The sequence below is a fragment of the Streptomyces sp. NPDC055099 genome (assembly GCF_053607685.1).
The window spans coordinates 55,923-101,958 of record NZ_JBSGUA010000023.1; the positions used below are offsets into that span (position 1 = coordinate 55,923).

At 68.4% G+C, this 46,036-nt stretch carries 50 protein-coding genes and 1 pseudogene (1 of these 51 running past the window's edge); 34 read left to right on the forward strand and 17 right to left on the reverse strand.

The window, feature by feature from the left end:
* Positions 1–120: the 3' portion of a hypothetical protein gene (locus tag ACWFRU_RS37205; RefSeq protein ID WP_453692533.1), read on the forward strand. Its footprint begins 276 nt before the window's first position; the window shows 120 of its 396 coding nt (coding positions 277–396); its start codon lies off the left edge, out of view; the stop codon is at positions 118–120.
* Positions 120–1,064 carry a hypothetical protein gene (locus ACWFRU_RS37210; protein ID WP_453692534.1) on the forward strand — a complete coding sequence of 315 codons (945 nt, stop codon included), beginning with the start codon at positions 120–122 and terminating at the stop codon, positions 1,062–1,064. Before ACWFRU_RS37205 ends, ACWFRU_RS37210 begins: the two co-directional genes overlap by 1 nt.
* 154 nt (positions 1,065–1,218) lie before the next feature.
* Here the strand turns inward: ACWFRU_RS37210 and ACWFRU_RS37215 are convergent, their stop codons facing one another.
* Positions 1,219–1,590, reverse strand: coding sequence for a winged helix-turn-helix transcriptional regulator (locus tag ACWFRU_RS37215; protein ID WP_453692535.1), 372 nt, complete (start codon positions 1,588–1,590; stop codon positions 1,219–1,221).
* A 119-nt stretch (positions 1,591–1,709) separates the two neighbouring features.
* On the opposite strand from ACWFRU_RS37215, the gene ACWFRU_RS37220 reads away from it, so the two are divergent.
* Positions 1,710–2,549, forward strand: coding sequence for an SDR family oxidoreductase (locus ACWFRU_RS37220; RefSeq protein ID WP_453692536.1), 840 nt, complete (start codon positions 1,710–1,712; stop codon positions 2,547–2,549).
* A 23-nt stretch (positions 2,550–2,572) separates the two neighbouring features.
* Here the strand turns inward: ACWFRU_RS37220 and ACWFRU_RS37225 are convergent, their stop codons facing one another.
* Entirely contained in the window at positions 2,573–3,580 is a 1,008-nt protein-coding gene (locus ACWFRU_RS37225; RefSeq protein WP_453692537.1) for a helix-turn-helix transcriptional regulator, read from the reverse strand.
* A gap of 91 nt (positions 3,581–3,671) precedes the next feature.
* Between ACWFRU_RS37225 and ACWFRU_RS37230 the strand changes: the two genes are divergently transcribed.
* Positions 3,672–4,070, forward strand: a complete 399-nt coding sequence (locus ACWFRU_RS37230; RefSeq protein WP_453692538.1) for a VOC family protein — start codon at positions 3,672–3,674, stop codon at positions 4,068–4,070.
* An 83-nt stretch (positions 4,071–4,153) separates the two neighbouring features.
* Here ACWFRU_RS37230 and ACWFRU_RS37235 read toward each other — a convergent pair whose 3' ends face one another.
* Positions 4,154–4,369, reverse strand: a complete 216-nt coding sequence (locus tag ACWFRU_RS37235; protein WP_453692539.1) for a hypothetical protein — start codon at positions 4,367–4,369, stop codon at positions 4,154–4,156.
* A gap of 282 nt (positions 4,370–4,651) precedes the next feature.
* Here ACWFRU_RS37235 and ACWFRU_RS37240 point away from each other — a divergent pair, with 282 nt between their 5' ends.
* On the forward strand, positions 4,652–5,257 hold the full coding sequence (locus ACWFRU_RS37240; RefSeq protein WP_453692540.1) for a hypothetical protein: 606 nt from the start codon (positions 4,652–4,654) through the stop codon (positions 5,255–5,257).
* A gap of 301 nt (positions 5,258–5,558) precedes the next feature.
* Here the strand turns inward: ACWFRU_RS37240 and ACWFRU_RS37245 are convergent, their stop codons facing one another.
* Positions 5,559–5,840, reverse strand: coding sequence for a hypothetical protein (locus ACWFRU_RS37245; RefSeq protein WP_453692541.1), 282 nt, complete (start codon positions 5,838–5,840; stop codon positions 5,559–5,561).
* A gap of 270 nt (positions 5,841–6,110) precedes the next feature.
* Positions 6,111–7,049 carry a TIGR03620 family F420-dependent LLM class oxidoreductase gene (locus tag ACWFRU_RS37250; protein WP_453692542.1) on the reverse strand — a complete coding sequence of 313 codons (939 nt, stop codon included), beginning with the start codon at positions 7,047–7,049 and terminating at the stop codon, positions 6,111–6,113.
* Positions 7,050–7,165: 116 nt separating this feature from the next.
* On the opposite strand from ACWFRU_RS37250, the gene ACWFRU_RS37255 reads away from it, so the two are divergent.
* The 4 genes from ACWFRU_RS37255 to ACWFRU_RS37270 all read left to right on the forward strand — a co-directional run bounded on the left by ACWFRU_RS37255 (position 7,166) and on the right by ACWFRU_RS37270 (position 9,460).
* A complete protein-coding gene (locus tag ACWFRU_RS37255; protein ID WP_453692543.1) occupies positions 7,166–7,756 on the forward strand; it encodes a TetR/AcrR family transcriptional regulator in 591 nt (196 codons plus the stop codon).
* A gap of 66 nt (positions 7,757–7,822) precedes the next feature.
* Positions 7,823–8,374: a GNAT family N-acetyltransferase gene (locus ACWFRU_RS37260; protein WP_453692544.1), complete on the forward strand. Its 552-nt coding sequence runs from the start codon at positions 7,823–7,825 to the stop codon at positions 8,372–8,374.
* 202 nt (positions 8,375–8,576) lie between these two features.
* Positions 8,577–8,972: a metalloregulator ArsR/SmtB family transcription factor gene (locus ACWFRU_RS37265; protein ID WP_453692545.1), complete on the forward strand. Its 396-nt coding sequence runs from the start codon at positions 8,577–8,579 to the stop codon at positions 8,970–8,972.
* A complete protein-coding gene (locus tag ACWFRU_RS37270; RefSeq protein WP_453692546.1) occupies positions 8,969–9,460 on the forward strand; it encodes an SRPBCC family protein in 492 nt (163 codons plus the stop codon). Before ACWFRU_RS37265 ends, ACWFRU_RS37270 begins: the two co-directional genes overlap by 4 nt.
* 168 nt (positions 9,461–9,628) lie before the next feature.
* On the opposite strand, the gene ACWFRU_RS37275 is transcribed toward ACWFRU_RS37270, so the two are convergent.
* Positions 9,629–10,354: a nitroreductase gene (locus ACWFRU_RS37275; RefSeq protein WP_453692547.1), complete on the reverse strand. Its 726-nt coding sequence runs from the start codon at positions 10,352–10,354 to the stop codon at positions 9,629–9,631.
* A gap of 101 nt (positions 10,355–10,455) precedes the next feature.
* Between ACWFRU_RS37275 and ACWFRU_RS37280 the strand changes: the two genes are divergently transcribed.
* From ACWFRU_RS37280 to ACWFRU_RS37295, 4 genes and pseudogenes are all read left to right on the forward strand, one after another.
* Positions 10,456–11,049 (forward strand): TetR/AcrR family transcriptional regulator, encoded by a 594-nt coding sequence (locus ACWFRU_RS37280; RefSeq protein ID WP_453692548.1) that lies wholly within the window; start codon positions 10,456–10,458, stop codon positions 11,047–11,049.
* A 346-nt stretch (positions 11,050–11,395) separates the two neighbouring features.
* Positions 11,396–12,010, forward strand: a complete 615-nt coding sequence (locus ACWFRU_RS37285) for an SH3 domain-containing protein (RefSeq protein WP_453692549.1) — start codon at positions 11,396–11,398, stop codon at positions 12,008–12,010.
* 241 nt (positions 12,011–12,251) lie between these two features.
* Positions 12,252–12,575 (forward strand): annotated as a pseudogene (locus tag ACWFRU_RS37290) (IS5 family transposase); the annotation flags it as partial.
* Positions 12,576–12,837: 262 nt separating this feature from the next.
* Positions 12,838–13,941, forward strand: a complete 1,104-nt coding sequence (locus ACWFRU_RS37295) for an amidinotransferase (protein ID WP_453692550.1) — start codon at positions 12,838–12,840, stop codon at positions 13,939–13,941.
* Positions 13,942–14,279: 338 nt separating this feature from the next.
* Here ACWFRU_RS37295 and ACWFRU_RS37300 read toward each other — a convergent pair whose 3' ends face one another.
* Complete coding sequence (locus ACWFRU_RS37300; RefSeq protein WP_453692551.1) at positions 14,280–14,660, reverse strand: hypothetical protein; 381 nt, start codon at positions 14,658–14,660, stop codon at positions 14,280–14,282.
* A 1,227-nt stretch (positions 14,661–15,887) separates the two neighbouring features.
* Here ACWFRU_RS37300 and ACWFRU_RS37305 point away from each other — a divergent pair.
* Positions 15,888–16,364 carry an ATP-binding protein gene (locus tag ACWFRU_RS37305; protein ID WP_453692580.1) on the forward strand — a complete coding sequence of 159 codons (477 nt, stop codon included), beginning with the start codon at positions 15,888–15,890 and terminating at the stop codon, positions 16,362–16,364.
* A 435-nt stretch (positions 16,365–16,799) separates the two neighbouring features.
* On the opposite strand, the gene ACWFRU_RS37310 is transcribed toward ACWFRU_RS37305, so the two are convergent.
* Positions 16,800–17,996 carry an MFS transporter gene (locus ACWFRU_RS37310; RefSeq protein WP_453692552.1) on the reverse strand — a complete coding sequence of 399 codons (1,197 nt, stop codon included), beginning with the start codon at positions 17,994–17,996 and terminating at the stop codon, positions 16,800–16,802.
* The gene (locus ACWFRU_RS37315) at positions 17,993–19,930 is read right to left on the reverse strand and encodes an FAD/NAD(P)-binding protein (RefSeq protein WP_453692553.1); all 1,938 of its coding nucleotides are present in this window, start codon (positions 19,928–19,930) and stop codon (positions 17,993–17,995) included. Before ACWFRU_RS37315 ends, ACWFRU_RS37310 begins: the two co-directional genes overlap by 4 nt.
* 412 nt (positions 19,931–20,342) lie before the next feature.
* Here ACWFRU_RS37315 and ACWFRU_RS37320 point away from each other — a divergent pair, with 412 nt between their 5' ends.
* The 13 genes from ACWFRU_RS37320 to ACWFRU_RS37380 all read left to right on the forward strand — a co-directional run bounded on the left by ACWFRU_RS37320 (position 20,343) and on the right by ACWFRU_RS37380 (position 32,552).
* Positions 20,343–21,701, forward strand: a complete 1,359-nt coding sequence (locus ACWFRU_RS37320) for a KamA family radical SAM protein (RefSeq protein WP_453692554.1) — start codon at positions 20,343–20,345, stop codon at positions 21,699–21,701.
* Positions 21,698–22,555: an N-acyl homoserine lactonase family protein gene (locus ACWFRU_RS37325; protein WP_453692555.1), complete on the forward strand. Its 858-nt coding sequence runs from the start codon at positions 21,698–21,700 to the stop codon at positions 22,553–22,555. The genes ACWFRU_RS37320 and ACWFRU_RS37325 overlap by 4 nt, the downstream gene beginning before the upstream one ends.
* Positions 22,552–24,429 (forward strand): FAD/NAD(P)-binding protein, encoded by a 1,878-nt coding sequence (locus tag ACWFRU_RS37330; RefSeq protein WP_453692556.1) that lies wholly within the window; start codon positions 22,552–22,554, stop codon positions 24,427–24,429. The genes ACWFRU_RS37325 and ACWFRU_RS37330 overlap by 4 nt, the downstream gene beginning before the upstream one ends.
* Positions 24,392–24,883, forward strand: coding sequence for a cupin domain-containing protein (locus ACWFRU_RS37335; protein WP_453692557.1), 492 nt, complete (start codon positions 24,392–24,394; stop codon positions 24,881–24,883). The genes ACWFRU_RS37330 and ACWFRU_RS37335 overlap by 38 nt, the downstream gene beginning before the upstream one ends.
* Before the next feature lie 22 nt (positions 24,884–24,905).
* Positions 24,906–25,307: a VOC family protein gene (locus tag ACWFRU_RS37340; protein WP_453692558.1), complete on the forward strand. Its 402-nt coding sequence runs from the start codon at positions 24,906–24,908 to the stop codon at positions 25,305–25,307.
* A 94-nt stretch (positions 25,308–25,401) separates the two neighbouring features.
* Positions 25,402–26,832: an MFS transporter gene (locus ACWFRU_RS37345; RefSeq protein ID WP_453692559.1), complete on the forward strand. Its 1,431-nt coding sequence runs from the start codon at positions 25,402–25,404 to the stop codon at positions 26,830–26,832.
* A gap of 141 nt (positions 26,833–26,973) precedes the next feature.
* The gene (locus ACWFRU_RS37350; protein WP_363311934.1) at positions 26,974–27,348 is read left to right on the forward strand and encodes a cupin domain-containing protein; all 375 of its coding nucleotides are present in this window, start codon (positions 26,974–26,976) and stop codon (positions 27,346–27,348) included.
* A 213-nt stretch (positions 27,349–27,561) separates the two neighbouring features.
* Entirely contained in the window at positions 27,562–28,422 is an 861-nt protein-coding gene (locus tag ACWFRU_RS37355) for a LysR family transcriptional regulator (RefSeq protein ID WP_453692560.1), read from the forward strand.
* Positions 28,423–28,553: 131 nt separating this feature from the next.
* Positions 28,554–28,886 carry a TetR/AcrR family transcriptional regulator C-terminal domain-containing protein gene (locus ACWFRU_RS37360; protein ID WP_453692561.1) on the forward strand — a complete coding sequence of 111 codons (333 nt, stop codon included), beginning with the start codon at positions 28,554–28,556 and terminating at the stop codon, positions 28,884–28,886.
* 143 nt (positions 28,887–29,029) lie between these two features.
* Positions 29,030–29,961 (forward strand): IS5 family transposase gene (locus ACWFRU_RS37365; protein WP_453692562.1). Its coding sequence is split into 2 segments (ribosomal slippage): positions 29,030–29,377 and positions 29,380–29,961, totalling 930 coding nucleotides; the frame shifts between segments, so codons are not numbered across the junction.
* A gap of 71 nt (positions 29,962–30,032) precedes the next feature.
* Positions 30,033–30,578, forward strand: coding sequence for a pyridoxamine 5'-phosphate oxidase family protein (locus tag ACWFRU_RS37370; protein WP_453692563.1), 546 nt, complete (start codon positions 30,033–30,035; stop codon positions 30,576–30,578).
* A 224-nt stretch (positions 30,579–30,802) separates the two neighbouring features.
* Positions 30,803–31,351, forward strand: coding sequence for a YciI family protein (locus ACWFRU_RS37375; protein ID WP_453692564.1), 549 nt, complete (start codon positions 30,803–30,805; stop codon positions 31,349–31,351).
* A gap of 61 nt (positions 31,352–31,412) precedes the next feature.
* Positions 31,413–32,552: a GDSL-type esterase/lipase family protein gene (locus ACWFRU_RS37380; protein WP_453692581.1), complete on the forward strand. Its 1,140-nt coding sequence runs from the start codon at positions 31,413–31,415 to the stop codon at positions 32,550–32,552.
* A 168-nt stretch (positions 32,553–32,720) separates the two neighbouring features.
* On the opposite strand, the gene ACWFRU_RS37385 is transcribed toward ACWFRU_RS37380, so the two are convergent.
* Positions 32,721–33,140: a VOC family protein gene (locus ACWFRU_RS37385; RefSeq protein ID WP_453692565.1), complete on the reverse strand. Its 420-nt coding sequence runs from the start codon at positions 33,138–33,140 to the stop codon at positions 32,721–32,723.
* Positions 33,141–33,439: 299 nt separating this feature from the next.
* Between ACWFRU_RS37385 and ACWFRU_RS37390 the strand changes: the two genes are divergently transcribed.
* Entirely contained in the window at positions 33,440–34,495 is a 1,056-nt protein-coding gene (locus ACWFRU_RS37390; RefSeq protein ID WP_453692566.1) for an LLM class flavin-dependent oxidoreductase, read from the forward strand.
* A 269-nt stretch (positions 34,496–34,764) separates the two neighbouring features.
* Here ACWFRU_RS37390 and ACWFRU_RS37395 read toward each other — a convergent pair whose 3' ends face one another.
* Both ACWFRU_RS37395 and ACWFRU_RS37400 read right to left on the reverse strand, forming a co-directional pair.
* Positions 34,765–35,256 (reverse strand): allene oxide cyclase barrel-like domain-containing protein, encoded by a 492-nt coding sequence (locus tag ACWFRU_RS37395; protein WP_453692567.1) that lies wholly within the window; start codon positions 35,254–35,256, stop codon positions 34,765–34,767.
* Positions 35,257–36,117: 861 nt separating this feature from the next.
* Positions 36,118–36,321: a cold-shock protein gene (locus ACWFRU_RS37400; protein ID WP_453692568.1), complete on the reverse strand. Its 204-nt coding sequence runs from the start codon at positions 36,319–36,321 to the stop codon at positions 36,118–36,120.
* Positions 36,322–36,855: 534 nt separating this feature from the next.
* Here ACWFRU_RS37400 and ACWFRU_RS37405 point away from each other — a divergent pair.
* Both ACWFRU_RS37405 and ACWFRU_RS37410 read left to right on the forward strand, forming a co-directional pair.
* Positions 36,856–37,470, forward strand: coding sequence for a DUF2975 domain-containing protein (locus ACWFRU_RS37405; protein ID WP_453692569.1), 615 nt, complete (start codon positions 36,856–36,858; stop codon positions 37,468–37,470).
* Position 37,471: 1 nt separating this feature from the next.
* The gene (locus tag ACWFRU_RS37410) at positions 37,472–37,693 is read left to right on the forward strand and encodes a helix-turn-helix domain-containing protein (RefSeq protein ID WP_453692570.1); all 222 of its coding nucleotides are present in this window, start codon (positions 37,472–37,474) and stop codon (positions 37,691–37,693) included.
* A gap of 379 nt (positions 37,694–38,072) precedes the next feature.
* On the opposite strand, the gene ACWFRU_RS37415 is transcribed toward ACWFRU_RS37410, so the two are convergent.
* The 3 genes from ACWFRU_RS37415 to ACWFRU_RS37425 all read right to left on the reverse strand — a co-directional run bounded on the left by ACWFRU_RS37415 (position 38,073) and on the right by ACWFRU_RS37425 (position 40,156).
* A complete protein-coding gene (locus ACWFRU_RS37415; protein ID WP_453692571.1) occupies positions 38,073–38,549 on the reverse strand; it encodes a peptidoglycan-binding domain-containing protein in 477 nt (158 codons plus the stop codon).
* 27 nt (positions 38,550–38,576) lie between these two features.
* A complete protein-coding gene (locus tag ACWFRU_RS37420; RefSeq protein WP_453692572.1) occupies positions 38,577–39,020 on the reverse strand; it encodes a peptidoglycan-binding domain-containing protein in 444 nt (147 codons plus the stop codon).
* A 158-nt stretch (positions 39,021–39,178) separates the two neighbouring features.
* Positions 39,179–40,156 (reverse strand): ArsR/SmtB family transcription factor, encoded by a 978-nt coding sequence (locus ACWFRU_RS37425; protein WP_453692573.1) that lies wholly within the window; start codon positions 40,154–40,156, stop codon positions 39,179–39,181.
* An 871-nt stretch (positions 40,157–41,027) separates the two neighbouring features.
* Here ACWFRU_RS37425 and ACWFRU_RS37430 point away from each other — a divergent pair.
* The gene (locus tag ACWFRU_RS37430; RefSeq protein WP_453692574.1) at positions 41,028–41,921 is read left to right on the forward strand and encodes an esterase/lipase family protein; all 894 of its coding nucleotides are present in this window, start codon (positions 41,028–41,030) and stop codon (positions 41,919–41,921) included.
* A 58-nt stretch (positions 41,922–41,979) separates the two neighbouring features.
* On the opposite strand, the gene ACWFRU_RS37435 is transcribed toward ACWFRU_RS37430, so the two are convergent.
* Together ACWFRU_RS37435 and ACWFRU_RS37440 are read right to left on the reverse strand one after the other, a co-directional pair.
* Positions 41,980–42,963 carry a hypothetical protein gene (locus ACWFRU_RS37435; RefSeq protein ID WP_453692575.1) on the reverse strand — a complete coding sequence of 328 codons (984 nt, stop codon included), beginning with the start codon at positions 42,961–42,963 and terminating at the stop codon, positions 41,980–41,982.
* A gap of 190 nt (positions 42,964–43,153) precedes the next feature.
* The gene (locus ACWFRU_RS37440) at positions 43,154–43,762 is read right to left on the reverse strand and encodes a hypothetical protein (protein WP_453692576.1); all 609 of its coding nucleotides are present in this window, start codon (positions 43,760–43,762) and stop codon (positions 43,154–43,156) included.
* Positions 43,763–44,070: 308 nt separating this feature from the next.
* Between ACWFRU_RS37440 and ACWFRU_RS37445 the strand changes: the two genes are divergently transcribed.
* The 3 genes from ACWFRU_RS37445 to ACWFRU_RS37455 all read left to right on the forward strand — a co-directional run.
* On the forward strand, positions 44,071–44,463 hold the full coding sequence (locus ACWFRU_RS37445; protein WP_453692577.1) for an ANTAR domain-containing protein: 393 nt from the start codon (positions 44,071–44,073) through the stop codon (positions 44,461–44,463).
* 598 nt (positions 44,464–45,061) lie between these two features.
* The gene (locus tag ACWFRU_RS37450; protein ID WP_453692578.1) at positions 45,062–45,445 is read left to right on the forward strand and encodes a VOC family protein; all 384 of its coding nucleotides are present in this window, start codon (positions 45,062–45,064) and stop codon (positions 45,443–45,445) included.
* A 423-nt stretch (positions 45,446–45,868) separates the two neighbouring features.
* Positions 45,869–46,036 (forward strand): DUF2637 domain-containing protein (locus ACWFRU_RS37455; RefSeq protein ID WP_453692582.1); only part of this gene is annotated, 168 nt, incomplete at its 3' end.

Sequence of the window (46,036 nt, forward strand, 5' to 3'; positions counted from 1 at the left end):
CTGTGCCCGGGACCGGCCCTGTGCAGCCGCGTCGCACGGGCCCGCGACCTGCTCCCCGCCCCGCACTGCGCCGTCAACGACACCCGCATGCGCAAGGGCCGACTGGGCCCCGCACGGTGATGAACCCTCTCCTCGCCACCCTGGGCGGCAAACTCACCGAACGCTGGCTGAACCTGCTGGTGCTGCCCGGTGCCCTCTTCCTCGCCGCCGCGGCCATCGGTACCACCCTGGGCCACCGCCGCTGGAACGACCTCGAGGGGCTGCGCACCACCCTGGACGACCTCGCCGCCCGCCCCGCCCTCGAGCGCACCGGGACTGCCGCGCTCGTGATCGTGCTCGTCCTGCTCGCCGCGACCGCGGCCTCGCTGGTCGCGCAGTTCCTCGGTGGCGTGATCGAGCGGTACTGGCTGCGCTTCGCCCGGGACCCCGTCTCGCACGCCCTCGTCGACCGACGCAGGCGCACGTGGGTGCGTCGCGAGCGGGAGCTCGACGCGGCCTACCCCCTCACGCGCACCGATGCTTTCTCCGATGCCGAAGATGGCGATGGCGGTGGCGCGGTGCCGACTCCGGCCGGGGCCCTTGGGCGGATCCAGGCCCTCACGGATGCCCGCAACCGCGTGGCACTGCGCGAACCCACCCGCCCCACCTGGTACGGCGACCGCATGCAGGCGACGGCAGACCGCGTGGAGGCTGCCTATGGCGTGGACCTCGCCGCTCTCTGGCCTCGGCTGTGGCTGATCCTGCCCGAACCCGCCGTGCGCCACATTCAGTCGGCGCACGACTCCTTCAGCGCCGCCGCCCGCCTCGCCGCCTGGGCCGTGGGCTACGCCGTGCTCGCCTGCTGGTGGTGGCCGGCCGGGCTGGTCGCCCTCTGCTGCGCAGCGGTGGCCCGCTCCCGTGCCCGCACGGCCCTGGAGGCGCTCGCCGGGCTCATCGAGGCCGCCGTGGATGTCCACGGCCGGGAACTGGCCGGGCGGGTCGGACTGATCGGGGTGGACTCGACGGAGCTGCTCGGCCATGAGACGGGGGAGCGGATGTCGGAACTGTTCAGGAAGGCGGATTGACGTTCCCCCGCCGGCTGATACGGGGGACTTCTGGCTCGCCGCGGTCGTGACGCAGCTCTTGCTCGACTCAGACCACCAGACGCCGGCCCACCCACGTGCAGATTCGGACCCGGATGGGAGGGGCCCGCCGAGGGGGCAGTGACGGGCGCCTGCGCTACGCCGGTCTGGGCGGCGGCAGCCGCTCGGTGATCCGGTTGAACAAGTCCGTCAGCGGTTCACTGACGTGTCGGCCGAACTCGCTCAACCCGTAGGTGACTTGGGGCGGCGTCGTCGGCTCTACCGCCCGCCAGACCAGGCCGTCCTTGACCAGAGCGCGCAGGGTCTGGGCCAGCATCTTCTCGCTGACGCCCTGGATGCTGTCCCGCAGTTCGTAGAACCGAAGGTCGCCGTTTCGCAAGGAGATCAGCACCCAGATGCCCCACCTGCTGGTCACGTGGTCGACCATGTCCCGCGCGGGGCAGTCGGTGTGAAACACCTCATACCGGGGGCTCGCTTCGGCCCCTGTCACCTGCGTGCCTTCCTCCATGTCCGGAGCTTACCTCTGGGTATGTCCTTACGGAAAGTAAGCCCGGCTCCTAGCGTCAACTCCCGCCGTGCACAACCACCGTGCACAGCCGCAGCGCACAACCGACATAGGAGCTGAACATGATCGTGGTGACCGGGGCTACCGGAAACGTGGGACGGCCTTTGACGCAGGCTCTGGCCGATGCGGGCGAGCAGGTGACGGCGGTGTCGCGGCGTGCGGCGGATATGCCGGACGGGGTGCGGCACGCGATCGCCGATCTGGCCGAACCGGCAAGCCTCCAGCCGGTGTTGGAGGGGGCGAAGGCACTGTTCCTCCTGCTGTCGGGTAACCTGCACGCCCCCGAAGCCAGGCCCGCCGACCTCATCGACCTGGCCGCGTCCTGCGGCGCCCGCCGGGTCGTCCTGCTGTCTTCGCAGGGCGTGGCGACCAGACCGCTCGGCCCGACACGGGTCGCGATGCGCGCGCTGGAGGACGCCTTGCGGGAGGCGGGCCTGGAGTGGGCCGTCCTGCGGCCGGGCGGCTTCGCCTCCAACGCCCTGGCCTGGGCGGAGTCCGTCCGAACGCAGCGAACGGTCGCCGCACCGTTCGGCGACGTGGGGGTGCCGGTCATCGACCCGGCGGACATCGCCGAGGTCGCGGCGGCCTGCCTGCTGGACGAGCGGCACACCGGTGGCGTGTACGAACTGACCGGGCCGGAAGTGATCACACCGCGTCAGCAGGCGGAGGCGATCGCCGCCGTGCTCGGCTCGCCCGTACGGTTCGAGGAACTTACCCGCGACGAGGCCAAGGCCGCGATGACCCGGTTCGTGCCCGCCGAACTCGCCGACGACACCCTGGACATCATCTCCGCCCCGAACCCGGCCGAACTGCGGATCAGCCCGGACGTGCAACGCGTACTGGGCCGCGCCCCGCGCCGCTTCGACGCCTGGGTCACCCGCAACATCGCCGCTTTCCGCTGAGACACGCCCGACGAATCGGGTCGCTAGGAATGCTCGGCCCGGGCGCAGCGCACGAGCCGTGCGGCGAAGGCCTCGACGAGGTCGCGGAGCTCGTCCGGGCGCTCGATGACGAAGGGCCGGTCCAGCGAGGCCAGTACGGCAGGCAGCCAGTCGAGCCGGTCCACGCGCATCTCTACGCACGACCACGGCTCATCCGGCGCGTCCGTGCTGTCCGGGGCCTCCAGGGCGGGCAGTTCCTCCACGAGCGCGACGCTCGGCGGAAGCCGGGTGTGAATGTGCTCGGCCGTGCCGTGGACGCGCAGGGTCACCGCATGCCGGTACGGAGCCGTGGCGAGCCCTGTCAGGACGCGCTCGGCCGGGTCGAGTCCTGCGGGCGGTTCGAACGAGCCCGGCAGGGTCCGCACGTCGCTGACGCGGTCCAGCCGAAAGATGCGGTTCTGGCCGCCGGCCGAGAGGTCCGCCCCGGTCACGTACCACTTGCCGGAGTGGGCGACGAGCCCATAGGGGTGCAGGGTGCGTTGGCTGGGGCGACCCTTCGTGTTGGTGTAGCGGATCAAGATCGGCCGGTGGTGGTTCACCGCGTCGGCGACCGCCAGCAGGACCCCCGAGTCCGGGGCGGCTGTTTCGCCGGGCTCAGCGGTGAAGGCAAGGGAGGCGAGCACGGCGTCGAGTCTGAGCCGCAGCCGCTCGGGCAGCACTCGGCGGATCTTGGCGGTCGCCGTCTCACTGGCCGTACCGGTGGCGGCCGTCAGGCCGGCGCGTCGGCCCGCGACCAGGCCGAGCAACACGGCCAGGGCCTCGTCGTCGCCGAGCATCAGCGGGGGCATGCGGTGTCCGGGGGAGAGCCGGTAGCCGCCGTAGCGGCCACGGACCGCTTCGACGGGCACGTCGAGGTCGACGAGGTGGCTGATGTAGTGCCGCACGGTGCGTTCGTCGACGTCGAGGCGGCCGGCGAGTTCGGACGCGGTCCTGATGCCGCCCGACTGCAGAAGCTCAAGGAGGGTGAGGACGCGGGCGATGGGACGAGGCATGGGCGCAAGTCTCGCCGATATACCGGGCGGGTTTCGCCCGGTATTGGTCATAGCCTCAGTTCAGAAGCCCGCAACGACCTGGAGAAGAGCCATGGATTTCGTGTCTGTCCGCATCATCACGAGCGACGTCGCCCGCCTCGTCGACTTCTACGAGCGCGCCGCCGGCGTGGCCGCCGACTGGTCCACCGAGGAGTTCGCCGAACTCAGGATCGCCTCGGCCACCCTCGCCATCGGCAGCACCCGTACGGTCCCGCTGTTCGCGCCCGGATCAGCCCGCCCGGCCGACAACCACAGCGTCATCCTCGAATTTCTCGTCGACGACGTGGATGGGGTGCACCAGAACCTGACCGGCTTCGTGGAGGACTTCGTGAACGAGCCCACCACACTGCCCTGGGGCAACCGCTCGCTCCTGTTCCGCGACCCCGACGGCAACCTGGTCAACTTCTTCACCCCCGTCACACCGGCGGCCATCGAAAAGTTCGGCCGCTGAGAGCCGGTGTTGTGCGGAGAGCGACGCTCAGGAGTAGTCGCCCTCTTTGCTGTTGACCTCGCCTTGTGACTCCGATCTTCGCCTTACTCCAGATAGAGAGCTGCCAAGCGGGGCAGTCGCTGAGCCATTTCGCTGTGGTCGTCGAAATCGAAGTTCCAGGCGGGGTCCAGCTCCGGGTAGCGGATGGTGAACGCATCGTCGGGGAGCTGCCTGCCGGTCGCCATGATGTGGGCATTCCAGGCGATGCTGAGGACCTCCTCGCACTCAAGGTCGATTCCGTCGGTTGCTGACGCGCGCACGACGGGCAGTTCTGCCAGGGCATCGGGGACGGCGACGATCTCTCGGCCGGATGGCCGGCCAGCTGCGAGGCTGCTCGGCGGGCGACATCTTCGCCGTCGTTCGGGTCGGGCACCTGATTGCGGGCCGCTTCGATGAGCTGCCAAAACTCTTGCTTGTTCATGACGGCAGAGCGTGCCACCTGGTTCTGACGTCGGGCCGGTCACGGGACCTTGGCTCACTTGAACAGGCACGTCGCTGGAGCCCGCATAGGGCTGGTCTACGCTCGCCGGATGGGTTTGTGCATGGAACTTCTCATCGTCGACTGCGCGTACATAGAAGCGGCGCCGGTCGAGGCGCGAGCCGGCCTGGTGGAGACGGCCGCGTTCGGCAGTGACGACGACGTCCGGGAGGCGGACCAGCCGGAGGGCTGGACCTGGCCTGAGGCCGAGAGCGGCTCCTGGTACGCACGCTACGAGTTCCGCAACACCCTTACCTCCTACAAGCCGCACTTCTGGGCCGGTGAACGCTGGGACAAAATGCGACCGTTCGTCAGGCCCGAACTGCGCGCGGCGCTCGATGAGTTCAGTGCTCCGTTGTTCTGGGGCGAATACAACTGGGAGTTCGCCGACCCTCCCTTCGCCCCCGCCGTTGTGGGGCGGGAGAACCACTGGTGCCCAGAGGTCATGCGGTGGCTCCTACCCGAGGACGTGACGGCCCTCCACCACTTCTGGACCCGGGGCGAACCCAGTCTGCCGTCCCTGCGTGACCCCTTCGAGCAGCACCTCGGCGAACTCACTGGCGGGTGGATCAGCGACTTCTCGTCGTTTGCTGCCCTCGTCACCGAATGGGGGGAAGTAGTGACCGAGGCCGCGGGGCGCGGGTGGGGCATCATCGGCCTCAAGTGCTGAGGAGGTCGGCATCGTCCCCAGACCATGGCCTTTCCACTCCGTGGGCGGAGGGACCCGGCCCATGATCAGGCCGTACGCATTCACCCCCGGTCGGGATGGACACGGCAGAGGACCCACCCGGGGAGGACTGCCCGTCCCCTCGATCGAGCCCTGTGCCCACTCCGGCGGCCCGCCCGTCCGCTGGGAGGGTGGCCGGTAGGGGCGGCCATGAACCGGCGGGTGCGACGCCGTCCGCTGTACCGCCGGCCTACGGATGACCTCAGCCCCGAGTTTCACACGGCGTCATATCGCCGCGCCCCGGTCAGTTCAATCCGGGGAGCCCGGGGAGCCCGGGGAGCCCGGGGAGCCCGGGGAGCTGGGGGAGCTGGGGGAGCTGGGGGAGCTGGGGCAGTTCGACTCCGGGGATCTCAGGCAGCTTGATCTCGGGGAGCTTGATCTCGGGAATCTTGATCGGGGGCAGAGGGTCGCCGGGAGCAGCTGCGGATGCGGCAGGTGCTGCGGTGGCCTGGGCTGCGTGGGCGGGAACGGTGAGGGTGCCGACGATTACGGCGGCTCCCAAGAGGGCGGTGCTGAGACGGCGCATGACGTCTCCCTTCCTTGACGGGGGCCCGGCGGGATCCGCCGGGATGCTGCCAATCGTTCCGGCCGTGCAGGCGGGGCCGCCCGAACTGGTGGGCCATACCGGTGACGGAAAGGGCGATGGTGGACGCGAGCCTGATCTGGTCTCCCGGCCGTCAGAGAACAGTTCGTAAGGTGATGCCCGCATTTGTGATGGAGCGGCTCAGTCGGCAGGCCGAGCTCTTGATTTGGCAGGCAGAGGTGACGGCTCGATCCGGCGCCCGCGGCCGGCTGCTTACTGGGGGATGGCCGAGCCAGAAGGGCGGGGTGCGAGAGCGGGGGCGAGCTCGCGCCATTCTCGCTGCGGCAGCCTGGCCGGGTCGGCGGTCAGTACCTGCAGGCAGACGTGGTCGGCTCCAGCTTGGAAGTGCTGCTGAACGCGTCGGCGGATCGCTTCCGTGTCTCCGTGGGCGACGATCGCGTCCACCAGCCTGCGGCTTGGACCGCCGACGATGTCGTCGTCCCCGAAGCCGAGCCGGCGCACGCTGGCCTCCTGGTGCGGTGCCATGAGGTACGGGGCGACATGCGCTGTAGCCACCTCCCGGGCCCGGCCGAGGTCATGGTCGAGTACGACGGCCTGCTCGACGCCGAGAAACGCATCTGGTCCCATGATCTGACGTGCCCGTGCGGTGTGCTCGACGGGCACGAAGTACGTGTGCGCACCCCAAGCGTGATCGGCGGCCAGCTTGAGCATCTTCGGGCCCATGGCGGCCAGAACGCGGTGCGGGGCCGGGTCTGGTTTCGGACCATGGGCGGGTGACGCGTCCATGGCCTCCAGATAGGAGCGCATCGTCGCCACCGCTCTGCCACGGGCCGGTACGGGGTAGCCGTCCACTTCGTGAACGGTGTCGTCGACACGGTGCCCGCCCAGGCCGAGTACGTAGCGTCCGGGGAATGCCTCACCGAGGGTGCGCGCCGCGGCGGCAGTGGCGATCGGGTCCCTGAAGGCGATATTGGCGATGCCGGATGCGACAGCGATGCGACGGGTCGCCGACAGGAGCAGCCACGCCTGGCCCACCGTGTCGCGGCCGAACGCCTCGCCGTACCAAAGGGCGCCGTATCCCAACTCCTCGATTTCTGCGGCTGATTCCCGCACCCGTCCGGCGGGCTGCCCTTCGAAGGCGAGAGTCCAGATCCCGACCCGGCCGAGCTCCGTCGATGCGCCGTCCGTCATGGATACTCCTCAGTCAGAGCTTTCCGGAGAGGTTCTCCGTTTGCGAGCCGCTACGATACGGAGAACTTCTCCACTTTGCTAGATCCGGGGGCAGCCGAAGGGCAGGATGGTGACGCATGACGTTCGGACACGGTGACGCCGGTCAATCGCTCAAGCGCACGGACGCGCGCCTGAACAGGGAACGCTTGGTGACCACCGCGCAGGAAGTGTTCGCCGAAACCGGCCCCGGCGCGTCCCTCAATGAGATTGCCCGCCGGGCCGGGGTGGGGCCGGGGACCCTGTACCGTCACTTCCCGAACCGCCAGGCGCTGCTGACCGCCGTACTCAAGAACCGGATTCAGGTGCTGTGCGGGCAAGCGGAAAGGCTGTGCACCTCGGACTCCGCCGACGACGCCCTGGCGCAATGGCTGGGCGCCTTCCTGGTCCATGCCCGTGCCGACCACGGCATGGGCAGCGCTCTGATGGTCAACGAGCCCGGTGCGCCGCACCTCGACTGCCATCAACCGATCCTGAACGCGGCAACCAGTCTCCTGGCCCGGGCGCAACAGCGCGGAACCGCACGCGCCGACCTGGCCGCCGGAGATCTGGTCCAACTCGTCACCGGGATCGCGTTGTCCACGGTCCGTGACGAGGACACCGACCAGGCCAACCGGCTTCTGGCCCTCGTCCTTGATGCCGTGTGCGGAGTACCACGCCGAGGCAACTGATCGGTTCGTGCACGCGGACTTGTACCTGCCCCAATCACCCCGAACAGGTGCGGTAGGTTCGCCCGCATGACTGTGCTCGGACCCGTCGCCTGGCCACCTGCTCCGATCAGGACCCAGCGGCTCGTGCTCCGGGAGTCCGAGGCCCGCGACCGTGCGGCGTTCATCGAGCTGTTCGCCTCGCCCGAGGTACGCGCCCATCTCGGTGGCCCTCGTCCGCGTGCTGAGCTCGAACGCTCCGTGCCCGAGGTGCCCGGGCGTCGCCCCGGTCTCTTCGTCATCGCTCTCGAGGGGGCGATGATCGGCACGATCACGCTTCTCGACCGGCGCGACGCGGAACGTCCGGGACACATCTGTCCGCAGGCCGAGGAGGCCGAGCTCGGCTACATGTTCCTGCCGCAAGCGTGGGGGTGCGGGTACGCCGCCGAGGCGTGCACAGCGGCACTCGCCTGGTTCGCCGGCGCGTTCCCCGGCGAGCCGGTGGTGCTCTGCACCCAGATCGCCAACAACCGCTCGATGCGCCTCGCGGCGAAGCTGGGGTTCAGCGAGGTGGAGCGGTTCGAGGAGTGGGGCGCGGAGCAGTGGTTCGGCGCATGGACCTCGGCCTCCGCGCACGGTTGAGCCAGCCCAGCGCCCGAGCGGCCCGATCGGTTGCTTGCGATGAGGAGGCACGTTCGTGGTCGCCCTCAGGGGTGTAGTTCGGTCGGCGCCAAGGCTGGTGGCGAGTAGGGGCGATCACCCCTGCGGTAGGCACCACTTGGTGCACACAGCCGATCTGGGATTGGCTCTTCTGGACGCGTAACCAATCGGTTACGCTTTGGGTGTGGACGACGAGCTGAGCAAGGTGGCCGACGCCATCGCCGATCCGGTGCGCCGGGAGATCCTGATGATGTTGCGCCCCACCTCGCTGACGGTTGGCGACATCGCTGCCCGGTTCGTCATCAGCCGCCCCGCTGTCAGCCGTCACCTGCGCGTGCTGCGGGAGAGCGGCCTGGTCCAGGACCAGCAGACCGGCCGCCATCGGCGCTACTCCCTGATCCGTTCACGCTTGGGCGACCTCGCCGCCTGGCTCGCCCAGTTCGAGACCCAGCGTGTCGACTGGGCACAGCGCCTGGCGGCGTTGGAGACCGAAGTCCACCGCACCCGACGGGACCGCAACCGGGCTGAGCCCGCCACCGATCAGCCCACCGCGCGCCACTCCAAGGAGGACACGGCATGACCCTCGAGCCCACCGGACGACTGATCCCTACACCAACGGGGCACGATCTGATCCTTACCCGCAGCTACCGCGCCTCCGCCGACGACGTCTGGGCGAGTGTCACCGAGGCGGAGCGCACCGCCCGCTGGTTCGGCCCTTGGCGCGGCCGGGGAGCGGTCGGCGGCACCGTCGAGGTGCAGATGGTGTTCGAGGAGTCGGCGCCCTGGTGTCCCCTGCGCATCGAAGCCTGTGAACCGCCGCGCCGACTCGCCGTCTCGATGGAGGACGAGGCCGGATCCTGGTCGATGGAGCTGCTGCTGGCCGAAAGCGGCGGTACCACCGAACTGCGGTTGATCCAGCATCTGGCCTCCACAGAGCACCTTGGTCAGGCCGGTCCGGGCTGGGAGTACTACCTGGACATGCTCACCGCCGCCCGCACGGGCGGGCCACGGCCTGACTTCGAGGACTACTACCCCGCGCAGAAGGCCTACTTCGAGTCCTTGGCCTGAGCGTGTCGGCCCACTTCCCGACGTCGGACAGAACGTCGTGGAGCAGCGCGCTGTCCCGCGTCAGGAAGGGCTGCGCTCGCCTCCCTGAGCAGCACCGGGGGCCTACTGGGAGGGGAAGCAGGCGGTAGACAAGCATCACCGCGGTGTCTGGGCAGTGCCTTCGGGCGGCTAGATGTGGAACGTGGTGGTTGCCTCCAGTGCCGCCCGGCCGGTCATGACCCGGTTCACCGACGCGTCTTCATCGGTGTAACCGAAAGAGACCCCCACGAGCAGCTTCCCCTCGTCCACTCCAAGCTGGTCGCGGACGGTGTCGGCGTAGAAGCTGAGCAGACCCTGCGGGCAACTGGCCACGCCATAGGCGGTCATGGACAGCAATAGCGTCTGCAGGTAGGCGCCGACGTCGGCGGCCAGTCGCGGCCCGCCGTCGCCGGTGACGAACAGGAACGCGGCATGGGGCGCCCCGTAGAAGCCCAGGCTCCGCGCGTCGTAGGCCGCGCGAGCCGTGTGGTCCTCGGGGCCGATGCCCAGCGCTCCGTACAGATCGGCGCCGAAGGCGGCCCGCCGCTCCTGGTGAACGGGTGCGTACATGTCCTCGGAGTAGGGGTAGTCGGCCGTGACGCGCCGTTCCGCATGAGCCGTTCGCAGGGCGTCGGCCAGACGGTTTCGCCGCGCGCCGCCGACCACTTCCACCCGCCACGGCTGCGCGTTGGAGTTGGACGGCGCGGCGCCGGCCAGGGAGAAGATCCCGCGCAAAGTGTCCTCGGGCACCGGGTCGGGACGGAAGGCGCGCGTCGCGCGGCGCCCGCGGATCAACTGCTCGGCGTACTCCCACGCTCGTGTTCCGCCGGTGGGTGTCTCGCTCGTGCGCGTCCGGGTGGTGATCGGTCCGCTCATGGAACTCTCCTTCGGTCCATCGAAGTAAACGGAATCGTTTACATGGATCACACTGTAGTCAGCCCTCCCCTCTGAAGTAAACGAGAACGTATACTTACGTCATGACCACGGTGAGGACGGCGTCTCGACGGCAGGGACGCGGAGGGCGGGAGCGCATCCTGGCCGCCGCAGCCCAACTGTTCGCAGCCCAGGGGATCAACGCGACCGGCATGGAACAGATCGCCGAGCGGGCACCGGTGTCCAAGCGCACCCTCTACGCGCACTTCAGGACCAAGGACGAGCTGGTCCTCGCCCACCTCAAGGACCTCGTCTCGACGGGACGCACGCTGGAGGGCGCGTTGGCACAAAAGGGCATCCCTCCCAGGGAGCGAATCCTCGCGCTATTCGACCCGCCCCCGGCCGGCACGAATCCGGTGCGCGGATGCCCGTTCATCGATGCCGCCGTGGAGTTTCCTGACCCGCAGAACGCGGTCCACTCCTATGCCCGCGAGCGGAAATTGCTGATGGTGGGCCTGGTCGCCGACCTGGTGACGGAACTGGGCTGCCGCGAGCCCTCCACCCTCGCCGAGCAACTCGTCACCCTCGCAGACGGCGCCGCCAGCCGCGCCATGGTGCTGGACGACCCCAACTACGGCCGGCATGCGCGGACAGCGGCGGAGATCCTCCTGGACAACGCGCTGCCCGCCGCGATCTGACCGGCCCCGCCGAGTTGCCCGGTATGCCCAGCGCCTGATGCGAAGATCCCGTCGCCCGGCCGAGACGCATGCGGGGCTTTCACGGCGCGCCTGCATCGTGGGCGGCCCGTTCGCGGCGGCGGGGCGGCCACCGTGGCCATGGCTGCCGGCGCGATCGGCGGTGCCGGGCCAGCCTGGTTGGCGGACGGGTCCAGCTGCCGCTGACCCGTTCCTGCATTCTGGTGATGAGGCGCGTGTTCGGGCGAGGGATCGCTTCGTATTCCTGGTGTCAGTTTTATGTTTCCCGCACAGCGGAAGTTTGGGCTCCGGTAAGGGGTCTGGCACGTCACCAAGGAGAAGCGAAGTCATGGTTCGTAGTGCAATGGGCAGGTGTGCGGTGGTTGCTCTCGCCTCTGTGGCGTTCACTGGTGTCGCGCCGGCATCGGCGCTGGATGGGCCGAGAGCGGAGCCGAAGGTCACGGTCACCCCGGCCTCGGTCGGGCAGAGGGCCGCGGTCACGGTGAAGGTCGTCGGCGTTCCCAAGACGTGTCGCTCGGTGCAGGCGAAGTCCGCCGCCTTCGCCAAACCGGTGGTGCTGGTGAAGAAGACCAAGCCGCTGATGTACACGGGCCGGGCCGCGGTGAAGGCGAATGCTGCGCCTGGCGGTCACCAGGTCGTGGTGGGGGGAGTCGGCTGCGGCAAGTGGGTGGCGAAGGGCACGTTCACCGTTCCCGCGGCGCCCAACGCGAAGGTGGTCAAGGCAGTTGTCACCTCGAAGGCCGGGCTGTTCGTGCGTCGGCAGCCCACGTCCAACTCGGCTGTAGTGGGGGCTTACCGCTACCGCCAGACCATCAACGTGGTCTGCAAGAAGGCCGGTCAGCCGGTCTTTGGTAACCGAACCTGGTACCGCGTCAACGTGCCCAAGGGGTGGGTCACCGCTCGCTACGCCAAGGCGCAGGGCGTCGTACCCAACTGCAGGTAATCGCAGCGCTCTTGGGTCGCGTGAGGGGCTTGCGGTGTCCGGCCGCCGCACAGGTGCGGCGGCCGGAACGCAGTTCCCTGAGCGTCACCACGGTCCACCACACGTGGAGCAGGGAGCCGACGGCGGCGATCCACTTGTCATCGGGGGAGACGGCGACGCCGCTGGCTGGGTGTCGGGGGCGGCGACGGTGGTCAAAAGGGCGCCGCTGAGCGGGTATCCCTGGCTCACGTCTCCGCTCAGAGCAGGGAGCAAAGGTCACATCGGCGTCGACGCGCTTGGTCTTCTCCTGGCCGTGCTGGTCACCGCGAAGATCTCTGACAACGTCGGCGGCATCGATGGGCTTTCGCGCATCGCCGTCGACCACCCCCGCATCGGCAGAGCTTGGTCCGACGTCGGCTACCGCACCAGCGTCATCGACCACGGCGCGCGCCCAGGCATCGACGTCGAAGTCACTCCACGGGCCCTGCCCATCAGGGTTTCAAGGTCATTCCGCGGCGCTGATTGTTGCACCTGTGGCCGGCTTATGAACCACCGCCGCCTGGCCCGCGACTTCGAGATTCACCCGGGGTGTCTTTCCCCGCACTTCAGCGGGTGAGCGCTGCTGTTTACGTGAGGCGTAGGGGGTACATGGTCGCTGAAGGGTCGTGCACAAAACTGCTGGGCCGGATTACCGTGCGTGGTATCGACGGACTGGGCCCACTTCTCTGCTGGTTTCCGTGGGTGAGGGCGACAGGTATGCATATGGTGCAGAGGACCAGAATCCTGGGCGAGTCTGATCTCGAAGTGAGCGGTTCGCGGGCGAGCCGCCGACGTGGGTGCAGGCAGTCGTGACGGATAGTGCCGCGAACGCTCGCGTCTCGCCGGTCAATTCGCACAACGAGTGGGACCCGCTCGAAGAGATCATCGTCGGGCGGATCGACGGGGCGGCGATCCCTTCTGACCACCCGGTTGTGTCCTGCAACATCCCGCCGTGGGCGGCGCGTCTGCAGGGCCTGGCTTCCGGCTTCGCCTATCCGAGCATGCTGACCGATCCGGCACAGGAAGAACTTGATCAGTTCATTGTTCTCCTGGAGTCGCTCGGCATCACAGTGAGGCGCCCGGACATCGCCGACCACAAGGCAGACTTCGGCACCCCCGACTGGTCGTCGCACGGCTTTTGCAACGCCTGCCCGCGCGACAGCCTCCTCGTCGTCGGCGACGAGATCATTGAAACGCCGATGGCGTGGCCGTGCCGATACTTCGAAAGTCACTCCTACCGCACGATCCTCAAGGACTATTTCCGGCGCGGAGCGCGCTGGACGGCGGCGCCCAGGCCGCAACTCACCGAGGCGCTGTTCGAAGAGGACTTTTCCCCTCCGGGGGACGGCGAGCCCATGCGCTACATCCTCACCGAATTCGAGCCCGTGTTTGATGCGGCAGATTTCGTGCGGGCAGGACGCGACCTGTTCGTCACGCGCAGCAACGTCACGAACCGGATGGGAATCGAGTGGTTGCGGCGGCACCTGGGGTCCGGCTACCGCATTCACGAGATCGAAAGCCGCTGTCGTACGCCCATGCACATCGACACGACGTTTCTCCCGCTCGCACCCGGCAAGGTGATGATCAACCCCGAATATGTCGATCCGGACCGACTGCCCGACGTGCTGAGCTCGTGGGACATCTTGGTCGCCCCCGAACCGGACCCGATCGACAAGAGGTTGGTCAAGCTCACCTCGATGTGCGGTAAATGGCTCAGCATGAACGTGCTGATGATCGACGAAAAGCGAGTGATCGTGGAGCGCCACCACACGGGCATGCTGCGTGCCCTTGAGAAGTGGGGGTTCGAGCCCGTGCCGTGCGACCTGCTGCACTACGCACCCTTTGGGGGCTCATTCCACTGCGCGACGCTCGACGTTCGCCGTCGCGGCACGCTCGAATCGTATGTCGACTGATCGCTCAGCGCTGCTCGAGCACATCGACGGCACTCGACGCTAAGGGATGTGCCCGCCGGGGGTTCTTCACCGCTCCTCGGGCCGCTCATCCAGCTAGCGCAACGTGCCGGACTGACGGCACGTTGCGCCCTCCGAGGGGTGCGTGCGCTGGTACACCGCGATGGCAGTGCCCAGCGCGACTGCCCTGGCGGACCGGGTGCTGCTGGCGGCGCCGCACTGGCGCACGACTCACCGTGCGGCGTGTGGCGCCGCTGTGCGGGATCTCACTGCCTGCTGCCCGCCGCATCGTCGATCACCTCGCACCGCTGCCGGCCAACTCACCGGTCCGCCGGGCGCCCTCAGCAGGTCAAGCGGCGTTCGGCGCTCTCGTAGGTGGCGAGGTTGGAGTCGACGCCCACGACCGTCTTGTAGGTGTAGGTGCCAGAGCCCGTGCAGTTCCAATAGGCGAGCTTGGTGCCGCTCTCCAGCGGGGTCCAGTCCATCTCTTCCCAGCCGTACCAGCGGTGACGCTGCAGGGATATCGTGGCGTCCGTGCAGCCGCTGCGGGTCTTGCCAGCCTTGCCGATGATCTCACTGATGCCCTTGTAGGGGGCCGAGATGCTGTAGCAGTTCCGGTCCCAGTCGGAGGCGGCGGCCGGAGTGGCCGGCATCAGCAACGTGGCCGCGCAGGCCAGTGCGACGGCGACGGATGACTTTCCGGCGAATCCGAGAGTGCTCATGACAAACGTTCCTGTCTGCGAAAACGTGTGAGATGCAACCTGCGAGAGCACTCTTTCATCGGGGCCGCGACAAGATCAAGCTGCCCCCTCCGCACCGTCAAATTCCGTTGGTCTGCGTCGGCTTGGCGTTGATTGTCCCCGCCTGTCAGGCGCTTGCGGCCTGCGGTTGAAAGGGTGAGGCGCAGGGTGAGCACGCCGTGGACGCGGCCGGTGCTGCGGCTGGCGGGGCAAGGAAGTTGGCGCAGATCCTGCCGGCTTTCGTGCTGGCATGCGCGGTCGGATGAGAACGGATCTTGGCGTGGGATCGGGTTCTCGGATTGCCGTAAGCGCCCCGCGGCCTACGGGACACACGCAGGGCTCACGGCGACGGAAGCTTGGCACTCACGCGCGGCTGACTCGTGTGACCCCACGATGTGCGCCCCAGGGCCGCTCGCACGGTGTCGCGCGGCCTGTGCGGGCCGTCGAGCAATCCGCCCACTGGCTGCAGCAGTTGGTGCAGCGCCGGGCAGCTGCGTACGTCAGGCGGCGGAAGCTGTCTTTCCGCTGCATCGCAAACGCGATGGCACCGGGTTTGCGGACATGACGTGCTCCGGTAGGGGAACGCGGGTAAGAGTCCGGCCGCCGCCGCGTGGTTCGGCGGCGGCCGGGGCGCGAGGGATCGAGGCTCCCCCTCGATGTGTCCTCGCGCGAGGATGCCCTCTCTCGCCGCTGCCAGGCCGCGCCTGGCTGGCGTCTGGAGAGCGATGGCTGAAGCTGTGTGCCGGTAGTGCGGCTCGAGCCAGTCTCGGTGGGCGGTCACGATGTGCAGGCGGAGGCCCAGTCCCACCTGTAGGGAGAGTAGGGCCAAGCTCATCTGATCGGTAGCGAGGCTTCGCGTCCCGCTGCTCAACTGGCCCCGGCGCGGGCCTTGGTGGGGGCGAAGCGGCAGGAATGCGTACAGATCCAAACGATGGCGTCGTCCCAGCCCGACGCAAAGTCCGCCATGTCACGTGGTGCACTCGCAGCACCGCGGCTCACGCTCCGGTGTTGCGTGAGCCGCCACCGCCTCCTCGAACGCCTTCGTGCTGCTCACGGCTGCATCCTGGGCGCGCGGCCGGCACCGGCGGGCGTTGTACCATCCTCGGCTTCTCGTTGTCCGTTCATCGCTCAAATCTGCCAGGCATACCACGGCCCAGCGAGGGCATACGAGTGGGCAAGCAGCGGCGCCTGGGCAGTGAGGCGGACAGCATGGACCTGGCTGGGCGGGACGAGGGCCAGCATCTGTTCGCGCAGGGCCCGCTATCGGTTTCTGCGGCCTTCGAGGGCAGTGAGGAGATCGGGTCTGCACGCGACATGGCCCGGGACTTCCTCGTGGGGTTGCAGCATGTGCACGGACTTCCGGTGTCGAGGCGGGTGCTGGACATGGGGCAGTTGGTGGTGAGCGAGCTGGTGACCAACGCCCGCAAGTACGCGCCGGGGCCGTGTCTGCTGACGTTGGGTGTCAGCGACGGAGTCTTCGAGATGACCGTTTGGGACAGCAGCACGACGTTGCCGCTGCTTTTGGCCCCGGACCCCGGCCGGGTTGGTCAGCACGGGCTGGAGATCGTGATGGCGGTGTGCCAGAGCTTCGAGGTGCACCGCGAGCCGGTCGGCAAGCGCATCAGGACGTCGATCAGCCTGGCCGACGATCCTGGCGGCGATCCCGCTGGCCGCCAGATGATGTGATCAGACGACGACGCTCGGGCTGTCGGCCCAGGCGGAGCAGGCACCAAAGTCATCGCGCCCAGGAGATGAGGGACTCCGGGTTCATCGTCGTGGCGGTCAGATGTGTGGTGTTGCCCCGGGGAGTAGGCCAAGGCTGTCGGGGATCGGTCCGCGGTTTGGTCGCCGGCCTGCGTCCTGGGGCAAGGCCGCTCTGGCGAGGGTGAGTGTGGTGACCAGTTGGCGAAGCTCTTGGATCTCGGCTTACTGCGGTGCGCCGCTGGGGCGGTCCAGGATGTTCACCTCGTCCAGGATCCGCTGCCTCGGCGTGCTCAGGATGGCCTCGAGCCCGGCATCAAGGCCGTTGGGCCCTCGGAGGGTTGAGGGAGTCGGGGAAGTAGGCGGCGCGCGGGACCGGTGGTGGCAAGAGCGACGTGTGAACGGTCATGGTAGGGGCGGCTATCGCCCGCCCCGCCGCGCCAGCAGACCGCATCCGGCCGCGGCGACACCTGCCAGGGTCAATGCTCCCCACGCGGCTTGCGGGGCGATGGTGAAGAGCACTCCGCACACCAGCGGCCCGGTCGCTGCGCCCAGCGAGACGCCCATCTGGCTGTAGGCAGTCGCCTGCTGTTCTTGCCCGGGGTAGGGCAGCCCGATCGCGTAGTGCAACAGTCCCGCCCAGCCCCAGCCGCCGCCGTAGGCGAGCAAAGCGCCCACGGCGCTCAGCGCGAGGCTGGTGGTGGTGAGCAGAGCCGTCCCGCATGCCCCCGTCAGAAAAAGAGCCGTCAAAGTGGCGCCCGTCGCCTGGGGGCGGCGCCCTATCAGCCAGCCCGCGCCCAGACGCACCGCGATGTTGAGGGCGGCGCCGCAGGTGGCTATGGCCCCCGCCGCGGCCAGCGAGGTGCCGTGCAAGGTGAGGGAGAGCAGCAGGAATCCGCCCAGGCCGTTGCCCACCATCGCGCCGAAAAACCCGGCGCAGCTCAGGGCCAGGAGGTAACGGTCAGGGTGCAGTACGGGGTGGTGCTGTCGGGCTGCCTGGCCGGCCTGATCACTGGAGGGCTTGCGCCGCCGCAGCAGCGGCACGGTCGCCGTCGCGCACAAGGTGGCCGTGGCGGCGAATACCGGCCGCCAGCCGGCGGGTTGGGCCAGCAGCGGCATGGCGAGGCTGGCGAGCAGCGTGGCCGCCGGCACGGCCGCCTGCTTGAGACCGAAGGCGAAGGCGCGGATGCGCGGCGGGCAGCGCCGCATGAGTAGGGCGTTGGTGTGCGGTTGTGTGCTCCCGTAGGCGAAACCGCCGAGGAGGGAACTGACCCACAGTCCGGCGGCCGGTGCTGTTGCCGCGCAGCCCAGGCCCAGCGCGGTGGCGCCGAGCGCGGCGGCCAGGGCACGCTCGATGGCCGGGGGCACGGGGGAGTGCTTGGTGACGTAGGCGCCCGCCAGCGAGGCCAGCCAGTACGTCGCCAGGATGGCGCCCATGCGCGCTGAACTCCACCCGTACTGGGCGCAGATGAGTCCGTTGGCTGCGCCCGGCAGGAAGACCGGCAGTGACGTCAGCACGGTCACGGCCGCCACCGTCATTGCTGTGGACAGGCCCCCGGCCCGGGTCTTGGTGAGGGTTGTGGGACGTGCACGGGTGAGGGTGCTGTCGGTGTTCATCGTGCCCCCACCAGCGCATGGGGTTTCGCCGGGAGCGCCGCGTCGAGGGCGAGTACCGCCCGCGCGATGGCGTCGGTGTCGCCCAGCGTCACTGAGTCCACTCCCGGCCGGATGCCGGCCGCCGTCGCCCAGTGTGCGCCTTCTGTGGGGATGCCCAGCGCGAAGCGGCCGCGGTAGGGGCGATGGTGCGCGTCCAGCATGCGGGCGGGTCTGCGTGTCACGGCCAGGGCTCCCGTCTCGTGGTGGCCGCCGTTCGGGTCGGGTATGCGGTAGGTGACTACCTGGCCCGAGTCGAGCAGATGGCGCAATAGCGGGTCGGAGGTGGTGCGCACGTCCGTTTGCTGGATTCGTGCCTCCACGAGCGTGGTGACGGCGACCGGGGGGCCGGGGACGACGGCTGAGGACACCTCCCAGCCGGTGGCGGTGGCGGACACGTGCAGGTGGGGGCCCATCGGGGTGAGAACGCCGGCTCGGATCAGGGCGGCCATTTGCGCTATGCGGTGTCCGGGCGGGCCGATGGACAGGTAGGCGTTCAACGGTGTGTACCAGCCGGAGAGTTCGTCGCGGTAGGAGGAGCCGGTGATCCCCGCGTGGTCGACGACCTGCCGGATCTCGTTGCGCAAGTCACGCAGCGCGTCCAAGGCCGCCTTGACGGGCTCGTCCACGTTCCCGCCGCGTGCCAGGGCCGCGTCACGCTCCAGGTGGGAGGCCAGCCACGCGGTGAACTCGGCGCGCCCCTCCAGAGCCGCGGCCGGGTAGGGGCGGGTCAGCGCGTCCCAGTCCCAGCGCTCGCCGGGCGTGATGCCGTGGGCATCCAGCAGTTGGTTGTGGGCGGGGCCTTCGGTGGGCGCTGTCTGGTAGTCGCGCAGAAATGCCGCGGCCATCTCCTGGGGTGTGCCGCGGCGGCGCAACAGTGCCGCGTAGTAGACGAGTTCGACCTCGCGGGAGATCAGCGGCCAGATGTCCGCGCGGAAGCGGACGGGTCGGTTGGCGGCGCGCTCGCGCAGGGCTTGCACGGTGGAGGGGGTGAGGAGCAGCGGCCGGTGGCGTTCGCCGGGGCCTTTCTGGTTCTCCCCGCGTGCCTGGTAGGGCAGTCCGCGTCGGGAGCCCGCGTACAGGCGTGGCTCGCGGCCTGAGGCGCGGTAGGCCAATGTGCCGTCGGGCTGTTCCTCGAAGTGGCCGCCCCGGCCCTGGGTGAAAAGCGCCAGGTGGTCGAAGAAGGCCAGGCCGAGGCCGCGCAGCGCCACCGGCTCGCCGGGGGCGATCGCGGACAGGTCGGCGTCGGCGGGGTTGCCCGGAGGCACATACCTGGCCCCGGGGGCGACCGGGGCCCCGGCCCTGTCCCCGATCCCGTTTCTGCTGTCGGCCACGTGCCCCTGGGCCAGGACCACCGCGTCCAGCGGCAGCCGCGTTCCGCTGGCAAGACGCAGCACGTCACGGCCATCCCCGAGGGTGTGCAGGGCGACGGCCGTGTCCTGGTGTACGCGGACCGTCAGTCGGGCGGGCGCGTTGCGTACGACGTGGTGGAAGGCCCAGTGCAGGTAGGAGCCGTACAGGGCGCGCGAGGGGTAGGAGTTGGGGCCAAGGGCGCGTGCCTGGGCCCAGATCTCCTCGCCGTGGCAGGCGGCAGTCGCGGCGGTGAGTGATGACGCCCACGCGTGCAGATTGGGTCCCGGCACCACGGGGCCGGCGCAGCTCACTGCGGCGTCGGTGAACACGGTGACCTGCTCGGCGACCGTGTTCATCAGCAGGTGTGCCGACTGGTCGGTGCGCCAGACGCGGCCGGCTCCCGCCGGGGCCGGGTCGACGACGTGGACGGTGACGGGGACGCCGTCCGGGTTGGCCGCCGCGTTGGCGCACAGGCGCTCCAGAATGCTCAGTCCGCGCGGGCCCATGCCCACGACGCCGACCTCGAGTCCGTGTCCATCGTTCAAGGAAAGACCCCCCGCTTGCTGTGCCGCGCGCCGTGCCGCGCGGGCGCCGTGCAATGTGATGACTTGGCCCGGCCGCCATCCGGCGGCCGGGCAATGGCCGATCCTAGATGCCTTTTTTTAGCCCCACTTCAGCGATTGATGCCTTGCGCGGCCGATTGATGCAGCACGCTCATGAATGCGATTCATTCGCTACGCGTATTAATGCGTGTCTGAAACTATTTCTCCCGGCCGGTTTTCCTGGTCTACGTTTCCGGTGTCGCCGGCGAGCGGCGCCCCTGAGGTCACAAACCCCAGACCAGGACGGGTGCAAGGAAACAACTATGCGCGGGAGCACCTTGCATCCGCCCCCGGGTGCCGCTGTTTTGCCCCACCCTTTTCCAACCCCCTTCCACATATGCGACAGGGAGTCATCATGGACACTTTCAGTCACGCCAAAAGCCCTGCGAAGTACAAGCCTTACAACCGCTCGTCCATCAAGCGGGCGCCTCAGTGGGAGCGCATTCCTGCGGAGCTGCGCGAGGCCGTCGAAGTGGTTTCCCATGTGCTGCCGTTCCGCACCAACCAGTACGTGCTCGACGAACTGATCGACTGGGATCGGATACCGGACGATCCGATCTACCGGCTCAACTTTCCGCACGAGTCGATGCTTGATCCGGACGACTTCGCGACCCTGCGCGACCTGCTGCGCTCCGGCGACAAGCAGCGCCTGGCCAAAGAGATCCATGCGGCGCGGACCCGGATGAACCCGCACCCCGCGGGCCAGCTCACGCACAACGTGCCGCAGCTGGAAGGCGAAGTGGTGCCCGGCATCCAGCACAAGTACAAGGAGACCGTCCTCTTCTTCCCCAGCCAGGGCCAGACGTGCCACGCCTACTGCACGTTCTGCTTCCGCTGGCCCCAGTTCGTCGGTGAGGAAGACCTGCACTTCGCCGCCAAGGACGCCGAGGGACTGTGCGCCTACCTGCGCAGCCACCCGGAGGTCACCGACGTGCTGATCACCGGCGGCGACCCGCTGATCATGCGTACCGCCAATCTGGAACGCTACCTCGAGCCGCTGCTCGCCCCCGACCTGGCGCACGTGCGCAACATCAGGATCGGCACCAAGGCGGTCGGCTACTGGCCCCAGCGTTTCGTCAGCGACGTCGACGCCGATGACCTACTGCGCCTGTTCGAGCGCGTGGTCGGCGCGGGCAAGCACCTGGCGCTGATGGGCCACTACAACCACCCGGCCGAACTGCGCCCCGACATCGCCCGCGACGCCCTGCGTCGCATCAACTCCACCGGCGCCGTGGTGCGCATGCAATCGCCCGTCCTGCGCCACATCAACGACGACCCGGCCGCCTGGCAGGAGTTGTGGACCCAGGGCGTGCGCCTGGGCGCGATCCCGTACTACATGTTCGTCGAGCGCGACACCGGCGCCCGCGCCTACTTCGAGCTGCCGCTCACCGAGGCCTACGACCTCTTCCGCACCGCCTATGCCGGCGTCTCCGGCCTGGCGCGGACCGTGCGCGGCCCGTCGATGAGCGCCTTCCCCGGAAAGGTCATGGTCGACGGCACGCCCACCATCCGGGGCGAGAAGGTCTTTGCCCTGCAGCTCCTGCAGGCCCGGCGCGGCCACCTGGTGCGCCAGCCGTTCTACGCCAAGTTCGATGCCCAGGCGACCTGGTTCGATCAGCTGGTGCCCGCGTTCGGCGAGCCCAGGTTCCCCTTCGAAGAGGACCTCCCCGCCCTCCCGTCCCCGAGTCGGCAACTCGACCTGGTGGGAGCGTGAGCGCCGTGCCCGTGGACACCCCCCTGTATGAGGTCCTCGCGCTGCGCTTTGGCACCCACGCCGAACGCCCCGCACGGGACAACTTCCTCACCGACGAGGGCCAGTTCGCCGCCGACTCAACGATGCCCAACGACTACTACCTGTGGGTGGTGCGCAACGAGCGGCACTTTCTGCTGGTCGATACCGGCTTCCCCGAAGAGATGGCGCGACGGCGCGGACGCACCCTGTTCCGCGACCCGGTCAAGGCCCTGGGAGATCTCGGCACCAGTGCCGGCGACATCACGGACGTGGTCATCACCCACATGCATTACGACCACGCCGGGAACCTCGATCGTTTCCCGCATGCCCGCATCCACCTCCAGGAGGAGGAGCTGCGGTTTTGCACCGGCCCCTCGATGCGCCACCGCGTGGTGCGCAGGCCGTTCGAGCCGGTGAACGTCCACACGGCCGTGCAGGGTCTGTTCGAGGACCAGTTGGTGCTGCACCGCGGCGAGGCCCAGATCCTGCCCGGCGTCACCGTGCACCCCGTGCCGGGGCACACCCCGGGCACCCAGGTGGTGCGGGTGCCCACCGCACGCGGCTGGGTCGTGCTCGCCAGCGACGCCGCCCACCTGTGGGCCAACATCCGCCTCCGTAGCCCGTTTCCCATCCTGGAGGGCCTGACGCCGATGCTGGAGGGATACGACACCATCGAGGCCCTGGCCGACGGCGAGGACCATGTCATCCCCGGTCACGACCCTCAGGTGGCGCTGCGCTTCCCGGCGCTTGCCGGAGCCCCCGACTGGAGGTGCCTGCACGAGCCCGCCGCCGACGGCCTGCTGGCCGCCACCACGGCCGGCGGAGTGGTGGCATGAGCGCGCTGCGCGCAGCCGTGGTCGGCGTCGGGCCGCGCGGCCTCAGCGTCCTGCAGAAGATCGCCGAGCTCGCCGGTGAACTGCCCGCCGGCCGGCAGCTGGAGGTTCATCTGATCGACCCCGGCGACGGCGGCCAGGGCACCCACCCCGCGCGCCAGCCCGCGCACCTGCTCACCAACACCGTCGCCAGCCAGGTGTCCATGTTCGCCGAGAACACCGGGCCCTCGTTCACCCAATGGGCGGCCTCGGCCGGATACCGTGCCTTTGAGGCTGCCTACCACCCCACCGGCGACGACAGCGGCGAGCCGGTCGGCGAACACGCCTATCTGCCGCGGCGAATGCTCGGTTCCTACCTCAGCTTCGTCTTCGACCGCACACTGGCCTCGCTGCCCGGCACGGTCCGTGTCGTTCAGCACCGCGACCGCGCCGTGGACATCGCCCCCACCGCGGATGACCGCTACGCCGTGAAGCTGGCCCGCGGTTTCACCGTCACCGTCGACTACCTGTTTTTGACCACCGGACACTGCGAGCGCGTGCCCACCGAAGAGGACCTGGCCCACGGCGCGTTCTCCCGTACCTACACCGAGCGCAACCCGCACCTCGCGTACTTCTCCACGCCCTACCCCGTCGACCTGCTGCAGCGCATCGCGCCCGGCTCCACCGTGGCGGTGCAGGGGTTCGGCCTGACGGCCCACGACGTGATCTCCGAACTGACCGCAGGACGCGGCGGCACGTTCAGCGGCACCGGCCCCGCCACCGAATACCACCCCTCCGGACGCGAGCCGCGCATTCTCCTGTTCTCCCGGCAGTGCCTGCCCTTCAGCGCGCGCGGCCTCAACCAAAAGGGCATCACCGGAGGCCACCGGGCCCGCTTCTTCACGCCACAAGCAGTGCGCGCCCTGCGCGCCACCCGGCCGGACGGCAAGCTCGACTTCGTCCAGGACGTGCTGCCCCTGCTGGTGCGAGAGATGACCTACGCCTACCGCACGGCGCAACTCGGTCGGCCCCTCCCCTTTGAGCAGTTCGAGCCGACGGCGCCAGAGCTGCGGATCGTCCAGGACATCCTCGACCCGCTGTCCGGCGAAAACTTCACCGACCAGGCCGCCTTCCGGCGCTTTTTCACCGAGCACATCGCCGACGACCTGGCCCACGCCGAACTCGGTAACCTGACCAGCCCGGTCAAGGCCGCCACGGACGTCATCCGCGACACCCGCGCCGCACTGCGCGAGGCGGTCGAGTTCGGCGGTCTGACGCCCGCCTCGCACCGGATCTTCAACGCGGTGTACGTGCCGGTGATGAACCGCGTCGCATTCGGACCGCCCCGCCATCGCAACCACCAGCTGCTCGCCCTGATGCGGGCCGGCGTGGTCGACCTGGCGGGCGGCCCCGGCGGCCGGCTCATCCGGGACCGGGAGCGGGGCCGCTACACGGTGCGCACCGACTACCCTGGCGGCGCCGAGATGCGGCACGCTGACGCACTGGTCATCGCCCGCCTCGACACCTTCCACCCCGAACACGACCGCTCGCCGCTGACCGCCAAGCTCCTGGAGCGCGGTCTCGTACGCCCCTACCGCAACGGTGACTTCGCACCCGGTGGTCTGGACATCACCGCGGCGGGACGCCTCATCACGGCACAGGGCACGGAGCTGCGCGGCGCCTGGGCTCTGGGCTACCTGGTCGAGGGCCCGAGGTTCTACACGCACGCGCTGCCCCGGCACCAGCTCCCCTCGCAGTTCACCCGGGACGCCGACGCCGCCGTGCGGGAGATGGCCGCCGACGCACACCGCCGCACGACGACGCACACCCCTTCCTACGAAACTGCCCGGGAGGCAGAGCATGCCGGTACAGACCGGACGTCACTTTCCCTACCGTGAATTCCGCAAGCGGCACATCCAGACCCCAGAACCGGTGATCTGGCCCTGGAAGAGCCTGGCCAAGGAGCTGGAAGCAGCCGAGCACTCGCAATACGGCACGCTGACGCTGACCGGCCCCGACGGCGGGCACGAGATCGTGCCGGGCACGTCGATGACCTTCCAATCGGTACGCCCCGGCGAGCACACCACCCCGCACGCGCACTCCTGGTGGCACCTGTACTTCGTGCGGTCCGGGTCGGGTGTCCTCGTCCTGGACGAGACGGGGGAGACGGTCGAGCTGGACGGCGACGATGTGCTGCTGATCCCCGCCTGGTGGACGCACCACTTCGAAAACCGCGGAACCGAAGACGAGCTGCTCCTGCTGAACATGTCCAACCTGCCGCAACTGGTCTCGCTGCACAACAAGTTCTCCCGCGAGGGCTTGGCCGTGGCGGGCGAGGCACCGAACACGTAATCACAAGCAAGGGAGTCGAGAAATGTTCAAGCGCATCGATCACATCGGAGTGGTGGTCGACGACCTGGCCGCGGCCCGGACGTTCCTGGAAAGCCTGGGAATGGTCCTGGAACGGGCCCAAGAGGTCCCCGAGCGGCAGGTCAAAATCGCCTTCTACCACTGCGGCGACGGCCGCATCGAGCTCATCGAGCCCACCACCCCGCAGGCGCGCGAGCGCCGTCTGGGCGAGGGCAAGCAGGCGACGATCGAGCACATCGGCGTGGAGGTCGACGACGTGCCCTCCATCATGCGGGCGGTGCAGGGGCTCGGCGTCGAGCTGACCACACACGAGCCGGTACCGGTCGGCCCGAACCTCAATGCCTGGACGCAGCCCGACACGTCACAGGGCATCCAGTTCCAGCTGGTACAGCGGGACGCGGTGTAGTGGCGTCGTCCGGACAGGGCCGCAGGCGTCCGGCAGGACCCAGGGGCGCGCGGCGACGACACAACGTGAACGGCAGGGGCGAGGGATGGATTGCGTGAAGACGACGACGGCGCAACCGACGACGCCGTCCAAGGAGACCGGACGCCCCGAGCCGCGGACGGGGTGGGTGCTCGCCTCCCTGCTCGGCGGCATGTTTCTCGGCAACGTGGACATCGCCGTCGTCAACGTGGCCATCCCCTCGATACGCGAGCGCCTGCACGCCTCGGGCGGCGAACTGGAACTGATCGTCTCCGGATACACCCTCGCGTACGCGATGCTCCTGATCACCGGCGCGCGGCTCGGCGAAATCCGCGGGCGGCGCCGGATCTATCTCAGCGGCCTGGCCCTCTTCACCCTGTCGTCCCTGGGCTGCGGACTCGCACCGAACGGCGCCACGCTGGTCGCGGCGCGCGTCGTGCAGGGCGTGGGTGCGGCCCTGATGGTCTCCCAAGTCCTGACCAGCATCCAGGTCACCTTCGCCGGACAAGCCCGGCGCCGCGCACTGGGCGCCTACACCGGTGTCCTCGGCGTCAGCTCGGTGGTCGGTCAGGCGCTGGGCGGGGTCCTGGTCTCAGCGGACATCCTGGGAAGCGGCTGGCGCCCGATCTTCCTCATCAATGTCCCGCTCGGGATCATCCTTCTGATCACCTCGTACGCCTTCTTGCCCGCCGACGAGGGTCTGAGCCGCAAGAAGCTCGACCTGCGGGGCGTGGGCCTGCTCTCCTTGGCTCTGTTCTTGCTGGTCACCCCGCTGGTGCTGGGGCAGGATGCGGGATGGCCGCTGTGGACCTGGCTGTGCCTGGCCGCCTCACTGCCCGTCTTCGCGCTGTTCACGAAGGTCGAGCGGGATACTGCGCAGCAGGGCGGCGACCCGCTGGTGAACGTATCGCTGCTGTCCAGGCCCTCGGTGTCGCTCGCCCTGGTTTCCCAGGCGGCCACCCGGGCCGGCTACTTCGCCCTGCTCTTCGTCCTCGCGCTCTACCTCCAGCAGGGCCTGGGCAAGAGCGCGGTGTATGCGGGGCTGGTGCCCATCGCCTGGGTGGCGACGTTTGCCGCGGTCGGCCCCTTGCTGGGCCGCATGGGTGCGCGCAGCCGCCGCTTGGCAGCCCCGGCAGGCGGCCTGCTGATGGCCGTGTCCTTCGCCGGTATCGCGGCCGGTTTGCAGACCACGGCGTGGCTGGTACTGCTGCTCGGCATCGGCGGGGTCGGCTACGGCGCGGCGTTCAGCGGCACGCTGGCGCACCTGACGGAGTCGGTCGAGCCGCAGTATGCGCCGGACGTCAGCGGTCTGTTCAACACCACCCTCCAGGTCGGCGGAACGATGGGTGTCGCCATCTTCGGCACCGTCTACCTGGCCCTGGCGGAGCATTCGGACACGGCACACGGGGCGTTCGGCACGACGAACATGGTGCTCGCCATCGTGTCGGTCGCGGCCTCCGGACTGGTCTTCTTGGCCGGCAGGACCGGGGGAGAGGCGAAGGCGTAGAGCTCGGGTCGCTCGTCGCCGCGCGGCTCGCCGCACCAGCGTGCCGGGCTGCCTTCCCCTGACGCAGGAAGCCCCGCAGGGGCAGGAACAGCAACCATCGACAACAACCATACGAACCACTGGACTTGAGGAGCACACACCATGGACGTCATCCGTCATCCCGGAGACGCGACCAAGGGCCCCGAAGACCGCTTCCACGGGGATGTCTGGCTGTGGCCGCGCATCGGCGCCACCGCCAACGCCGAAGTACGCAACGTCCTGTTCACCCCCGGCGCGCGCAGCGCCTGGCACCGCCACCCGGCAGGCCAGGTCCTGCACGTCACCGAGGGAGTCGGACTCCTGGGTTTCCGCAGCGGCGAAGTGCAGGAGATCCGGGCCGGCGACACCGTGGTCTGCCACCCCGGCGAAGAGCACTGGCATGGGGCGGGACCGGGGACCTTCATGACGCACATCGCGGTCACTGACGGGCCGACAGAGTGGAAGGAACATGTGACGCAGGCGCAGTACCAGGGCTGAGCGCCGAGGGCAGACCACGTCTGCGACACAAGGGCCCGGACCCATAGTCCGGGCCCTTTCGCAGCAGGACACCAAGCCCCCAGCATGAGAGCTGAGAGGCACAACCCAGCCTCCTGTGCATCAGGGATGCACAGGAAACAGCGAGGAACGGTGAGACGATCGCAGACTTCCGGGAAGCCCCCCAGGTGCGAAAACGGGTTCAACAGTCTGCATATGCTGCTCGGCATGAGTATCGAGCTCCACCACCTGCGCGGCTTCCTGGCACTGGCGGAAGACAAGCACTTCACGCGCGCTGCCAAGCGGATGGGTGTCTCCCAGCCGACTCTCAGCCGCAACATGCGACGCCTGGAAGAGCTGATCGGCAGACGGCTGCTCGAACGCACCACACGGCAGGTGGCGCTCACCTCGGCCGGTGAGGCCCTCTACAGCCAACTCAGCTTCCTCATCCCGAGGCTGGAAGCCGCACTGCGCCCCGAACCGGAGGACCAGACCTTTCGCGTGGGCTTCGCCTGGGGTTTCCCCTCCGGCTGGCCACAGGAGACGATCGCCCGTTTTGAGGCGGAGACCGGACTATCGGTCCGTGTGCAACGGCATGACGCGAAACTGGCCGGGGTGGACCGCGGAGACGTGGATGTGGCGGTGCTGCGGGGGCGCGTACAGGCGCCGGGAATGCAGGCAGTGACGCTGCTGCACGAACGCCGGATCGTCGCGGTGTCCACCCGTTCGGAGCTGGCAAGCCGGGAGGAGATGAGCTGGCAGGAGATCGCGGACCACCAACTCGTGCTGAACGAGGTGAGTGGTACGACCAACCTGGACGAGTGGCCGATCGACCGGCGACCGGACGTGGCTGTGGTGTGCCGCAACTTCGACGAATGGCTGGAAGCCGTGGCCGCGAACAAGGGGCTTGGGGTCGTACCGGAGTTCGTGGGACGTCAGCACTTTCACGCATTCGTCTCGTTCCTGACGATCCCGGACGCTCCCAGCGTGCCACTGAACCTGATCTATCCACAGCACGGCGGACATCCGCAGCTGGGGCAGTTCGTGAAGATGGCGCGGGAGACGGTGGGGCCCTGAAGGCAACGCCGTGATTCTGCTGGTGCTCCTACTGGGGGAGTGACGGCGGTCGCTGATGACGGGTGCCTGGTCCGTCTGACCGACAAGGAGACCCTCTTCCGCCACGCCGTCGAGGCCGCGGTGACGCCCTGATGGCAGACACCCTCGCGGCGGTCGAGCATCTGGGTGATCGGGCGAGGGACGAGGATTTGCGAGCGACGGTGACGGACCTGGCTCATCGGCCGGCGCGACTCTGCTGCAGCGATCGCGCTCGGGTGCTCCGCCGCTTGACCTATGCACAAGTGGCCCAGTTCCCCGGCCTGGTCGAGACTGTGCATGAGCGCACCGCGCACCGCCCTCACGCAGCCCTCGCCGACCGGCTGGCTCGTCTCTCTGGATGGACGCGCCGCGTCCCGGCCGCCGAGCTGCGCGGCACGGCGGAAGCGGCCGTTGACACCTTCCTGCGCGCGTACGTGAGCGACTGACCGTTGCCGGGCAGGCAGGGCGGCGAGGCTGGCGGGGCGTGTCGCTGATCAAGACTTGAGCCGGGCGCAGTCGGGTGGGCGGGCCTAGGCACTGTTTCTCGGATCTCCTGACGTGAGTGGGTAGTTGGGGCCAGGCTGGTCGTATGGGTCGCGGTGATTTAACGAATGCGGAGTGGGACCGGCTGGTGTCGTTCTTGCCTCGTGGTGGTGCCCGTGGGGGCCGGTGGAGTGATCACCGACGTGTGATCAACGGAGTGCTGTACCGGGTGCGCACGGGTGTGCAGTGGCGGGATCTGCCCGAGCGTTTCGGGCCGTGGGAGACGGTCTACAAACGTCATCGTCGCTGGTCAGCGGATGGCACGTGGGCCATGCTGCTGTCGAAAGTGCAGGCAGCTGAGGATGCCGAAGGTCGCATCGACTGGGATGTGTCCGTGGACTCCACCACGGTGCGAGCCCACCAACACGCGGCCGGCGCGCGGAAGTCATCCCCGGCCGCGGTGGGTCAAAAGGGGGCCGGCCGGGGGACGAACCAGGTCGATCCGGTGCTGCAGAAACTGGCCGCCCGCTTGGAGGAAGTCCTCCGAGCGGCGAATGTCTGGGACGGTCCCGCGGCGGCTTCACGACCAAAATCCACCTAGCAGCCGACGGACGATGCAGGCCCCTCGCCATCGTCCTGACCCCGGGACACTACGGCGACAGCCCCCAGTTCGAGCGCGTACTCAGCCAGATCTCCGTGCCCCGCCTCGGCGTCGGACGGCCACGCACCCGACCCGACCATGTCCTGGCGGACAAGGCCTACACGTCCCGCAAGAATCGCCGCTACCTGCGACGACGCGGCATCGCCCACACCATCCCCGAACGCCTGGACCAGCAAAGGCACCGGCGCAACCGAGGCTCCCGCGGAGGCAGGCCCACCGGGTTCGACGGCGAACGCTACAAGAAACGCAACACCGTCGAACGCGCCATCAACCGGCTCAAGGGCTTCCGGGCAGTGGCCACCCGTTATGAAAAACGCGCCTACATCTATCTCGGCACCATCACCCTCGCAGCCCTCACCATCTGGCTCCGAACATGATCCGAGAAACAGTGCCTAGTCTTCGTTACGACGTGCTTGCCTTCGTTCCGAGAAGAAGGAGAGGGCCCCGCATGACGCAGAAGCAGCCCAAGGCCGAGCTTGACGCCCGATACAGCTCCGCGCTCAACCCGCGCCCGGGCGCGGGGGACGTCACGGCCACCGATTGGGCCGAGGTCCAGCGGCGGCTGCGGGCCGCCGAAATCTTCTGGATCACCACGATCCGGCCGGACGGTCGGCTGCACGTCACGCCACTGATCGCCGCGTGGCATGACGGGGCGCTGCACTTCAGCACGGGGCGCGGCGAGCAGAAGGCCAAGAACCTGGCCGGTGATGCCCACTGCGCATTGACGACAGGGCACAACTCACTGTCCGAAGGGCTCGACATCGTGATTGAGGGAATGGCGGAGCGGGTGGTGGATCCCGCGCGGCAAGACAAGATCATCGGCGCTTTCGAGTCGCAGTACGGAAGCCACATCACCTCGCCGGACGGGATCTTCTACGGTTTTGGCGACAGCATCCGCAGGGGTGACGATCTGTTGTTTGCGGTGGCGCCCGGCACGGCGTTCGGTTTCGGGCACGACGGCCAGGTGTTCAGCCACACCCGCTACAGCTTTTAGCGGGTGTGCGTACGAGGACCGTCGGCCAAGATGCGCGCGCAGGCGCGGTCGGCATCATGCTGCGTGAGTACGGCGGCGAGGATCTCACCGGTGCCCCGAACCGCGATCACGAACTGACCGGGACCGTGGGCTTGTTGGGGCTCCTGCCGACGCATGGTGCAAGGGTTCGCTGTGACCCAAAGGCAGTTGCGGTGCGTGCCCTTGATCGGTAAGGGTCTGTGGTCATGGAGTTCTTCTGTTATCACCGCGATCGGCCCGGCTCCCTTGCGTTGCGTGAGGAGTTGACGCAGGAGCACTGGTCCTACATGGACCGGTACGCGAAGGAGCTGATCGCCCGTGGCCCGACCTTCGCCGCTGATGGGGAGACACCCACCGGCAGCGTGCACATCGTCGACTTGCCCGGCCCTGCCGCTGCCCGCGCGTTCGCCTTTGACGAGCCCAACTACCAGGCTGGCGCGTATCGGGATGTGCTGGTGCGCCGGTGGCGCAACCTGCTGGGGCGCACCATGTGGGATTTCGCCGGCGGCCGGACCGGCGGCAACCGGTACCTGGTGCTCGGCCTCGGGGAGGGCCCGGCCGCCGATCTCACCTTGCCGCTCGACCGGGACGAGCTGATCGCGTACGGGCCGTTGTTGTCCGACGACGGTAATACCTGGGTGGGTACGGCGGCGCTGCTCAGGGCCCCGGACCCGGACGCGGCACGCAGCGTCCTGACGGCGGACCGGTACGCGGACATCGAGGTCCAGGACTGGGAGTTCGGCGGGCGTCGATGAGCCTCGAAGTCACGTCGTCCTCGGAGCACTTTGATCCAAGTCAGGAGCGGTGACGGTGGCGATGCGGACGGTGCCGCTGGTCGGCGGACCGGTGGAGCTGCGGGGTGCGCTGGACCTGGAGCAAACACAGGCAGGGGTGATGCCGCGCCGGCTGCCCGCGTGGACCACAGAGCAGTACCAGGATCCATCGGTCTACGGGGTGACCGTCATGCCTTCGGGAGTGCGGCTGGTGTTCCGCACCGACGCGCGCACACTGGAACTCGAGGTGCTCACCTCCACCGGCCAGCTCGTCTCCGACCCTAGCCCCCGCCCGACCGGGATGCTGGAGCTGCTGGTGGACGGCACCTTGACCGCGCGTCAGCAGGCGCCGGTGGGCAATGTGCTGCAGATGGCGGGTCCCGGGGCCGCGCAACGCCTCATTGCGGGCGAACCAGGGACCGTACGGTTCGCCGGGTTGCCGGTCGGCATGAAGGACGTCGAGTTGTGGCTGCCCCAGCAGACCCCAACGGAATTGGTGGCCCTGCGCGCTGACGGCGAGGTGCTGGCACCGCTGGCGGACGGGCGGCGACGCTGGGTGCACCACGGCAGTTCCATCAGCCACTGCATCGAGGCCGACGGCCCGACCGGGACCTGGCCGGTGGTGGCGGCTGCGCTCGGAGAGGTGGAGGTGATCAACCTGAGTCAGGCGGGCAACGCGCTCCTGGACCCCTATGTGGCCCGGACGATCCGCGATATGCCTGCCGACCTGATCAGCCTGAAGGTGGGCATCAACATCGTGAGCTTGTCCGCCTTCCGGCGGCGGACGTTTGGTCCAGCGGTCCACGGATTCCTGGACACGATCCGGGATGGTCACCCCGACGCCCCGCTGCTGTTGATCTCGCCGGTAAGTTGTCCGGCACTGGAGGAGACCCCCGGCCCGACCACGACCGGCCGCGACGGGAAGATCGCTGCCCTGGGCGACCCAGCCGATGTGGTCGGCGGGGCATTGTCGCTGGCGGTGATCCGGGCCGAGCTGGCCCGGATCGTTGCGGCACGACAGACGTCCGATCCCCACCTCCACTACCTCGACGGACGCGACCTGCTCGGTCCCGAGGAGGCAGATGGCCTGGCCGACGGCCTTCACCCCACCGCCGCCGCATACCGTCGCATGGGAAAGCGCTTTGCAGCCCAGGCCTTCGCGCCCGATGGCCCCTTCCGGTGAGAGAGCCGGCTCTCCCGCCCGCCGTCTCGCTCGGTGGGGTGCGCTGATGAGTCAGGGCAGACCTGGGCGCGAGGGCCGGTCAGCGCGCGACGGCATCACATTCACCGAGCGCGCGGCACTCGCGGAGCACGCGGCACTCACCGAGCCAGCGGGCGGCCGTTGACGGCGTCAGCGTTCACGGCTTGCGCCAGATGGTCCGGCGCTCGGTCCGGTCCGTACGAAGAGGCAGAACGGGTGGCCGGCGGGGTCGTACAGGACCCGCACGTCGGCCTGTGGTTGGAAGTCCGCCATGGTGGCCCCCAGAACGAGAGCATGCTCGACCGCTGGTGACAGATCGTCCACCTCGATGTCCAGATGCATCATCATCTGCTGCGCTGACCGTGTGGCAGGCCACTGTGGACGGGTGAAGAGCGGCTCCCTCTGGAACGACAGCGCGGCTCCGCCGCCGGGCGCTGCGATCTCGACCCAGTCAGGTTCTTCCTTCCGCACCGGCCATCCGAGCAGGCCCTGGTAGAACTGCGCCAGCTCGTGGGGGTTCGATGCGTCAAGGGTGGTCGCGGTGAGAGTGAAACGCGGTGAGGGCTTCATGGAGTGCGGTTGCCCGCGTCGGCTGTTGACAGGCCAACCCATTCGCGCTCCGGGCCCCGGCCCAAGACCGGTCCGCCGGCGCCGACGTCGATGTAGACGTAGGGAGCAGTGCCTGCCTACAAGGGGCCCTTGTCCGTGGAGGCTGACGTTTTCACGTCGGGTGGCTGTTGGTCGCCGGGTACCTTGGCGTTGACCGTTGTGTCCCACGGTCCGGTGACGGCGCCCCCGTCGATGGCAGTCGATCTTCGGACCTGCCAGCATGAGGGACCTCGATTCGATCCTCGTGCTGTGGAGGTTTGATGCGTGCAGGCGTCGTGGTCGCAGCGCAGCCCGGTGTGGAGGATCTCGCTGTGCAGGCCGAGGAGTTGGGCTTGAGCAGTTTCTGGGTCAATGACACTCCGATGGTCCACGGTGACCCCTTCATTGCCTTGGGCCTGTGTGCGAAGGCCACCCGCCGTATCCGGCTCGGTATCGGCGTGACCTCACCGGCGTTGCGCTCGGCTCCGGCCGCAGCGAGCGGGTTCGCCAGCCTCAATGCCCTGGCACCGGGACGGATCATCTGCGGGATCGGCACGGGAAACACCGCTCGGCGCACGCTGGGCATGCAGCCGAGCACGGCGGCCGCGCTGGAGAACTTCACCGCGGCGCTACAGGATCTGAGTGCCGGGCGCTCAACCGTGTACCGCGAAGGCGACCAGGTCCGCGACATCCGGTTCCTGCACACCCAGGCGCACGTGAATACCACCGAACCGATCGAGTTCGTCGTGGCCGCCCTCGGGCCCAAAGCCGCCGCCGTCGCCGGCCGCCGCGGAGCCGGCCTCATCTCCTTCGGTCTGCTCGAGCCCACCGCCTGGCACGCACTGCACGACGCCCGCCGCAGGGCCGCCCACGACACCCTCCGCAACCCCCACCCCTCCCGGGCGCACTCCTACGCGGTCACCGCGCTTCACCTGCTGCGCGCCAACGAGGACTGCGCCAGCGACGCGGCCAGGGACGCGACAGGCCATCTCGTCTTGTCGCTGCTGGACTTCGCCGCCGACACACCCGCCTTCGCCGGGCAACTCGGCCCCGACGAACGCGAGGCGGTGCGACAACTCCTCGACCGGCGTGGCACCACCGCCACCGCCCCGGACCGGTACACCAAGCTCTACCCCAACTACCTCGCACGCATCGCACCGCAGGATCGGGACCTGGTCCTGCCCTCGCTGATGAACAGCCTGGCCCTCGTCGGCACCCGCGACGACCTGCGCACCCGCATCACCGCCCTGGAACAGTCCGGCGTCGATGAACTCCTCATCCAACCCGTGATCGACCCGCCAACCGAGATGGCCCAGCTCGTCGAGTTGCTCGCGTGACCACCCGCTAGTGGGCGCGACTGCCTCAGTGGGCCCGGCCGGATGAATCCGGGGGCAAGGACTTGGGTTGGTTGAGACTGCTACTCACGAAGATTCGCGACGTCGTAGGCATGTAGGGTGCTTCATCCAGGCTCCGGGCGGGAGCAGGTCCAAGGCCAGGTCGACGGTGTTGGTGGCCATTGCAGTGACGCGGGCCTCAAGACTCGAGCTGAGGGCCGATGCCGAGCGGCTGAGCGTGTCACGTTGCCCACTATCGCCACCATCTTCTATCAGTGCAGGATCTCGGCGCGCAGCCTCTCCTTCGGCGTGTTGATGTCCCAGTAGCGAACACTGCCCCGGGCGTCCTTGAAAGCACCCGTGCCGCCGCTGATGGCCATGTCGAGGGAGCTCGCCTCGTCCGGCCGCAGCGATTGCATCGTCAGAGAGCCACGCTCGAGCTCTATCGTGATCACGGCCTGCGACGTGACTTTCCCACCGCCGACGTACACGACCTGGGACGTCCCGGCCCCCCGTCCGACGGCGCGGCCGTTCTCCACTGCGGTGGCGCAGTAGACGCTCATGTCGCCGAGGCTCGGTCCCGCCTTGCCGAGATCGACGGACTCGTACTCAAGGTCCTTGAGTTGGAGTTCGATGACCTCGACCCGGCCCTGCTTCGGGGCATCGGCATCCGCGCCTCCCGCGGCGAAGACGCCGACCGTCACGGTGGCCAGCGACAGGGCGGCGAATCTCTTGAGCAGGGGCCGGTTACTGATCTTTTCCATGGTGAAAACTCCTCATGGTGATCTGCTCATGCGAACAACTCGACGCTACGGAAGGCGAGTTGATGCGTCCAAGACCAACATCATCATGACGTCATAGCGCTGACGGCATGAGTTCGAGAGCTGACATCGGTGACGTTCGTTAAACAGGACTGACTGAAGGACAGGGCGGCTGGCCAGAGCCCGGGTTTGTGCCCTATCGGCTGCGTACGGCCCGCAGCTGGGACGGAGGGGGCGTGGCGCGGCTTGCGCAGCCTTCTGCCGACGGACCTGTGCTGTTGCCGCGGGGGAGCACAGGGACGTCAAGTGACCAATAGATCGATACGTACCACTGCGAGGTCGCCGTGGTCCCTACGGAGTGGCGCGCGCCGTGGTGGCGGAGAGTCGGCCGGGACACGTGTGTGCGACCTCGTGAGGATCACGCCGCCGGGACGCCTGCAGCGATCACGGCAGGCGGGCTGTCCGCGCGTTGGCCGGCACGGTCGCGGAGTTTGACGCCCTCGCCGTGAAATTGGACGCGCACGGACGAGGTGTCGGTAGTGCACTGCTGGCCGACACTGGGGCCGATCGGTGGGGGAGGGCTCGCGGCCTTCGGCTCAGCACGGTGACACGGGGAGCCTATTTGGGGCAGCGCCGGGGTGTGGTGCTGCCCTCACCAGAGGGCAGCGAGTTTCTTCGCTCTCCCGCACGCGGCTGCAGCCGTGAGCAGGCCGACTGGGACGTACCGTGGCCCCCGCCTCGCGGGCTGGAAGGAACAGCTGATCGCCCGCTGGAAGGCCGGGTCCCCGCACCAGACGCCGCCAGGGGAGCATGTGGGGGTGCCCGTCATGACGAGCACCCCCACATGACTACGGGCGGCGTGGCTCAGCCGCGAACGATGTTCTCCGCCTGGGGGCCCTTCTGGCCCTGAGTGACGTCGAAGCTGACTTTCTCACCCTCGGCGAGCTCGCGGAAGCCGCCACCGGAGATGTTGGAGTAGTGGGCGAAGACGTCGGGGCCGCCGCCGTCCTGCTCGATGAAGCCGAAGCCCTTTTCGCTGTTGAACCACTTCACGGTGCCGCTGGCCATACTGCAATCCTTCACTTCACCCGAGTCCGTCCACGATGGAGCGGCTCGGCAACCATGAGCATCCCGGACTGGGATGCTTCGAACACCATCCTGCCCCACCCGCGCCGCAGATGGCCTGGATTCCCATGCCGGGGGAGCGATGCGCCCCTATCCGGGGTGCTATGCACACCTCCTGGCCAGGGCCCGCCTTGGACTCCCGTCTTCCCTGAAGTGCCCGCACCGTCTAGAAGCTCATCCGCACCGTCTGGAACCTGGTGCCCTCGCCATCCCGGAAGCGGCCATCATCCCGCTCCGTGGGTGCTCCAGCGCAAGCCCCGCGGGAGTGCCCTGTTCGGTGACCGCCGCCCCGCTTCCCCACCTCCGCACCGGCGTCTGCTGCCCTGGGGGGTGTCGGCTCAGCGTCGGTGTCGAGGCAAGGGCAGGGGGTTTGCGTGTTCGGGTGGCGCTCTATATCGTTTATCGATAACATCGATAAGCGATATAGAGCGGTAGCGGGGGTCTGCGATGACGAAGGCGTTTAATCCACTGGAGCCGATGTCGACCACGGCCAAGGTGCTGGTGACGCTTCTGGCGTTGTCCCTGGGGCTGGGCCTGATCGGCATGCTCTTCGCGGACAACGTGTCCGTGCTCGGGATCGGGGATGCCTCGGTGTGCGCCACGGACACAGCCACGACCACCGGGAGCGGCGGGGGATGGGACTCAGGGCTGAAGCCTGCGCCGGGTGCCGAACTCAACTTGGATGCGCACCCCGAGTACTGCGCGCAGGACGCGGGCCTGGCCTTGAACATGCTGGACACCACCTCCCGGCTGGTGCCCCTGGCTTTCACCGCCGTCGCGTTGCTGCTCGTGCTGCGGCTGATCAAGGGGGCTGAGCGCGAGGGAATCTACACCCCGCAAACGGCCGGTCGGCTGCGCGGGCTGGGCTGGTGGCTGCTGGCCGGCAGCGTCGTCTCGGCGATCGTCACGTCCGTGGTGGACCGGGCGATGCTCGCCTCCCTGAGTGCCGACAGCGACGTACAGGTATGGGCGGGTCTGGGGTTGTGGGATGTTCCCTTCATGGCCATCTGCACCGGTCTGGGCATCCTCTCCTTCGCCAGGATCATGCGAGTAGGCTGCACCATGCGTGAGGACCTTGAGGGGACCGTCTGAAATGCCCGAAGAAGAGCACGCCATCGTCGTCCATCTCGACCGGCTGCTCCAGGAGCGCGAGATGACGTTGACGGAGCTGGCAGAGCGAGTGGGCGTCACCCACGCGAACCTGTCCATCTTGAAGAACGGCCGGGCACGGGCCATCCGTTTCACCACTCTGACCCGCGTCTGCGAGGTCCTCAACTGCCGGCCCGGCGACCTGCTCGACTACCGGCCCCGCTGAATGAGCGTGCCTGCACCGGCGTGCCGGGCGCCCGCTGGCCTTGCGCCGGGCTCGGCCCATGCGGCCCCGGTTCTCCTGGCAGGTCACCGGCCGGTTGCCTAGCGATGCATTCGCTTGGTGTGGTCGCAGAGCATCCACGTGGCTGTGGGCGATCGGTGCCAGCAGCTCAGTGACCGCCACCGTCCAGGAAGTCCTGTAAGGCGGCGGCGCGACAGGCCGCCGCTCCCGAGAGAGCGGCGACCTGCGCCCCGCCAGCACAGACGTAGCCCGTCAAGTCCGCACGAAACGACAGATTTCAGCTGCGGTGTGGGGAGGCCGGTGGGTCAGCCCGCGAGCTGGTCGCTGAGGGTGCTGACGGCTGCGGCTGGGGTGCAAGAGTTCAGTACACGGCCGAGTAGCAGTGGCCGTTATGCTGGCCGTTGCTGTTGAAGCCCGGCAGGTTGACTCCGTGGAGCGTGTCTGGGCCCCACACGCCATCGACGGTGACGGATGGGCTGGCGAGCCGCTGTGCGTACTCCAGAGCGTTCTTCGTGTTCGTGCCGAAGTCGCCGTCGACACTCAGACCTCGGGCGTAGCAGTGGTTGAGGATGCGCTGCAACGCCTTGACATGGCTGCCCGAGGCGCCCTTTGCCATGATGCAGCGGGAATATCGGTGGGTCACACCGTCCGACGTGGTGGTGACGTAGGCGGGGATTCTCGTGTGGAAGGCGCCCATGTTGTTGTTGGATGTCATGGTGCTGTTGCAGTAGGAGGAGGCCAGTGCTCCGGTTTCCTGTGCACCGGCCGTCGGGGCGAGGGCGCCCAGGCCGGCCGTCGTGAGGAAGGCTGCCGCCACTGCCGTGGACGTGAATGTCATCGGATTCCGTTCTGCCGGGAGCGGGGGTCAGCCTGCGCTGGTGGAGCAGATGGACGAGCCAGAGCCGTTGTGGACGTACCACTTCATGGCCTTGCGGGTTTGCGGCCCGTAGATCCCGTCGACCGAGACGTTCACGGCGGATTGGGTGCGCCGCAGAGCGGCCCGGGTGTCGGAGCCGAAGATGCCGTCGATGGAGATGCTCTCGTCGTAGCAATAGACCAGAGCGTGCTGCAGGGCATTGACTGCCTTGCTCGCGTTACCGTATTGCAGAGTGCAGTTCCTGCTGCCGGTGGCCGTGTAGTACGGCTGCGAGAGGTAGGCGCTGGGCCCCGTACTGACGTTCTTGCGGCCGTTGCAGGTCGGGTATGAGGCCCCCGAGGCGGACTGGGTGCCCGCCACGCCCACCACCAGCCCTGCGGTGAGGACCCCTGCGGACACCACCGCGTTGGTGCGGGACAAAAGACGGCTCATCGCTTCCCCCAATGATCTTCGCGTGCGCCCTGTCGGTTCGGCGCAACCGGGAACACCCCGTGGCTCCCGGGCGTGAGCAAGGTATCGAGGGGCAGCTGGGTCGGCCCAGCTATTGCACTGTGCCGCAAAGGGCTTGCGGGGGCGGTTGGACCGGCTGGTCATCTGCTGTGCACGAGGGCACTGCCCAGCGCGGTGCGCCTGTGCCGCACGCTGCCACCCAGCCGCCGAGTCGTGACCAGCCCGCTGCGTCTGAGCGCGGCCGTATGCCGGCTCACCGACGAAGGAGACGTACGGGCCAGACCTGCCAGGACGGTCGTGGTCAGCTCCTCGTCGAGCAACCGAAGCACCCTGGCCCGTGTCTCACCCATCAGCTCACCCAAGGCGTCTGCAGCCGGCGCACCCGCCCCACCGGGTCGCCAATTGCCCTGCCGGTGCACGGGATAGACCAGTACAGGCTGCAGTTGTGGATCTGCGAGGGAAATAGGGTGGAACACGCCAAAGAAGCTCGGCACCAGGTACAGACCGCGTCCCTCAAGATGCAACCACTGGTCCAGGGGATAGTCGACTTCGAGTACGGGCGGCTGCCAGCGAGCACCAGGGCCCAGACTGGCCAGCACCGCCTCGATGCCATGCGCGAGTGCCTTGTGCGCGTGTCCCGCAACGTCCGCGGCGGCAATCGCCGACGCCTCGGCGGTGCAGGGAGCCAGGGCGACCTTGTGGTACCGCACCAGCGCGGTACCAAGACGCCGCAGCGCCGCAGGCCGCCCGGCTCGGACGTCATCGAGCCAACCGGGCACGCTGCTCGGATTCACGCCGAGCCGTTCGATTTCGGCGCGCAGGCGCTGTTTCCCGGTGGACAGCACGGCCTCCACTCCCGCGTTGAAGTCGCCCGTGTGGCCGGGCGGCGTGAGGAAGTCGGGAAAGTAGTCGCTGGGCGGCGAGAGCGCGGCCAACAAGGCGACATCCTGGGCGAGGTCGGCATCATGAAGAAGGCGCCGGGTGTGCCGGCGCCATGCGAAGAAGGGATGTGGCTGGATGATCTGATGAAGGCTGAGCACCGTCTCCCACATCGGATCCAGCGCCGTGACGACACGGATCCGTCCCAGATCGGCACTGGTGAAGTGAATGCGGAGCACAGGTCCCCCTCCTGTGAACGCACGGGCAGGCAGACGCATGGTCCCACGGATGCAGGGGTATCGCCGACGGGTGCGGCGCTCCGGCTGGAAAGTGCGCGACTTTCCGCCTGATCGGGGCCCTTGTTGGATTGCCGAGTAGCTGCTGTCTCGTCGATCCTGGGTGGTGACGGTCGAACGCGGGTTACCGGTCAGGCCCTGCTGCCCTGCCGAGAGCGGGAGGAAGGGACCTCGCTCGTGGGGCGTCCATAAACCGACCGCGGGTTCGGCTCTGTGGCGACTGCGGGGAGGACCGCACGGGATGCGGACAGCCGGTCTTGCTCGCGGTCAGGCTCGGTGGCATGGCCAACTCTGCGCCGCGCACGGTCGGCGGAACCCAGGTGGACACGCCGACGGTGCCGCTCGGCTGTGATCCTTCACGCGCCAAGCGAGGGACAGAGCGGAAGGCACGGTTCCAGGGTGAGGGGGCCTCTGGGGAGTTGCGGTTCTGGCAGTCCCGCTGCGCGCGGGGGGTGCGCTGTTCCGTTGGGCCGGCATGCTCAGCCTGCCGGGCGCTCCTCACCGGAGGGGGCTGCCTCCCACCCCCGGCGGGTGGCGCACCACAGACCGGGGCCTTTCCCGCTGTCCGCCCCGTCGGCACCGCACCACGGCCCGGGTCCCTTTCTCCGACCGGCCCCACACCGCAACGCGTCGAGGCGGAACCCGGACACCGCTGTGACCAGGCCGGACAGCCGCCAACTGTCCGGGACAGTGTTCAGCCGTTGCTTGGCACCCTCGTTCCTCCGCAGGCTCATCAGGCCGTGACGTCACGGCCAGACGTTCCGTATCGGAGGGGAGAGGGTTCATGGGGGCCGTAGTGAGATCGTGTACGGGGGTGCGCAGCCGTGTGGCGGGGGTGGTTGCCGCGCTGCTGCTGGGGCTGGCCGCACCAACCTGGGCCGCCACGCCGTCGTCGGCGGCGCCGTCCGCGGCGGCGCCCGCGCCGGGCGATGGCAAGAACGACACCGTCTATTTCATCAAGGGGTACACCCCCGATCGCGCCAAGTGCACCAGCAAGTGGAACGGCGCGACCCGTGCGATGCGCTCCTGGGGCTGGACCGGGAAGATCGAGCGCGTAGGTCTGTACGCCGCTGACACCCGCCGCAAGGGCTGCACGGTCAACCTTCTGGATCCGCGCCCGGAGTTGGGCACGGTCGACGTCCCCATCAAGGATCTCGGCAAGGCTTTGGCCTGGAACATCTACAACAAGTACTCCTCGCGGGGCAAGAGCGTGGACCTGGTGGGCCACTCGATGGGCGGATTGATCGCCCGTGCGGCGATCGCGGGCTTCCAGCGGCACGAGGAGGGGTGGCCGCCGCGCCTGTATGTCGAGGATGTGGTCACCCTGGGGACGCCGCACAAGGGGGCCTTGTCCGTCCTCGACGGCGACCGTCAGTCGAGGGACATGCGCCCGTGGTCCGACTTCATCAGCTGGCTCAACAAAACCCCCAACCCGCAGGCCGAAGGAGGCACCGACTGGACAGTGATCGGCTCCGAGTTCGACGTGGCGGTGGGCATGGGCTCCGCCACTCCGACGGACTCCGGGTTCTCTCATGTGGTGCGCTACGACTACACGGAGGGGATCTCCCACAGTCAGTTGCGTACGACGACGCGCGGCACCTACTACCTGAGCTACCGAAACCAAGACGCCGTGTGGCATGACGACTATCGGGCAGTGGCTCCGGTGCGAGCCGCGTGGAACGCGTTGTACTGGGCGCGCAAGTGGTGATCAACGGCTGACGGTTGGTGGTCCGGCGGGGAACGGGGGGCTCCGCCGGGCCTCCTTCTCATGGTCGCTTCGGTGCGATCAGATACTGCTGGCTCTTTCGGTCCTCGCATCGCTGGACCACCGCCGCGGCATTCTTCAGCGAGCCGGCGGAACCAGTGCGGTCGATTCCCACACACTGGTCCCCGTCCAGGCGCAGCACGTACGCGGTCGGCGTGTCCGCACCGTCCTCGGAGGGGTTCCCCTCCCCGGACGCGACGCGGACATCGAAGCGTGTGGTGCCCGCGCACTGCTGTCTCGGTTCCAGTAAGCCCTCGGCCGGACCGCCGCGCAGCACGGTCAGACAGCCCTCGCCGTGGACCGGATGGTCCCAGCGCACCCGGTACAACCCGCCATCGGCTGGGATGAGTTCGGTGGTCGGCGGCTCCGCTTGAGCGCAAGGACGGTGCACGGCCACCTGGGACGGGTAGCGCTCCTTGGGAAGGAAGCCGTCGGTCAGGCACAGATCCGGGGCCTGCATCGGCCGTATGCGCACCACACCGTGCGGGACGGCGGCCTGTGAGGGCTCGGCCCGTCGAGTGTCCTCTGGCTCCTGAGGCACGGGAAAAGCCACCAGGGCGACCCCCGCAACCGCCACCCCCAACACCACCAGAGCCCCTCGCTTGGCGAAGGCTGGATGGCGGATCGCGGATGTGAACCGCGTACGGTCTCGGGCGTCGCCGCGGGCGGCCAAGGTCACTTCGGGCTCGCACACAGCGGGGGCGGAGGCGATACGGTCGCGCACCTCAAGCCACTGCTCAAGGCGCTCCCCGTCACCGCAGGCCCGCACGAACGCGGCAAGGAGTTCAGGCCGGGGCAGCGCATTTCGCGCGAACACATCCGACAGGGTGCTCCGGGGCAGGAAGTCCCCCTGGCCGGCCGCGCGTTCCTCCAGCTGCCGGTAGCTCAGTCCCGCCGCTCCTTTGATCTCCTTCATGAGAGCCACGAACCCGGCGGTGTCACACACCTGCTCCAGCCTGGGCCCCGTCCCCGTTTGATGCTCCATGATTGCCACATACTTGCCATCCCGCCCCTGGATGACAACTCTCGATCACGCCACTTTCGTCCCACAAGGCTGCGCTGTCTCGCAAGGCTGCTATCGGTCCGGAGTTGTGCAAACGCCTGTGGTGCGCGGCTCATTGGTCCTACACGCACCTGGTGCCACCGGGGCTTTGACGGGCGACGGAGCGCCTGGCCTACGCCCGCCTTTGGCGCGGGGCCAGCTCGCTGTCTGACCAGAGTGCGGCACCGGCATGGCCGAGGAGCAGCTTGGGGTAGTAGGTCCAGGCGAACCAGGGTGCGGTGTGTGAGGGGCCCAGCAGTTTGTCCAGGGTGAGCCCGCCCGCGGTGAGGGTGGCTGCGAGGATGCGTCGCTGTGCCGGGTGGCGGCGGATGATCACGGTTGCGGTGGCCATGTAGGCGTAGTGGGCTACGGCCCAGGCTGCGGGGTGCACGCGTCCTCCGGCCCCCCTGCCGGGGGAGCCCGCATCCAGCCAGGCGACTGCTGCCGGGTGCACGTGGCATGCGGCGAAGGTGTAGTGCTGGGTGCTGCCCTGCCCCGGGCGCTCGTACCAGCGGGCGCACGCCCGGGTGTTGTTGACGTAGACCCCGCCGACGAGGTCGACCGCCATCAGCCCGGTGACGGCCGCGCGCCCTGCACCCGCCCCGCGCGCCTTGGCCGTGATCGGCGCTGTGACCGCGCCTGCCGCCGTCGTCAGCGCGGTGAGTACATGGTTGGCCCGCGTGGCCTCGGGTCCGACAAACTCACCCCACGCGCGGTGCAGCGCTGCGCCGATGCCGGTCATCGTGCCTCCCTGGTGATGGTGTCGACATGCTCGGCGAGGCCCTGCGGCCGCGGTGCCCGGACGACAAATGGGGAGCAGCCCGTGGTCGGCTTGGTGCCAAGCAGAAGATCACGTGTACGGTAGCCCGCTTGGGCAGGCGCGCGCCGGGCCGAGGCGAGATACGGCCCGCCGTCCCGGAGTGACCGCACCGACCCGGTGCAGGGAGCGGTCACACCCAGGGGGTACCGCGAAGGACGCAGGCGCAGAGACACTGCTGAACTGATCAGGCAACGGGCTTCCAGCGCGCCGGGTACACCCAGGCCACCGCTGTGCCCCTGCGGCTGCGCCATGACGTCCTGGGCAGCTTGCTCCTCCTGCACACCGGCACCCGCTCGCTGAACCCCGAAGACTTAGCCCTCGCCCAGGCCTTGGCCGGCGCCGCCACCATTGGCCTGCTCCACGCCCGCGCCGTCACCGAGCAGCACACCGTCAATCAGCAACTCCACACCGCCCTGCACAGCCGCATCATCATTGAACAGGCCAAGGGCCTGCTGGCCGCACGCCAGAACATCACCCTCAACCACGCCTTCGATGCGCTGCGCCATCACGCCCGCGACCACCGGATGTTACTCAGCAACGTGGCCCGAGATGTCATAGACCGGGACTTCACCCCCGCGATCCCACCCGCACGACCACGCGTGCACCCCTCGGACACCGAGTAACCTCCTGGCGCCACCCTGACCGTAGCCCTCGCACGGGCACACGCGCATCACGCCAGGAATGAGCTGCGCAGCAAGGCGATGAAGGGAGCGGCGCGGTAGCGACGCCGACCGTTTGACTGACGCTCGCACGACACCACACGGGGTGCTGTAACTGCGCGACCTCGTCGGGCAGATAGAGCACGGTCTTGGACTCGTCGACCGTAGGTGCAGGGCAGCCGTAGCGCGGTTGTGCGTCGATGGACCCGTCAGGTGTGTCAGCGGCTAGGTTGTTTCCCCACTCGCGGCCACCTTGTGACGCAGTGTGAGGTCATCCATGGTGCTGCCCGGCCCCTACTGCAGGAGAGGCGGGTGGTGCTGAGCACGCGGCTGTAGGCCGGGATTTGGGGTGCTCCCTTCCCGTTGCACATGGCCGCTGGTTGACGCCCAAGGGTGGCTGAGCAGGACGAAGTGCGCACGATGACTCTCTGCCGTCAGCGGTGAGGTGCGTTCCGTCTCCGCTCCTGCGGAACGCTCTTGTTACCTCTTTCCGTCGGACCCGTCATGAGGTTGACGGCCACACACGAACGGTCGTCGCGACGACGAGTGAATCGAGAGCAGAATGCTGACCAACATCATGTACGTGACGATCTACGTCACCGATCAGGACCGCGCGCTGGAGTTCTACAGCCAGGGACTGGGCCTGGAAAAAGGAGTCGATTACCCGGGGCCCGACGGCCGGTTCCTCACCGTCGGTGTTCCCGGCAGCCCGGTGCAGATCATCCTGTGGTCTCTTGCGGCGGCCGCGGGGCAGCCGGGAGGAGCCGGCGCGCCTGGTCCGCTGATCCTCGAATCGGACGATTTGCGAAAGGACTTCGAGATCATGCGTCAGCGCGGTGTCGTCTTCGAAGATTCCGAGCCCGAGGAGTATCCGTTCGGGGTGCGGATAGAGGCGGTGGACCCGGACGGCAACCGGGTTTCGCTGCGTCAGCAACGCAAGCGGTAACCGTCGGCCCCTCCGCCCTCATGGCCGAGGCGTTCGAAGCCCAGCGCGATCGGCTGCGCGCCGACGTGTACCGCGCGCTGGGCTCGCACGCCGACGCCGACGCCAAGGGCGCTTCCCGTGCGCGTGCTCGGCTTCACGCTGGTCACCGCTGTCGCTTCCGAGGACGCGTCCAGCTCCCAGGCTGGAGCGCAGTCGTCGCAGGGTCGCGGACGAGGAGCGGAGAGATCACTCTCCTGTTCGCGATCAGTAAGACACTTGGTCGCTTCGCAGGTGTCGTCCGTTCCTTGTCAAGAGAGCTACAGGCGAGCCGAGTTGGAGATTGGGCGGCGGGGCGTGGTGCCGAGGTGTTGGCCCATAATGTGCGAGTGTGATTCGCTCTGACAGTGAGGCAGGAGAGTTGTATGTGAGTGGGGGTGGGGAGCGGTGCCTGTTGGCTTAAGCCGGGTGCAGCGGGTCCTGATCGGTGTGGTTGTGGCTGGTGCGGTCGTCATCGCCTCGATCGGTTTCGCGGGGTCGTACACGGCTGTGCGTGACCTGGCCGAGAAGAAGGGCTTCGGCAGCTTCTCGGCGGTCTTCCCGATCGGCATCGAC

What these genes read in the sequence shown, in the direction of transcription:
- ACWFRU_RS37405 (WP_453692569.1), top strand. Translation starts at nt 36,856, where the DNA reads ATGTCGACCACGGCCAAGGTGCTGGTGACGCTTCTGGCGTTGTCCCTG.
- ACWFRU_RS37215 (WP_453692535.1), bottom strand. Translation starts at nt 1,590, where the DNA reads ATGGAGGAAGGCACGCAGGTGACAGGGGCCGAAGCGAGCCCCCGGTAT.
- ACWFRU_RS37220 (WP_453692536.1), top strand. Translation starts at nt 1,710, where the DNA reads ATGATCGTGGTGACCGGGGCTACCGGAAACGTGGGACGGCCTTTGACG.
- ACWFRU_RS37225 (WP_453692537.1), bottom strand. Translation starts at nt 3,580, where the DNA reads ATGCCTCGTCCCATCGCCCGCGTCCTCACCCTCCTTGAGCTTCTGCAG.
- ACWFRU_RS37255 (WP_453692543.1), top strand. Translation starts at nt 7,166, where the DNA reads ATGACGTTCGGACACGGTGACGCCGGTCAATCGCTCAAGCGCACGGAC.
- ACWFRU_RS37260 (WP_453692544.1), top strand. Translation starts at nt 7,823, where the DNA reads ATGACTGTGCTCGGACCCGTCGCCTGGCCACCTGCTCCGATCAGGACC.
- ACWFRU_RS37440 (WP_453692576.1), bottom strand. Translation starts at nt 43,762, where the DNA reads ATGACCGGCATCGGCGCAGCGCTGCACCGCGCGTGGGGTGAGTTTGTC.
- ACWFRU_RS37305 (WP_453692580.1), top strand. Translation starts at nt 15,888, where the DNA reads ATGGACCTGGCTGGGCGGGACGAGGGCCAGCATCTGTTCGCGCAGGGC.
- ACWFRU_RS37395 (WP_453692567.1), bottom strand. Translation starts at nt 35,256, where the DNA reads ATGGAAAAGATCAGTAACCGGCCCCTGCTCAAGAGATTCGCCGCCCTG.
- ACWFRU_RS37380 (WP_453692581.1), top strand. Translation starts at nt 31,413, where the DNA reads ATGCGGACGGTGCCGCTGGTCGGCGGACCGGTGGAGCTGCGGGGTGCG.
- ACWFRU_RS37320 (WP_453692554.1), top strand. Translation starts at nt 20,343, where the DNA reads ATGGACACTTTCAGTCACGCCAAAAGCCCTGCGAAGTACAAGCCTTAC.
- ACWFRU_RS37390 (WP_453692566.1), top strand. Translation starts at nt 33,440, where the DNA reads ATGCGTGCAGGCGTCGTGGTCGCAGCGCAGCCCGGTGTGGAGGATCTC.
- ACWFRU_RS37210 (WP_453692534.1), top strand. Translation starts at nt 120, where the DNA reads ATGAACCCTCTCCTCGCCACCCTGGGCGGCAAACTCACCGAACGCTGG.
- ACWFRU_RS37385 (WP_453692565.1), bottom strand. Translation starts at nt 33,140, where the DNA reads ATGAAGCCCTCACCGCGTTTCACTCTCACCGCGACCACCCTTGACGCA.
- ACWFRU_RS37285 (WP_453692549.1), top strand. Translation starts at nt 11,396, where the DNA reads ATGGTTCGTAGTGCAATGGGCAGGTGTGCGGTGGTTGCTCTCGCCTCT.
- ACWFRU_RS37420 (WP_453692572.1), bottom strand. Translation starts at nt 39,020, where the DNA reads ATGAGCCGTCTTTTGTCCCGCACCAACGCGGTGGTGTCCGCAGGGGTC.
- ACWFRU_RS37240 (WP_453692540.1), top strand. Translation starts at nt 4,652, where the DNA reads ATGGAACTTCTCATCGTCGACTGCGCGTACATAGAAGCGGCGCCGGTC.
- ACWFRU_RS37250 (WP_453692542.1), bottom strand. Translation starts at nt 7,049, where the DNA reads ATGACGGACGGCGCATCGACGGAGCTCGGCCGGGTCGGGATCTGGACT.
- ACWFRU_RS37280 (WP_453692548.1), top strand. Translation starts at nt 10,456, where the DNA reads ATGACCACGGTGAGGACGGCGTCTCGACGGCAGGGACGCGGAGGGCGG.
- ACWFRU_RS37375 (WP_453692564.1), top strand. Translation starts at nt 30,803, where the DNA reads ATGGAGTTCTTCTGTTATCACCGCGATCGGCCCGGCTCCCTTGCGTTG.
- ACWFRU_RS37330 (WP_453692556.1), top strand. Translation starts at nt 22,552, where the DNA reads ATGAGCGCGCTGCGCGCAGCCGTGGTCGGCGTCGGGCCGCGCGGCCTC.
- ACWFRU_RS37310 (WP_453692552.1), bottom strand. Translation starts at nt 17,996, where the DNA reads ATGAACACCGACAGCACCCTCACCCGTGCACGTCCCACAACCCTCACC.
- ACWFRU_RS37270 (WP_453692546.1), top strand. Translation starts at nt 8,969, where the DNA reads ATGACCCTCGAGCCCACCGGACGACTGATCCCTACACCAACGGGGCAC.
- ACWFRU_RS37275 (WP_453692547.1), bottom strand. Translation starts at nt 10,354, where the DNA reads ATGAGCGGACCGATCACCACCCGGACGCGCACGAGCGAGACACCCACC.
- ACWFRU_RS37230 (WP_453692538.1), top strand. Translation starts at nt 3,672, where the DNA reads ATGGATTTCGTGTCTGTCCGCATCATCACGAGCGACGTCGCCCGCCTC.
- ACWFRU_RS37400 (WP_453692568.1), bottom strand. Translation starts at nt 36,321, where the DNA reads ATGGCCAGCGGCACCGTGAAGTGGTTCAACAGCGAAAAGGGCTTCGGC.
- ACWFRU_RS37415 (WP_453692571.1), bottom strand. Translation starts at nt 38,549, where the DNA reads ATGACATTCACGTCCACGGCAGTGGCGGCAGCCTTCCTCACGACGGCC.
- ACWFRU_RS37370 (WP_453692563.1), top strand. Translation starts at nt 30,033, where the DNA reads ATGACGCAGAAGCAGCCCAAGGCCGAGCTTGACGCCCGATACAGCTCC.
- ACWFRU_RS37335 (WP_453692557.1), top strand. Translation starts at nt 24,392, where the DNA reads ATGCCGGTACAGACCGGACGTCACTTTCCCTACCGTGAATTCCGCAAG.
- ACWFRU_RS37245 (WP_453692541.1), bottom strand. Translation starts at nt 5,840, where the DNA reads ATGCGCCGTCTCAGCACCGCCCTCTTGGGAGCCGCCGTAATCGTCGGC.
- ACWFRU_RS37355 (WP_453692560.1), top strand. Translation starts at nt 27,562, where the DNA reads ATGCTGCTCGGCATGAGTATCGAGCTCCACCACCTGCGCGGCTTCCTG.
- ACWFRU_RS37435 (WP_453692575.1), bottom strand. Translation starts at nt 42,963, where the DNA reads ATGGAGCATCAAACGGGGACGGGGCCCAGGCTGGAGCAGGTGTGTGAC.
- ACWFRU_RS37450 (WP_453692578.1), top strand. Translation starts at nt 45,062, where the DNA reads ATGCTGACCAACATCATGTACGTGACGATCTACGTCACCGATCAGGAC.
- ACWFRU_RS37350 (WP_363311934.1), top strand. Translation starts at nt 26,974, where the DNA reads ATGGACGTCATCCGTCATCCCGGAGACGCGACCAAGGGCCCCGAAGAC.
- ACWFRU_RS37410 (WP_453692570.1), top strand. Translation starts at nt 37,472, where the DNA reads ATGCCCGAAGAAGAGCACGCCATCGTCGTCCATCTCGACCGGCTGCTC.
- ACWFRU_RS37340 (WP_453692558.1), top strand. Translation starts at nt 24,906, where the DNA reads ATGTTCAAGCGCATCGATCACATCGGAGTGGTGGTCGACGACCTGGCC.
- ACWFRU_RS37360 (WP_453692561.1), top strand. Translation starts at nt 28,554, where the DNA reads ATGGCAGACACCCTCGCGGCGGTCGAGCATCTGGGTGATCGGGCGAGG.
- ACWFRU_RS37300 (WP_453692551.1), bottom strand. Translation starts at nt 14,660, where the DNA reads ATGAGCACTCTCGGATTCGCCGGAAAGTCATCCGTCGCCGTCGCACTG.